This is a genomic window from Flagellimonas sp. (assembly GCF_965215805.1).
In the GTDB taxonomy this organism is placed as follows: Bacteria; Bacteroidota; Bacteroidia; order Flavobacteriales; family Flavobacteriaceae; genus Flagellimonas.
This window is the reverse complement of the sequence record NZ_OZ244124.1, coordinates 3,522,572-3,580,242: the sequence shown is the minus strand read 5'-3', so window position 1 is coordinate 3,580,242 and position 57,671 is coordinate 3,522,572. Positions and strand designations below refer to the sequence as shown.

Sequence of the window (57,671 nt, the reverse complement as noted above, 5' to 3'; positions counted from 1 at the left end):
GAGGAGCAGGAAGAGACCAAGCGGGGATTGTATAGTGGAGCTGTAGGCTATTTTGATCCCAATGGGGATTTTGACTTCAATGTGGTTATCCGCAGTATTCTCTATAACCAAACCTCTAAATATGTTTCTTTTTCAGTAGGTAGTGCCATCACCTCCAAATCGGATGTGGAAAAGGAATACCAAGAATGTCTGTTAAAGGCCAAGGCCATGCGCAGCGTACTGGAAGGAAGCTGAGGTTTATTGCTACTTTTGCCAAATGCAAGGACAATTCGAGGCGCATATTCAGAATCAATTTCCCTTTTTAAAGGAGGGTAAAGTGCTTGTGGCTTGCAGCGGGGGTTTGGATAGTGTTGTGCTGGCGCATTTGTGCAAACAGACTGGTATGGACATTGCGTTGGCGCATTGTAATTTTAAACTTCGTGGCGACGAAAGTGATGGGGACGAGGAATTCGTTGAGGAATTGGCACAAACCTTAGGGGTAGAGATCCATAAAAAGTCTTTTGACACGGTCAATTATGCTGAAAAAAATCGTGGTTCCATTCAAATGGCTGCTAGGCAACTTCGGTATAACTGGTTTGAAGAGCTGATGGAAACCCAGGGATTCCAATATGTATTAACGGCTCACCACGCTGATGATGTCTTGGAGACATTTTTAATCAACCTTTCCAGGGGAACTGGAATAGATGGACTCTCGGGGATTCCTGCCCAAAATGGAAATGTTGTTAGACCATTGCTCCCATTTTCCAAACAGCAAATCTTGGATTTCGCCCAAAAACAGCATTTGGAATGGCGGGAGGACAGCAGCAATGAAGACACCAAATACCTTCGGAACAAAATTCGACATCAGCTGGTACCAAAATTGAAGGAACTGCATCCTACTTTTCTTCAAAATTTTGGTACAACCCAAGAGCATTTACGCCATTCAAAAAGCCTGATTTCAAATTATATGAATTCGGTCAGAGCGAACTTGTTCGAGGAACTGGAGGGCGGGATTCGAATCAATATTGAAAAGATGTTGCAACTTCATCCCTTGGAGGGTCATTTGTATGAACTATTCAAGGAATATGGGTTTGTTGTATGGGAAGATGTAAAGGCGTTGTCAACGGCTACAAGCGGTAAGGAATTGCATTCCAAAACGCATCGATTATTAAAGGATCGGGAGCATTTGATTCTTTCCAAAAATGAAACCACCGTCAACAAAAAATATTGGATTGCAGAAGAGGAAAGTTTGGTCAAATTCCCTGTTCCCTTGAAATTTGAACATGCAGATTCCATTGAAAATTCTTCTCCCCAGGTGGTTTTTGTTGATAAGGAAAAGTTAAACTATCCGTTATTATTAAGGAAATGGGAAAAAGGCGACTATTTTTATCCTTTTGGAATGCAGGGCAAAAAAAAGCTGTCCAAATTCTTCAAGGACGAGAAAATGGACGTTTTTTCCAAGGAAAGACAGTGGTTGCTCTGTTCTGGTGATGCCATTGTGTGGGTTATGGGCAGAAGGCTTGATGAAAGGTTTAAGGTGGAAACCACGACCCAACAGATACTTAAAATTTCGCTTCTTGTATGAGAAAGTTAGTACTACTCTTAGGCTTTTTTGCATTGAGCTCTTGGCTTTACGGCCAGACAGATAAAGAACCAGCACTTTGGTCGCACACGGTTAACAAAATATCCGATACCGAATACGAGCTTGTTTTTGAGGGGATAATCATGGAAGGTTGGCATGTGTATTCCCAGTACACGGCCGAAGGAGGTTCTCTTCCCAGTGAATTTACTTTTGAGAAAGCAGGAGTAGACTATGAGTTGGTGGGCAAGACCCAAGAAAGTGAAACAATAAAAGAGTACAGTGACATCTTCGAAGTAGAGGAGACCTTCTTTAAAAAAGAGGCCATTTTTACCCAACGCATTAAGCTATTAAACCCAGAGGTTCGCCAAATTTCGGTGAATCTGTTCTATCAAATTTGTAAAGAGGTATGCATACCTATGGACGAACTGTTCCAAGTTTCCTTGGATGGACAGGGTTTTGTGGCTTCGGAACAACAAATTGATGAGGAAAGTTTGGCTATGAGTGCCAACCTGAAATTGGATTTAAAGAACAAGGAACTATTGAATCAGGGCGGGTTGACCCAGGCTAAGAAAAAGTCAGGACTGTGGATGGTTTTCGGATTGGGATTCTTGGGAGGTTTGATTGCCTTGCTGACACCTTGCGTTTTCCCAATGATTCCTTTGACCGTATCTTTTTTTACCAAACAATCGCAACAAAAGGCCAAAGGCATAACCAATGCCATGCTCTATGGTTTTTTCATTGTGTTGATTTACTTTCTGTTGAGTCTCCCATTTCATTTGTTTGATTCCATTGACTCCCAGATTCTGAATACCATAGCCACCAATATTTGGCTGAATGTGTTCTTTTTTGCCATATTCGTCTTTTTCGCCTTCTCATTTTTCGGCTATTACGAATTGACCTTACCGAGTTCTTGGGCCAACAAAATGGATGCTGCATCGTCCAAAGTGGGTGGTGGACTGGGAATTTTCTTTATGGCGCTAACCTTGGCCATTGTTTCCTTTTCCTGTACGGGACCCATTTTGGGTGGATTATTGGGCAGTACTACCTTGGCAGAAGGTGATGTGGCAGTAAACTTGTCCGCTGGAATGGTAGGTTTTGGCCTGGCCTTGGCGTTACCTTTTGGCTTGTTCGCCTTGTTTCCTGCTTGGTTGAATTCGTTGCCAAAATCCGGGGGTTGGATGACCACAGTGAAAGTAGTGTTGGGCTTTTTGGAATTGGCCCTGGCATTCAAATTTTTATCCAATGCAGATTTGGTGGGGAACTGGGGAATCTTCAAACGCGAGATATTCCTTGGTATATGGATATTGATTTTCGTTCTGATGGCGCTCTATCTGTTTGGCATTTTCCGCTTCCCCCATGATGGACCCAAACAAAAGCTATCCATGGGAAGAAAATTGGTGGGTGTTCTTAGTACCGCATTTGCTACCTATCTGATATTGGGATTACTAAATATGACCAGTCTAAAGTTGTTGAGTGGTTTTCCACCACCGGACTTTTATACTTTGAGTACATCCGAAAGCGATTGCCCACTGGGCTTGGATTGCTATAAGGATTTTGATGAAGGTGTGGCCCATGCGCAAGCGGTAAATAAGCCAATTTTGTTGGATTTTACTGGGTGGGCCTGTGTTAATTGTAGGAAGATGGAAGAAAATGTTTGGAGTGATCCAAGCATTTATCCCCTGCTTAAGGATGAATATGTTTTGATCTCACTTTATGTGGACGATCGCAAGGAACTCCCGGAAAACCAGAAATTCGATTTCCAATATGAGTCTGGACGTATTAAAGAGATCACAACGGTTGGGCAAAAATGGGGGACTTTTCAGACCATCAATTTTAATGCTGCTTCCCAACCCTATTATGTACTGCTGTCCCCTAATTTGGAAATCCTAAACGATGCGGTTCAATATGTGGATGTGGAGGAATATGGGCAATGGCTCAAATCCGGTCTTGCCACATACCAATTGTCCATGAATAAATAGTTATTCTTCCTTCCATTTTTTAGGCTTTTTGGAAAATAGTGTACCTTAGAGTAACTATTTCAATTAACCAAAGCCCCAGTGAAGAAACTTAAAAAGGTACTTTTAGTACTTGCTGGCCTTGTGCTTATTGTTGCCATAGGCGTCTTCGTGTTTGTACAAAGTCTAAAACCGGACTATGATGGAAAAATTTCTCTCGCCGGTATTTCCAATGAGGTGAATGTCTATTTTGACGACTACGGAATTCCCCATATTTATGCCAATAATGAAAAGGATGCCACCAAGGCATTGGGTTATGTCCATGCCCAGGACAGACTTTGGCAAATGGAGCTGTTGCGTCGTGTTGCCAAAGGTAAACTCTCCGAAGTCTTTGGAGCCGATTTGGTAGAAACGGACAAGTTCTTTCTTTCTTTGGGGATTGATGACAATTCCATACAGGCGGTTTCGGAAATGGACATGGACAGTGAGGCCGTTATTTTGGCAAAGGCCTATCTTGAAGGGGTAAATCAGTTTATTGAAGAGGGGCCAACCCCCATTGAATTTTACCTTACAGGCTTAAAAAAAGAACCCTTTGAGCTTAATGATATTATGGATGCCATGGGGTATATGGCCTTCAGTTTTGCCATGGCGCATAAAACAGACCCCCTTCTTACGGATATCAAAAATGAATTGGGTGTGAAGTATATCCAAGATTTGGCGGTGTATTCGGATTCCACTACCACATGGATAAAAAATTATAGAAATACTAAAGTGGACAGCTTGGATTTGGACATTACCGCTGGAGTGTTCCAGGCCTTGAACAAACTACCTGTTCCTCAATTTGAAGGTAGTAACAGTTGGGTGATTGCCCCCAACAAGACAAAGTCCGGAAAGGTAATTTTGGCCAACGACCCACATATTTCGTACGCCCAACCTTCGGTCTGGTATGAGGCCCATATAAGTACTCCAACCTATGAGAAGTATGGATATCACATGGCTGGAGGACCATTTCCCATGCTGGCCCATGATAGAAATGTGGCATATGGTCTTACCATGTTTGAAAATGATGACATCGATTTTTATTTGGAGCAGACCAATCCTGCGGACAGCACGCAATACAAAACAGAAAATGGCTGGGAGAACTATGAATTTGTCACCAAGGAAATCAAGGTAAAGGATGCCGAACCAATTAGTTTTACCATTAGAAAAACCAGACACGGGCCATTGGTAAATAATGTGGCTAAGCAAATTAAAGGAGATACTCCCATTGCCATGTCTTGGATTTATACCCAGAAAGAAAACAAGGTGCTGGATGCGGTGTATGAAATGAGCCACGCCAGCAATCTAGAGGAATTTGAAGGTGCTTTGCCCAAAATCCACGCACCTGGATTGAACGTGATGTATGGGGATGCGGAAGGAAATGTGGCCTGGTGGGCCACCGCACAACTCTATCAAATGCCGGATAGTGTCTCTACCAAGATGGTCATGGACGGCGCTTCTGGCAAGGACGAACCCATCCGTTATTTGGATTTTTCCGAGAACCCATCGGCCATAAACCCACCATGGGATTATGTGTATTCGGCCAACAATCAACCGGATTCCATCGCAGGGATGCTTTATCCTGGATACTACCTTCCTGAGAACAGGGCCGTACGTATTGTTCAATTGTTGGAAAGTAAAAGCGATTGGGACAGCGAATCCACTTCCCAGATGATTTTGGATGCAACTTCGTTGGTGAACCCTGCATTGGTTTCAGAATTGATCAAACTACTTGATGTTTCCCATTTGAGCGATGAGCAACTGGTTCAGGTAGATGCACTTCGGAACTGGGACGGAACCTATACTTTGGATGGAACAAATCCTACCTTGTACCATAGGTGCGAATATTATATGGTAAAGAATACCTTTTTGGACGAACTGGGGGAGGAAAAGTTCAAACAGTTTTTGGGCACCCATATATTTAAAAGGCAGATTGCATATGGGGCGCAGATGCAAACAGGAATTTGGTGGGACAATGTCCATACCAAGGATAAAGTGGAAAGTCGGGATGAAATTGTACTCCAGTCCTTTGCCGAAGCATGGCAATCCTTGGTAGATGATTTTGGACCCGATGCATCCCAATGGACTTGGGATAAAGTACATACTGTGGAACATCCTCACCCTATAGGCCAAGTGGAATCATTGCGTAGTTTTTTCAACGTTGGACCATTCCCTGTTAATGGTACTAGGGAAGTAATCAATAATATGAACTTCACCTATGACGGTACAGGGTTCCATAAGGTCAATGTGGGGCCGTCTACACGTCGTATAGTCGATTTTTCAGATATTGACAATAGCATGAGCATACTTCCTACAGGACAATCAGGTAACCCTTTCAGTAAGCACTATGAAGATCAGGCGGAAATGTTTGTGGACGGGAAGTTCAGAAAAATGATGATGAACAAAGAAGAAATCCAAAACAATTCTCCGTCTCTATTGGTTTTTCGCCCAAACTAGCTTTGGACCATTAAAAATTTCATGTTAAAAATTGTTAAATCACGAGTAAAATTTTTGTGATTTAACCAGATTGATAAAATTCCATGAATTTTTAACAAAAATTTAAAAATTATCACATTATGTGGTACTTTAGGTCAAGCTAATTCAATTAAACAAACGAACCTCATACATCAATCAAACAGTAGGATGCTTAATTTTTTTCGGAAGCCTTTTAGGGCAATGCTTGTCCTTGGTTTAGTTGCGTCTGCGCATGGCCAAGAATCTCAGCAAGTTTCATATTATAATCAATTTGACAAAGAGGTTGGTATAGAGAATACAGGGCTGTACCAAGGTGAAATCTATGCTGTAAAATACAGGACCATTAATGAGAACACCCAATACTTTAAAAACAGGGATTTTCTTAAAGGGGACGTGTGTTACGAAGGGCAGTGTTACTATGGTTTAGATCTTAAATATGATGTTTTTGAAGACCAGGTATTGCTTAAATTGATTAGCAAAGCTGGTGGGGGAACCTTGCGACTTTTCAAGGATAAAGTGGAAAGTTTTACTATAGCGGGAGTGGATTTTGTCAAGCTCGAAAGGAACCAAGCCCCAGGGCTTAACCTTTACGGGTTTTATGCCGTGGCCTATGAAGGACCTTTATATACGCTCTATACCAAATACACCAAGAAAAGTTTTGACCGAAAGGACCGCAGTGCTATTTACTATGAGTTCTTGGATGGGCAAAGTGAGCAAGTCCTTTTCTATCAAGGCAAGTACCATATCGTTAATACCAAAAAGGATAATATTTTGGTGTTCCCACAATTGAAAAAGGATATAGATAGATTTTATAATCTAGCCAGGGGACTCAGGAAATCGGACCCAAACGGTTTTCAGGTAAGTCTTTTAAAACGTTTGGAAATCCTAATGTCCCAACCTAAAAACACTTCCAAGTAATGAAGAAAATTTTGATTTCGTTCATGCTGCTTGTAGGCATGCAGCATGCATTGGCCCAAGAAGAAATACCAAAGATTTCAATTTCCTTTACCAATGTGGATGTTTTGGATGCATTGCAATCCATTGAGAGCAAAACGGATTACAGATTCTATTATCTGGACGCCTGGTTGGAGAATATTAAGGTAAGCGGCAGTTATCAAGATACCCAGGTGAGCTTAATTTTGGATGACCTGTTCAAAAACACGGTCCTTAATTTTTATATAGCTGAGGACAACAAAATTTTTCTTCTACAGAACAATCAGATTTACGAATCGCTTCCCGAAGATTTTTTTGGTAAAAAGGATGCTGTTGCTGATGATGGTCCCAGCTATGACGACATCCAAGATTTGGGGCCTTTGTTTGTTAACGCTGAGGACTCTGGGGTATCCAGGGGAATGCAGGTGGTTAAAATTGGAAAGGAGAATCGAAACAACAGAAAAAGGACGTTTACCTTAAATGGGAAAGTGACCAATGCAAGAACTGGGCAGCCCATCCCTGATCTAGCCATCATTGTGGAGGGCAAGGACTTGGGAACATCTACCAATGCAAATGGTAACTACAGTTTGGAACTTCCTGTAGGTGAAAACATTATCCGCACCCAAGGACTGGGAATCCAAGATTCCAGAACCAAGGTAATCCTGTACAATAATGGGGTTTACAATTTTGACCTCAATGAGAGTGTGGAAGCTTTGGACGAGGTAGTGGTTCAGGGTAACTTGGATAGAAATGTGGAAACCGCGATTACAGGGGTTACCCTTATTGAGGTGGAAAAAATCAAAAATATCCCCTTGGTCTTGGGTGAACGGGACATCCTTAAGGCTGCCATTACACTTCCTGGCATAACAACGGCAGGAGAGGGGGCTGCAGGCTACAATGTTAGAGGTGGTAGAACAGACCAAAACCTGATTCTTTTGGATAATGGGGTCATTTATAACCCTTCCCATTTCTTTGGGATTTTTTCTGCCATAAACCCTTTTTCCACAGGATCAGCGGAGATTTACAAGGGAAATATACCAGCTGAATTTGGGGGTAGACTCTCATCCGTATTCGATATCACTACCAAGGATGGAAACACGGAGAAATTCTCAGGGGAGGCTTCCATTGGACCGGTCACCAGCAATATTGTTTTGGAAACACCTATAGTAAAAGATAAATCGGCCTTGTTGGTTGGTGGGCGAGCTACCTATTCGGATTGGATTTTGAAAGCCTTGGATGATGAGCAATTGAACAACAGCACCGCTTCGTTTTTTGATGTGGTGGCCAAGTACAACCATACCATAGACGATAAAAACGAGGTCAAGGCAACAGGCTACTTTAGTCGGGATGAGTTTAGTATCACCTCAGACTCCATCTTTGATTATAGCAACCGACTGGTATCCTTAAAATGGGACCATAAGTTTAGTGAGAAGACTACGGGAAGTCTTATTGCCTCCAATAGTGAGTACAGATTCGGCATTGAGTTTGACGGGGAATCCAATGACGATTTTGACTTGGGATACAAGAACAATGAGACGGAGATAAAATTGAAGATGAAATACCTGCATAGTGACAAGCACAAATTTGATTTTGGTTTGTCGAGCAAACTCTATGTGGTGGACCCAGGCGATATTGTACCCTTGGGTGGGGATTCCGAAGTTACATCCCTGACCATACCCCAGGAAAAAGGATTGGAGTCGGCCATATTTGCTTCCGATAGTTATGAGGTGAATGATAAGTTACTGATAGATATTGGGCTGCGCTACTCCTTTTATGCCGCTTTGGGCGCTTCATCGCAACGCATTTATCAGGAAAATGGACCGAAGAATAGTGGTACGTTGGTAGAAACCCAGGATTTTGATAAGAATGAGGTCATTGAAACTTATGGCGGTCCTGAGGCCAGGGTTTCTGCAAGATATTTTCTAACCCCTGACTTTTCGATAAAGGCCAGTATCAACAATGCATACCAATACATTCACACCCTTTCCAGCAACACCACGGTTTCTCCTACGGATACTTGGAAGCTTTCAGATTTGAACATCAAACCGCAGGAGGCCTACCAAGGCTCCCTGGGATTGTACAAGAATTTTGGGGGTAACACCTTTGAGTTGAGCTTGGAGGGTTACTATAAGAAACAGACCAATCTATTGGATTATAAGGTTGGGGCACAGTTGTTATTGAACGAAGCCATAGAAACTGAGGTAATCCAGGGAGATGGGAAGGCCTATGGAGTAGAGTTTTTAATCAAGAAAAATGAGGGTAAACTCAACGGATGGCTTGGATATACCTACTCTCGATCCTTTGTGAAACTGGATAGTCCATTCGCAGAGGAAAGGGTAAACAATGGTGAGTTTTTCCCTTCCAATTTTGACAAGCCCCATGACATTAGCTTAGTGGCCAATTATAAATTTACCCGAAGGTTCAGTGCCTCGGCCAACTTTGTATATCAGACAGGTAGACCAGTTACTTTCCCTATTGGAAGCTTTTCCTTCAACAATTCTGAATTTGTCTTTTACAGCGATAGAAACAAATTTAGGATTCCGGACTATTACAGACTCGATTTGAGTTTCAATATGGAGGGCAATCATAAGATCAAGAAGTTCGCTCATAGCTTCTGGAGTTTCTCCATTTATAACGTGCTGGGAAGAAACAATCCCTATTCGGTATTTTTTGTAACGGAGGACGGAGATATCAAGGCATACCAAAGCTCGATATTTGCAATTCCGGTCCCCACCATTACGTATAATTTCAAGTTTTAACAGGTGCAACTGGCTCAAAAAGACATAGTAATGGTTTTGGTCTTCACGGCGGCATTGGCTTCTTCGTGCGTTGAGCCTTTTGAAGTGGATTCCGGTGAGTTTTTGAGCGCTTTGGTAATAGATGCCACTATAACGGATGAAATGGGGAGACAGGCCATCTACCTTACCAACACCTACGGTTTTCAGGAAGAACCAGAAATGGTATCAGGGGCATCTGTCAGGGTCATTGAGAATGAAACCAATGAAATTCTCTTTGTTGAAACAAACCCTGGCGAATATAGGTCACAGCAAGAATTTGCAGCACAGCCAGGAAGCAGTTATGCTTTGAAGATTACCACTGGGGACGGTTCCTCCTATAGTTCACAAAGTGCTTCCCTACCGCAGGCAGTGGCATTGGATAGCGTTTATGCTGATAGGATTACCAGTGACTTGGGAGAAGACGGCATTGCCATTTTTGTGGACAGTTTTGATTCCACAGGTAATTCCCAAAATTTCCGCTACGAATACCAGGAGACTTATAAGATTATCGCCCCGGAATGGAACGATTTTGACCTTTTAAGTACGGGTATTGAATGTGGGGTTGATGTTATTCCCAAGACAGTGCAAAATCGGATATGCTTTACCAGTGATAGTTCAACGGACATTATTTTGACGAATACGGCAAATTTGAATGAAAATAGGGTACAGAGGTTCATGGTGCGTTTTATGGATCGAAACAACTATATCATATCCCACCGCTATAGCATAGAGGTCACTCAGTATACCCAATCCAATGATGCCGCTTCCTATTTCAGTTCATTGGACCAATTCTCCAGCACTGAAAGCATTTTTTCGGAAAGTCAACCTGGATTTTTGGTTGGAAATGTCTTTTCAGAGGAGAATCAAGATGAAAAAGTATTGGGGTATTTTGAGGTAAGTGCAGTTTCCAAAAAGAGGATTTTCTTCAACTATGAGGATTTTTATCCTGGGGAAGACCTTCCGGATTATGTTAATCCATGTATGGAAATTGCACCTAAATTAATAAGTCAGGGCGGAGCGCGTTGTGTTTTGAGTGCCATGGTAGAGGCCAATCAGGTCAGTTACCTAAATGTAAATGATGACCCTCCGTTTGAAGAAGGCCCCTATCTGGTAGTTCCACGGGAATGTGGGGACTGTACCGTTTTAGGAAGCAACCAAACCCCCGAATTTTGGACGGAATGATTGATATGAAAAAGACAATTAACAAGATAGTATTGTATATACTGGTAATGACTTTCATACCCATATCCAGCTGTATTGAGCCCATTGATGTGACCTTTGAGGATTTTGAAAGTGCCATCGTCGTGGAAGCTACAATAACAGATAAAATGGAGGTTCAAAGGGTCTTTCTTACCCGCACCTTTGAGTTTGAGGATGACGGACCGTCAGCGGAACCCAACGCAGCAGTGAGTATCAGTGGAGGTGGGAATACGTTTCTGTTTGAAGAAAGTTCTCCTGGGGTATATTTATCCCAGCAGGCCTTTGCTGCCCAACCCAATACCCCGTACCAATTATCCATCCAGACTCAGGACGGAAGATCATATAATTCTACGGAAATGACCCTTACCCAGGCCACCCAGATTGATGAAGTAAGGGCGGAACGGATTACCAACGATTTTGGAGAGGAAGGCGTGGGGATTTTTGTGGATAGTTTTGACCCCACCGGGAATTCCGTGAATTATCGGTATCAATATGAGGAAACCTATAAGATTATAGCTCCTTTTTGGACACCAAACGACTTGGAGAAAGTTCCAGCCAATGAAGCAGAGGTTTTTTGTGAGGTACGATTGATTCCTGATACGGTTTCCGAGGAGACTTGTTTTACTACCGATTTTTCCAATGCCATTATTCAGACCAATACCAGTGATTTGAATGAGGATAGGGTTAGCAACTTTATGGTAAGGTTCATAAATAGGAACAACTACATCATTTCACACAGGTATAGCATTTTGGTTCGGCAATTTGTCCAGTCCAATGCCGCCTTTGAGTTTTATGAGACACTTAATGAGTTTTCAGGAAGTGATAGTTTCTTTTCCCAGACACAACCCGGTTTCTTGGAAGGAAATATTAGCTCAGCCACAAATACGGAAGAAAAAGTACTGGGCTATTTTGATGTGGCCACGGTACAGGAGCAGCGACTATTTTTCAATTATGCGGATTTATTCCCCGGCGAAGATTTACCACCTTACGCGGACCCATGTGCAAGATCATCTCCACCATTGGCTGTAGGTGTACCCCCAAGGTGTGTTTTGAGCACTCAGGTGGAAGAAAATCTGGTAAGGTATGTTGGTAATAATGATAGCCCTGAACAAACAGAAGGACCTTTCACCATTGTGCCAACAGTATGTGGGGATTGTACGGTACTCGGAAAGGTTGCCGTACCGGAATTTTGGATTGAAGACTAACAGGACAAGCAAGAAATGAAAAGCGTTTTGTCTTATATAAAATATTATGCTACCATTAGCTGTTTGGCTCTGGTCCTATATGGTTGTATAGAGCCTTTTGATGGAGGATTTGTGGATTTTCAAAGCGCTTTGGTCATAGAGGCTACCATCACCAATGAGGTAAAGAATCAGCAGGTAATACTCTCAAGAACCTATGAATTTGAGGCTGATGGACCCATAGCGGAGTCCAACGCCACGGTGCGGTTGATGGCTAATGGGAACGCTATGGCCTTTCAGGACTCCGGAAACGGGGTCTATATTTCCGAAGAACCGTTTGCCGCGCAATCAGGGGTAGAGTACCAACTGGATATCACCACCCAAGATGGTAGAACTTATGGTTCATCAATGACGCAGCTAACAGCAACCACATCGTTGGATGAGGTAAGGGCAGAACGAATAACCAGTGACTTGGGGGAAGATGGGATGGGTATTTTTGTAGACAGCTTTGATCCTACAGGAAGTTCCAAAAATTACCGCTATGAGTTCATAGAGACATATAGGGTTATTGCTCCTACATGGACGCCCATTTCATTGATTGGAGACCCTGCTGGAGGTTGTAATGTAATCAAGGTTCCCAATAACACAGATGAGGAAATATGTTACGCGACGGATTTTTCCAACCAAATAATTCTTACATCCACGGAAGATTTGGAGGAGGACAGGGTGAGCAACTTCATGGTTCGGTTTATTAGTAGGGACAATTATATTATTTCGCACAGGTACAGTATCTTGGTGAGACAATATGTACAATCCAATGCCGCTTATACCTTTTTTGAGACACTGAATGAACTTTCTGGATCTGAAAGTTTGTTTAGCCAAACCCAGCCCGGCTTTTTGGAGGGCAACGTGTTTTCAAAAGAAACGGAGGAGGAAACTGTCATTGGATTTTTTGATGTGGTCTCGGTAGATGAAAAAAGATTGTTTTTCAATTATAATGATTTTTACCCAGGAGAACCACTACCTCCTTATGTAGAAAATTGTAGACCAAGTGCTCCGCCGCTGGTCTCGCAAGGAGGTACCTGCGTTTTACGACCCATTATCGAAAGTGGTTTAGGGGTCTATGTAGCGGACAACAGTCCACCAGCTTTGGGGGAAGGACCTTTTCAAATTGCTCCCAGGGTCTGTGGGGATTGTAGGGAATTGGGAACCTCGGAAATACCTGATTTTTGGATAGAATGATGATTGGCAAACCAGTATATATACCCCCTTGTATCATCTTATTGATGCTTCCTAATTACGGATGCATAGAGGAGTTTAATGCAGAGTTTGCAGATTTTGAGAGCACCTTGGTCATAGAAGCTACCATTACTGATGAGTATAAACCCCAGGAGGTACTATTGTCTCGTACCTACAGGATTCAGGATGAGGATATTCAAATGGAAGCTGGTGCCGTTGTTTCCGTTGTTTCCAGTGATGGACAAGAATTCCTTTTTCAAGAGCAGGACCAGGGAAAGTACGTTTCAAATACGTCCTTTGCTGCCTTACCGCAGCTTACCTATCAATTGGCAGTTGAAACCCAGGATGGGAAATCATATAGTTCCACGGCCATGGGTTTACCCGAAGTGGCGAGGTTGGACAGTGTTTATGCCAAGCGTTTCACCAATGACCTCGGAGAAAATGGAATGGGAATTTTTGTTGATGCCTCGGTTCCTTCCGGTACGACATCAGCTTTTTATAGATATGAATATGAGGAAACCTACAAGATAGTAGCTCCCTTCTGGGATCCTGTGGAGTTGGAAGTCGTGGAAACTCCTTCTCCACATATTGTCAAGGTACCTAGGTCGCTGGATGAAAGGGTATGTTATGCCTCCTTTGATTCCAACAGAATAATTCTTGCGGACACCGAAGATCTTGATGGGGACAGTGCCGAAAATATATTGGTTCGATTTATTCCAAGCAATGACTATATCATTAGCCACAGATACAGTATTTTGGTTAGGCAATACTCCTTATCTACACAAGCACATGCGTTCTTTGAGACCTTAAACGAATTTTCCACTAACGAGAGCGTATTTTCTGAAACGCAACCCGGATTTTTGCAAGGCAACGTCTCTGGGAATACGGACAATGAAAAGGTGTTGGGCTATTTTGACGTGGTTAATGTGGATGAGAAAAGAATCTTTTTTAACTATTCGGATTTTTACCCGATGGAGGATTTACCTCCTTATGTAGACCCTTGTCAGTTTAATACCCCGACTATTGGCTTGATTGATTTGGTGCGCTGGGATTGGGTAAAGTATATAGATGACAACTACATTGGTTCGGGTTTGGGATCAGGACCATATATAACTGTCCCCCAAGTTTGTGGGGACTGCACAGCACTGGGCACCTCTGAGGTACCCGATTTTTGGATTGAATAAAATAAAATTATGAAGTATAGTATCATCACATTGTTGTTAAGCGTATTTACTTTATCCGGTTTTGCGCAAACCTCAAACGCAACAATTCAAGGGAAGATGTTGAAAAACGTTCCCCAAGAAAAGGTGTTTGTACAGACAAACGAGTCACTTTTGTTTTCAGGAGAGTACTTGCGATACAAATTATACTGTTTGGAAGCCCAAGGAAGGCGGCTCACCAATATTAGCAAAATAGCCTATGTGGCGTTAGTGGATCAAGATGGCGAGTCGGTATTCACCCACAAGATACGGCTTGCTGATGGTGCTGGATATGGAGACTTTTTTGTTCCGACCTCTATCCCAACGGGAAGTTATAAACTATTGGGCTACTCCCAATGGATGCAGAATTTTGGAATGGATTCTTTCTTCCAATCGGATATCCATATCATTAATCCTTACCAGCCTGTCCCCGAGTCCTATTTGGCAGCAGAACCAGACTCAATCCAAGTAGCCCCTTTGACTCCTGCCCCAAGGGTTTTGGAGGTACCTATGACAAGTAAAGAGGGAGGGGTCAAGGTGAGTTTGGAAAAGAATGAACTTGGCGCCAGGGAAAAATTGATGGTACGGATAGATGCCGACAACTCCGAATCAAAAAATGGAAATTACTCCATCTCCATTAGAAAATTGGAAGATCTGGGTGCCCCTAAAAAGATGAGTGCGACAGAATTTACCAAGCGCTATTTGAATGGAGGATCCAATTCAGGTATGAGTTCCCAAAAAGTGGATTTACCCGAACTTAGGGGAGAGGTAGTTTCAGGAACCATTATTGACAAAGAAACCAAAACACCTGTACAAGATGTGAGGATTTCCATTTCATTGCCGGGGGATAAGTATCTCTTTAAAGTGGCCTCGACCAATGAAAGTGGAAGGTTTAGGTTCCTTTTTGACCAAGAATACAGCAACGTAACAGGTGCTTTGCAGGTTTTGGCTGATAATTGGGATGCTTACGAAATCGTGATGGATGAAGCACCCAAGAAGTATGTTGGAATCCAAGTTGATGATTTCAAGATTTCCAGGGCAATGGAGGATTATATTCTTCAAAAAAGTATCCAAAATCAGATAGAAAACGGATTTAGGGAGGTGAAATCGGATGCCGTTATTCCTGCCAGCCATGAGCAACCTTACTATCGGAAGTTTACCGTGAACTACAACTTGGATGATTACACCCGTTTCAACACCATAGAGGAAACTATTATTGAGGTAGTGGATCAACTATCCGTGAGGAGACTCCAGAATGGCGACCGCGCCTTTGAAATTAGACCGGAAAAAGGATTTACGGATTTGGCCCTTTTGCCCATGGTGTTTGTGGACGGACTTTTTATCAAGAAGCATGAGGATTTTATGGACTTCAGCGCGAAAAAAATCCAAAACATTGAATTTTCCCGTGACAAAGTAATATTGGGACCGCATGTGTTTCAGGGTGTACTTCATTTTAAAACAATAGAAGGAGGTTTTTACAATGATTTCTTTACCCCACATATTGTCAATGTTGACTTGTTCAAGCCCCAGGTGCGTAAGGATCACTTCAAGCAAACCTATAATACCAGCGATTTACAGAGCCGTGTTCCTGACTTTAGACATCAACTTTTATGGGAGCCAGAATTGGACTTATCCAAAGGTTCTGAAGAGATTGTCCTATACACTTCCGATGTCCCGGGAACCTATAGGTTGATCCTAGAGGGCTTTTCGTCAAATGGAAACCCGGTATCCGTCAAACGGGAGTTCACCGTTAAGTAGGTCCTTTCTATTTTGTGGGCACAGAGCAACCAAAAGCTCTGATAGTGAACTATGCTAACAAAAGTCTATGGCAGTGCCGTATTTGGGGTAGAGGCTCAAACCATAATCGTAGAAGTAAATGTAGACCAAGGAGTAGGGTATCATTTGGTGGGTTTACCGGATAATGCCATTAAGGAAAGCAATTATCGTATTGCTGCCGCTTTACAAAACAACGGGTTTCGCATACCTGGGAAGAAGATTACCATAAACATGGCACCCGCGGATTTGCGAAAGGAAGGTTCTGCTTATGATCTTACTTTGGCACTGGGAATCCTTGTAGCCTCCAACCAGATCAAAGCAACCAACATTGGGGAGTACCTTATCATGGGCGAGTTATCGCTTGATGGAACCGTTAACCCCATTAAAGGGGCACTCCCAATTGCCATTAAAGCCAAAGAGGAAGGCTTTAAAGGATTTATCCTACCTGAAGAAAATGCCAAAGAAGCTGCTGTCGTGGAAGGATTGAAGGTCTATGGTGTTACAAATATCCAGAAGGTCATAGATTATTTCAATTCTGGAAAACCGTTAAGGCAGACCCAATTGGATCCACAAAAAGAGTTCTACAAAAACTTGGATTATCCTGAATTTGATTTTTCCGATGTCAAAGGGCAGGAAAGCATCAAAAGATGTATGGAGATTGCGGCGGCAGGGGGACACAACATTATATTGATTGGACCTCCTGGCTCGGGAAAAACCATGTTAGCCAAACGGTTGCCTTCAATTTTACCACCCATGACCCTTCAAGAAGCATTGGAAACCACCAAAATTCACAGTGTTGTGGGCAAAGTGAAAAATTCAGGTCTGATGAGCCATAGGCCCTTTCGAAACCCACATCACACCATAAGTAGCGCAGCTTTGGTAGGAGGGGGGAGTTATCCCCAACCTGGAGAGATCTCGCTTTCGCACAATGGCGTACTTTTTTTGGATGAACTGCCAGAATTTGAGCGAAGGGTACTTGAAGTAATGCGACAACCCATGGAAGATCGGGAGGTAACCATTGCACGGGCAAAATTCACAGTGACCTACCCCAGCAGTTTTATGTTGGTGGCAAGTATGAATCCAAGTCCGGGAGGTTATTTCAATGATCCCGATGCCCCAGTTGTTTCATCCCCTATGGAAATGCAACGCTATTTGGGCAAGATATCAGGACCCTTGTTGGACAGGATTGATATTCATATTGAGGTTGCCCCTGTTCCTTTTGAAAAGCTCGCAAACGACCAAAAAGCGGAGAGCAGTTTAGAAATCAGGAGACGGGTTATAAGGGCAAGGGATATTCAGACTTCGAGGTTTCAAAATTTGGAAACGGTGCACTACAACGCCCAAATGAATACCAAACAAATTAGGCAATACTGCATTTTGACTCAGGAAACCAAGGAATTGCTACAGAGTGCCATGGAACGCTTGAATCTTTCAGCTCGTGCATATGACCGTATTCTCAAGGTGGCCAGAACCATAGCAGATTTAGATGGGAATACTGAAATATCCTCCAGTCACATCTCTGAAGCTATTCAATATAGAAGTCTTGACAGGGAAGGTTGGTTGGGGTAAGCCTAGTTATAGGTTTTCAGCAAAAATGTTCTGTGAAATTTTTTAAACAGGACTATCGAGAGGTATAGCTGTAATGGTTTTGCTCCCAGCTTCTTTTTGAATTTATGGGTAGACTTATTGAGATAATCAGATATGCTGTAGAATGTGTCTACTCCCTCTTGTTTAAGCAATTCATAGGTTGCATGCCTTAGATACGGAGCAATGTTTTTTCCCCTGTAATTCTGAAAAGTGTACATGTTGAGCAGATAAGCCTCGTTTTCCTTAAGTTTCATTTTTTTGCCCTTGAAAACAAAGTCCCTTTGTTCTGCACAATGAAAAGCTGCTATTTGATTATTGTGTTTTAGACCTATTAATTTGGTGCCCTTAAATTTCCTCAAAGAACCCCTTTTCATAGATTTTACTTCTTGGTCGGATAAAAAACTAATGGTGTATTTTTCTTGATTATCATTTATCTGAGGGTGCTCATACGCGTTAAAATCTTCTTGTACCCAATAATATGGAGCAAAGTCGAAGCCATTTCTGGACATAAAATTCTGCAACGTATGTAGAAATAAGCCATGCTTGATATTTGATATCAGCAACTTATACTTGTAATTCTTGCTACTTTCCTGGGTGGCCATTTAAGTCTATTTAGTTAAGGTTCTTCCATATGTGCCTTCAGTGCCAAGCTGTAGATGTTGCCTCAATTCGGATGGAGGCATGATTTTTCTTTCATTGGCTTGGGCAAGGGTATGAATCCTTTGGATTAAGTCTTTGTTCGAAGCCAATTTGGTGCGCTTGGTATCATACCAGATATTGTCCTCAATTCCCACACGAACACCACCACCCATAGCTATTCCAATAGAGTTCATCTTCAATTGGGCGTTTCCAATTCCCGCCAAGCTCCAATGGGATTGCTCAGGTAAATCATTTATCATCACTCCTGCATTTAAAAGATTTGCTTGGGCACAGGCGATATTTCCAAGAATTAGATTAAAGTAAAAAGGAGCTTGGATCAATCCTTTTTTCGCCAGATATTTTGCGTAATTGATCATTCCGATGTCGAAGGCTTCAAGTTCGGGAACAATACCCCTGTCCAACATTGCTTTGGCAAGCTTTTGTATCATATCCGGGGAATTGGTACTTGCGGTGGCATTAAAATTTAATGAGCTTAGGGTCAAGCTTCCCATATCCGGTTTAAGGGAACCCTCCAAGAATAGGGGTTCCGAGCGTTTCTCAAATTCAGAAAAATTCCGACCACTGAGTGAAACACAAATCACCAGTTCCGGTTCGTATTTTCTAATACCTTCTATAATCTGACCGTAAATGTCCTTTTTATAAGTAGGGACTCCAGTTTTTGCCTCACGGGCATGAAGGTGAACCATTGTGATTCCCAATTCTGAAGCTTCGAGGACCTGGTCAATTATTTCAGGGACCACCACGGGAACATGGGGAGTCATTTCCTTGGTAGGGATCATTCCTGTTGGTGTAAAATTTACTACTAAGTTTTCACCCATGGCTTTTAATGTCTATAGAACTTTCCATAAAAATAGATGGTGATTTGAAAATGACACAGAAAATCGGTTGGCTGTTGTTTTTTTTGGATATGTAGCGTTTTTGGGCCTAAAAAACTACTACTATTTCATGATGCTAATACCATTTGACTCGTTATTGTGCTGTTTTAGAGCAATCTACCATCCTACTAAATTGAAACTAAAAAGGATAGGTTATTTAGGGTAATTTCATTTTAAGCAGAGCCAATATCTTTTAACGTATATAATTGATTTTAAACGATTTCTTTATTTAAGCATAGCAATCTTGATTACTTTCAACGGCCACAACGGATATTAACCTTAATCAACCTTTGCCAAAATGAGCACGAAAGTTTGTGTAATTGGAGCTGGGCCATCTGGGCTGGTGGCAGTAAAAGAGCTGTTGAAGCAAAATATTGAAGTAGTATGCTATGAAGCCGAAGATAGTTTTGGCGGCGCTTTTAGGGACATAGATAAGGGCGGGAGGTCCTATGATTCCCTGGAACTTACGGTATCCAATTATTTTATGGCCTATTCCGATTTCATGCCTGACCCCAAGGAAGAGAGAAGGTTTTGGAAGGTTTCGGAATATCGGGAATACTTAAAAGACTATATCCGGCATTTTGATTTGGAGAAACATTTGCACTATGCCCATAAAGTTCTGAGTACGGACATTCAGGGAAATTCTGTCGTTGTTGAAGTTCAGCATCAAGGTGAGGTCCGAAAAGAAGAATTTGACCATTTAGTGATTTGTACTGGGAGTAATTTCATTCCCTATTCTCCCATGTTCAAAGGGCAATCCGATTTTGAAGGAGAGATTGTTCATTCCAGTGAGTATAAGAATGGTGAATCCTTTAAAGATAAAAAAGTTGTCTGTATTGGTATAGGGGAATCAGGAGCAGATATCATACATGAAATTTCACAAACTACCTCATGTAGGGTGTTGGTAAGAGAATTTCCAAACATTGTTCCTAGATGGTCTGCTGGTTATACCAGCGATTCCTATACTTCGCACAGTCTCAATTCCATGGGAAAAAAAGGAGTGGACCATTTCATGAAATTCATGGCATGGAAGTATTTGAAGTTTGGTAAAAATGTTGGGTCCACAGAGAAACTGGTGCAACAGTGGATTTATGAAAGAAAGTCCTTCATGGGTAAATTCCTCACCAAGAGTGATGTGTTCCTTCAAGATATCCTTGATGGACGATTGGAAATCACAAGGGACGAAATTGATTATTTGACCAAGAATACCATTGTTACCAAAGGGGGTGAGACCATTGAAGCGGACGTTCTTGTGCTGAACACGGGTTATGAAACAAAATTTGAGTATGTGAAAGAGGGCAAGGATTTTGAAAATCCAAGGAATCTCTACAAACATATGATACATCCAAAACATGGACTTCTGATTAGCCTAATAGGATGGGCCAGACCCACTCAAGGAGGACTTCCGGCATGTTCAGAAATACAGGCACGTTACATGTCCTTGCTACTATCAGGAAATAAAAAGCTCCCGAATACTGTAAAGATGAAGGATAGTATTGAAAAGGACAGGCGCTTCAACGAAAAGTTTTTCTCGGATAGTGTGAACATCAAGTCTTTGGTCAATTATCATGACTTTATGAACGACATGTCCAAATTGGTGGGCTGTAGACCGAAGTACTTTAACATTAGAGACCTAAAGTTTTCCACAAAGCTGTTTTTCGGATCTCATTTACCTGCTTTTTATAGACTTAATGACCCGGCTTATGCCAGCACAGCCAAAAAAACAATAAAGCTCTTACCTACGGCATATTCGGCCAAAAGAAGTTCAATCATGTTGTTGATTTTGTTTAGTCATAAACCCTTTGAGCAGCTTTCAAGGTTCTTTTCTAGAACTTTTGGAGTCGGTCATTCCAAAACTTCCGATCAAGCCATGGGGTAGAATCACTACACGTAATCTACTTTTTTAAACAGCTGTAAGTCAATGTTCTAAAAAAAAAGCCAAAAAATTCCTTTTCTTCTAAAAAATAAGTTAAATCCTACACCAATCATATTTTCTGATAAGAATAGGCCGTAATTTTGCGCCCGTTTTAAGAAAATTGAGCTATGCAGTGTGTGGAATTGAATCCTGTGGGCAACTTCGACCCATGGGACCAAAAAATGTTAGATGAACTCCTCCATAATGATGTAAAGGAATCTCTTGGTGACCGATTGGTGTTCGAAAATGAGACTGTAAAACTGTGGGACATACGTTTGGAACCTGGTGAAAGACTTCCGTTTAGAAAGCACAACGCCAACTACAATTGGGTTTGCGTTACAGGTGGACTAGCCCTTACACGTCATGGTAATGGTAAAATTAGCATGGTAAAACTAGAGCCAGGTGATACCGAATATTGGGAGTTTAGGGGAAAAAACTATACCAATGATCTTGAGAACATTGGTGATAGAACCATTGCCATCAATGTTTTGGAATACAAGGAGGTAAACACGGATTGGAAACCTGTTTATTCCAACTAGATCACTTTGATATTGGCCTTCAGTCCATCAATGATTCCCAGAATATTCTGGACTGTATCCTCCAAATAGTATTTAATGGCCAAGTGGGGTATCCGAATCGTGGTAAAACCATTTTTAAAGGAATGCATGGCTTCCTCTAGGTCGCTAATGGCCTGTTCGTGAGTTATTGTTTCATAATCCTTATCGATTTCAATATTCAGTTTTACCCTGGATATGGCTAAATCAACTGATTTTTTTCCGTCCCACCATTCCAACATGGGATGGGCGCCTGCTTCTTTCAAAGCATAGAAAAGATGAATAGCCTCAATTGGGGTATTGTTGTTAAGGATAATTTTCTTGATGAGTTTGGAATGCCTTTCGCATAGCGCAACACCTAAGGATTCGGTGGACGCTGCATGCTGTTCATGTCCAATTTCTTTACCACAGTCTTTACAGATCATGAGTATCGGTTAAGTTTAGGTCAATTATTTGATTTGGGATTATTATAACTTCGAGATTTTCATAATCGTATACATATTCGATGTAAAACATCCCATTTTTAGATGAAATGCATTTTTTTGGATGAAATGCATCATTCTAGTGAATTCTACTTATTTTGAAAACCTATAATCAACCCCCTTATGTTTAAAAAAATAGGACCTGGAATTCTAGTTGCGGCAGCCTTTGTTGGTCCTGGAACCATTACGGTATGTACCCTTGCAGGGGTACATTTCGGTTACAGCTTGCTTTGGGCTGTCCTGGTATCAGTAATTGCCACCATAATTCTACAGGAGATGTCGGGCAGAATTGGCGTGTTTACCCAAAAGGGACTTATGGAAGTCGTAAAGGGAGAAATAGGGGTTAACTGGGTAAGAAATTTGGTAATCGCTTTGGTTCTGTTTGCCATCCTGGTTGGCAATGCAGCTTATGAGGCAGGAAATATTGGCGGCGCTACCTTGGGGCTGGAAGGACTTTTAGGGGATGGATTTTCCCAATTTTATCCACTATTTGTAGGTGCCATGGCATTTCTGTTGTTGTGGTTCAGTGGGTATAAGACTTTGGAAAAAGTATTTGTGGCCCTTGTGGGTTTAATGGGTGTTTGTTTTTTAATTGCCGCCCTAATGACCAAACCAGACGCTTTGAATGTTGTTCAAAATATGTTTGTGCCCAATCTGCCGGAAGGGGGGCTGTTAACCGTTATTGCCCTTGTTGGAACTACTGTGGTGCCCTACAATTTGTTTTTGCACGCCTCCCTGGTGAAAGAAAAATGGAAATCCCACGATGATTTGAAAACAGCCAAATGGGACACCATTATTTCAATAGGACTGGGTGGATTGGTGTCCATGGCCATTTTGATTACTGCAGCTTCGGCTCCATTAAGTGAGGTTACCAATGTTATGGACCTTGCGGTGGGTCTAGAACCCTTGTTTGGGAAGAGTGCCATTTATTTTATTGCTTGTGGTTTGTTGGCAGCGGGAATCACTTCCGCAATAACAGCACCCTTGGCGGCAGCATTTGTGGCTAGCAGTTGCTTGGGTTGGGAGGGAATGCAGGATAAAAGGTTTAAAATGGTTTGGATGGTCATTTTGTTTTTGGGTGTATTCTTCTTGTCCTTCGATATCAAACCCATTCAGGTTATACAATTTGCCCAAGTTGCAAACGGAATGGTGTTGCCGATTATGGCAATCTTGCTCCTTTGGATAGTAAATAGAACATCCGTGATGGGAAAGAACAAGAACACCCTCTTCCAAAATATTATCGGGTTTGCTATTGTTGCTTTCTCCATTTTTTTGGGTGCTAAGAGTATCATGAAAGTCTTGGGATTGGTATAGATGAAAAAATGGTCAATAGATATTAACTGTGACGTGGGTGAAGGTGTGGGCAACGAAGCCCTTATTTTTCCGCTGATAAGTTCTTGTAATGTTGCATGTGGAGGTCATGCAGGAGACCTTGACACTATGACTCAAGTGGTGAAACTTGCCAAAAGATACGGGATAAGGGTCGGTGCGCATCCCTCGTATCCAGACAAGGCCAATTTTGGAAGGGCGGTCATGGGCATTTCGGATGAAGAGCTTCACGATAGCATTTTAAACCAACTTCAGGAATTTGATACAATTCTCCACCAAGAATCGGTAAAATTGGAACATATTAAAGCACATGGTGCATTGTACAACGAATCGGCAAAAAATGAGCGAGTGGCCCTTTTGCTTTTGGATGCAATAAAGGCGTATGGGGCAAATGTTCCCTTATATGCTCCGTTTGGTTCTGTCATGGCAAGCATTGCCAAAGAAAGTGGCTATGAAGTGCACTATGAGGCTTTTGGGGATAGAAGTTACAACTTGGACCTAAGTCTGGTGTCCAGAACATTGCCCAATGCTGTTATTCAGGAGCCTGCCAAGGTATTGGAACAGGTGCTTCCCATCATAAAAAAAGGGAAAATTGTGACATTATCAGGGGAAACGGCAGATATAGAGGCTCAAACCATTTGCATTCATGGAGACACCCCTTCTGCTTTTGAAATATTAATGTATCTTTCACAACAATTGCCCCAACATGGGGTAGAAATACAAAAGTGAAAAAACTCCCCATCAGTATAAAACCGTTTGGACAAAGGGCTATCCTTATGGAGTGGCCAAACGAGGTAAGCGAATCCGTGTTAGGGGAAATTCTGGAATTTGTGGGCTGTTTTAAAAGCTTGGAACTCCCTGGGTGGGAAATGTCCGTAGCATACAACTCCTTGACCTTGGTGAATTCAATGCAAGATGTGGATTTTGAGTCCATGGAAAAACAGATTTTGGATTGTCAGAAAGGCCAAAAAAAGCTTCAAAAAAAACGTGGGCGATTTTTATGGAAAATCTCTGTGTGCTACGACTCCGATTTGGGAATTGATCTGGAAGAGGTATCCACGGTTTTGGGAATTTCCCAAACTCAACTGATAGCACTTCACACTTCGCAGGAGTATATTGTTTATGGCTTAGGATTTCTCCCGGGTTTTATGTATTTGGGAGGTTTGCCAGAAGAATTGGAAATTCCCCGAAGAAAGGAACCCCGTTTGCATGTGGCCCAAGGCTCCGTGGGATTGGCGGGCAAGCAGACCGGAATTTATCCCCAGGATTCCCCAGGGGGATGGAATATTATTGGGAGCTGCCCCACACCGATTTTTAATCCCAAGGCGGAAGAGCCATGTTTTGTCAGTGTGGGAGATAAAATTCAGTTTAAGCAAATTTCCAGGGCCGAATACAACCTAAAGAAGATTGAAGCCGAAGTAGGTATTTTCAAACCTGAAAAAATAGCGTTGGATGATTAAGGTGCTCAAATCAGGTTTCTTTATGACGGTTCAGGATATGGGCCGGTTTGGCTACAGGGATATTGGTGTTCCAGTTTCTGGGGTAATGGACTACGATTCAGCAGCAAAAGCCAACAAATTATTGGATAATCCTAAGGAGGCTGCCCTCTTGGAAATAACCATGACGGGCCCCACCTTGCAATTTGAGGCTCCCACCTATATCTGTCTTTCGGGCGCCTTTTTGTCACCAACACTCAACAACGAACCCATAGATAACTATCAGGTGATTCAGGTGGGCAAAGGAGATATTTTATCCTATGGTAGGCTGGAAAATGGATTTCGCTCCTATTTGGCAGTAAAAGGTGGAGTGCAAACAGATATGGTAATGGGAAGTAGATCTCAATATCATCCTGTTACACCTAAAAAATGTCTAAAGGATGGCAGTTCGGTAGCTTATGGGGAAACAGTATCTTTTGAACCTGCAATTTCTGGACTGAAGGTAGATAGGAAATTTGAAGAAGAAACCTTGGAAGTTTATAAGGGGCCTGAATTCTCCATGTTGTCGGATGCCCAGTTGGGTTCTTTATTTGGGAAATCATTTTCCATTTCGGAAAAAAATAACCGCATGGCCTACCAATTGGCAGAATTGATTCAGGGTCATAAACATTCCATGCTCACTTCAGGAACTATGCCAGGGACGGTACAGTTTACTCCTGCCGGAAGATTGATCATCCTAATGAAAGATGGACAAACCACAGGGGGCTACCCAAGAATTTTGCAATTGTCCGAGGATTCCATTTGTCAGCTTGCTCAGAAAAAGTTTGGGGACTCCATTTCATTTAAACTGGTATAAATTCATTTCCAGTTTGGTTTTTTATCTTAATTTTTTGTACTCTTGAACTGTGAAAGCAAAAAATCCGATTAATAGCGTCGTCATTATTATTCCAGCCATGGAGTGATACAGATGTCCTATTGATTTAGAAAAAGCCTGTATCCCATTAAAGATACAGGCTTTTTTTATGGTCCAAAAAAGAAATGGATATGGGATTTTAAATCAACTTAAAGTGTTGATTTTCATAGAGATAAAGGTATATTATTTTAAATGGATTTAGAAGGTGTAAAACTGTTAAAAATATAGGGTTTCTGAAACATCTATCTTTGAATGATATAGTAAATTCAACAAGATTCCCGATCTGAAAGAAAATTAATAATGGAATTGAACAAACATAGTAAGAACGTTACCCAAAATCCTTCGCAACCCGCATCACAGGCTATGTTGTATGCTACAGGTTTAAAGGAGGAGGATATGAAAAAGGCACAAATTGCCATTGGTAGTACAGGCTACGATGGTAATCCCTGCAACATGCACTTGAACGATATAGCAAAGGAAATCAAAAAGCATGTTAACGAGACAGGGCAGGTGGGATTGACGTTCGGTACTATTGGAGTATCCGATGGAATCTCTATGGGAACACCGGGCATGAAATATTCGTTGGCTTCAAGGGATATTATTGCCGACTCTATGGAAACGGTGATGAACGGGATGTCCTATGACGCATTGATCGGTGTTGTTGGATGCGATAAAAATATGCCTGGAGCCATTATAGCTATGCTCCGACTCAATAGACCATCTATTATGGTATATGGTGGTAGCGTTGCTTCAGGAAACTATAAAGGGCGTAAACTGAATATTGTATCTGCATTTGAAGCCTTGGGGCAGAAAATTGCAGGGGAGATTGATGAAGCTGAATACAAGGAAATCATCAAGAGAGCAATACCAGGGGCAGGTGCCTGCGGGGGGATGTACACGGCAAACACCATGGCATCATCCATAGAATGTATGGGTATGTCATTACCTTATAATTCATCAATTCCAGCCGTTAATCCCAATAAGCTTTCAGAAGCAGAACGTACTGCCCAAGCCATAAAAAATCTTTTGGAGCTCGATTTAAAACCAAAGGATATCGTTACAAAAAAATCCATTGAAAATGCAATTACCCTGGTCAATGCCCTTGGCGGTTCTACCAATGCGGTATTGCATTATTTGGCCATTGCATATGCCGCAGATATCGAATTTACCTTGGAGGATTTCCAACGGATAAGTGATAAAACACCACTAATTGGGGATTTAAAACCTTCGGGAAAATATCTGATGGAAGATGTCCATGGTATTGGCGGAACCCCAAAGATTATGAAGTACTTGTTGGAACAAGGCTTTTTACATGGGGATTGTATGACCGTAACCGGGAAAACCTTGGCTGAAAACCTGAAAGATGTTGAAGCAATGGAATTTGAGGAGCAAGATTTGTTGTACAGCGTGGATAAGGCTTTGAAATCTTCAGGAAACCTGCAAATCCTAAAAGGAAACTTGGCGGAAGAAGGAGCTGTGGCAAAGATATCTGGTAAAGAAGGTTTAAAGTTTGAAGGAAAAGCGGTGGTGTATGATAGCGAACCCGAAGCCAATGAAGGCATATCCAAAGGTGAAGTGGAAAAAGGGAATGTGGTTGTTATTCGCTATGTAGGGCCCAAGGGAGGTCCAGGAATGCCCGAAATGCTAAAACCTACATCCATGATCATGGGAGCTGGTTTGGGAAAATCGGTCGCGTTGATTACGGATGGCCGTTTTTCTGGAGGAACCCATGGTTTTGTGGTCGGCCACGTGACTCCCGAAGCGCAAGAGGGAGGGGCCATTGCCCTTGTGGAGACCGGTGATTTAATTACCATTAGCGCTTTGGACAATTCCATTACCTTGAATATTTCTGATGAGGAAATGGAAATAAGAAGGGCCAAATGGCAAGCCCCACCATTAAAATTTACCAAAGGAATATTGTACAAGTACGCAAGATCTGTAGCATCAGCTTCAGAGGGTTGCGTCACCGATAAATATTAAATATGTCGTTTCTGCCTATGCAGGAATCTCATCATTCAAAGTTGACATTATGAGTACGGAAACTTTAAAAAAGGAAGCAAACAAAACAGTCAAGGCCATCCGCATAAGTGGAGCCGAAGCCATTATACATTGCCTTTTGGCAGAAGGGGTAGATTTGATTTATGGCTACCCGGGAGGTGCGATCATGCCCGTGTATGACGAGCTTTATAAATTTCAGGATAAACTCACCCATATCCTCACCAGACACGAGCAAGGTGCAACCCATGCTGCTCAGGGGTACGCACGGGTTACCGGAAAGGTTGGAGTGGCCATGGCCACATCCGGACCAGGAGCCACCAATTTGGTTACAGGATTGGCCGATGCCCAAATAGATTCCACACCAATGGTGTGTATTACGGGACAGGTGCCAAGACATTTGCTGGGTTCCGATGCGTTTCAGGAAACAGATATCGTGGGAATTTCCACACCAGTGACCAAATGGAATTATCAAGTAACCAAGGCTAGTGAGATTCCGGAAATATTGGCCAAGGCCTTCTATATTGCAAGATCGGGTAGACCTGGACCGGTATTGGTGGATATTACCAAGAATGCCCAGTTTGACGAATTGGACTTTGTGTATGAAAAATGTACTGGCGTACGTAGTTATAAACCAGTACCTGAACCTGATGTCAAAGCCATTGAGGCGGCCGCAGAAATGATCAACAAAGCCAAGAAACCTTACATTGTTTTTGGCCAGGGGGTGATTTTGGGAGAAGCCGAAGCCGAGCTCAAAGCTTTGGTTGAAAAGGCTGGAATTCCAGCGGCATGGACGGTTTTGGGGCTCTCCGCCATGGATACGGATCATCCATTGAATGTGGGGATGGTTGGAATGCACGGAAACTATGGCCCCAATGTATTGACCAACGAATGCGACGTCCTCATAGCTATAGGAATGCGCTTTGATGATAGGGTTACGGGTAATTTGGACACCTATGCCAATCAGGCCAAGGTGATACATTTTGAAATTGACCCTGCCGAAATCAATAAAAATGTAAATGCAGATATAGCGGTGCTCGGAAATGCCAAACAAACATTGGATTTGTTGTTGCCATTGATCAACAAGAAAGAACATAAGGAATGGTTGGGGGAATTTGATAAAAAATATCAGATTGAATACGACACGGTTATCAAAAAAGATATAGAACCTACCAAAGAAGGTCTTACCATGGGTGAGGTCATTGAACAAATCAATAAAGCCTCTGGACATAAAGCCGTGGTGGTTACCGATGTTGGACAGCATCAAATGATCGCTTGTAGGTATGCCAAATTCAAGCAGACCAAGAGTAATGTCACCTCAGGCGGACTGGGAACTATGGGATTTGCATTACCCGCGGCCATTGGGGCTAAAATGGGTGCCATGGAACGTGAGGTTGTAGCCATTATTGGGGATGGAGGATATCAGATGACCATTCAGGAACTCGGCGTTATCTTTCAGCATAATGTTCCAGTAAAGATTGTGGTATTGAACAATGATCACTTGGGAATGGTGCGCCAATGGCAGGAACTTTTCTTTGAAAGCAGATATGCCTCAACGGTGATGACCAATCCGGATTTTGTGAAGATAGCGGAAGGGTATCACATCAAGTCCAGAAGAGTTACAGAACGTGGAGATTTAAAAGATGCTGTTGAGGAAATGATTGCATCCAAAGACCCCTATTTTTTGGAGGTTCGAGTAGAGAAGGAAGACAATGTATTTCCAATGATTCCATCAGGAGCCTCGGTATCCGATATTCGATTGAAGTAACATGAACCAAGCAAATATCTTGGATACACCCAATGTGTATGCTGCCTTGCTGAGCAAGTCCGATGAAATTGGATTCACCATGCCTTCGGATATGTATATAGGCACATTTCTGAAGACTTTGGTGGCTTCCAAACCTGCTGGGCGCTTCTTGGAATTGGGAACGGGAATGGGTTTGTCCTTGGCATGGATGCTGGAAGGAATGGATAGTGCATCCAAGTTGATCAGCGTGGACAACGATATGGATCTCATTCAAATTGCAACGAGCTTTTTTGGCACTGATGAACGTCTCCAATTGATTTGCGCGGATGGTGAAGATTGGATAGTACAAAACCAGGAAGAAAAGTTCGACTTGGTCTTTGCGGATGCCTGGCCTGGAAAATACAGCTTGCTGGAAGAAACATTGGATTTAATCAAGGTTGGAGGGTTTTATGTCATTGATGATATGACGGAGCAACCCAATTGGCCGGAAGGACATTCAACCTATGTAGCTTCCTTGGTTGACAAATTGGAAAGAAGACAAGATTTTACAATTACTAAAATGGACTGGTCAACGGGAGTAATCGTTGCGGTTAAAACAAAATAAGCATGGAAAAACAATGGTATACCATTTCGGTTTATTCGGAAAATAACGTGGGACTATTGAATAGAATATCTGGAATATTCTTAAAGAGACACATTAACATAGAGAGTTTAAATGTCTCTAAATCAGAAATTGAACATGTTTCAAAATTCACTATTGTAATTTATTCAACTGAAGATTGGGCGCGCAAAATCGTGGGGCAGATTGAAAAGCAAATAGAAGTGATCAAAGCCTATTATCATACTGATGATGATACCATATATCAAGAATCTGCTTTGTTCAAAATTGCCTCGGACCTCTTGTTTGACGAGCGTCAAATCCAGAATATCATCAAAGAGAGCAATTCGCAAATTGTAACGGTGGCACGTGACTTTTTTGTTTTGGCTAAAACAGGGAGACGACACGAAATTGATGAAATGCATGATGCTTTGGAGTCTTACGGGATAATGCAATTTGTGCGTTCAGGAAGGATTGCCGTAACCAAGGCCACAATGCCCATCACCAAAATTCTAGAAGAGTTTCAAAATCAATAAATAGCATTAAATAAAAACCAAAAATGACAAATTACTTTAATACGCTGTCCCTTCGCGATCAATTGACCCAATTGGGAAAATGTAGGTTTATGGAAGCCAGCGAATTTGCAGATGGCGTAACCGCACTAAAAGGAAAAAAGATTGTAATCGTAGGATGCGGTGCCCAGGGCTTGAACCAAGGCTTGAACATGCGTGATTCCGGATTAGATATCTCCTACACGCTTCGGGAGGCTGCCATTAAGGAACAAAGACAGTCGTACAAAAATGCCACGGAAAACAACTTCAACGTAGGTACCTATGAGGAGTTGATTCCTACCGCCGATTTGGTAATCAACCTTACGCCGGACAAGCAGCACACCAATGTTGTTAGCGCTGTTATGCCACTAATGAAGCAAGGAGCAACCTTGTCTTACTCCCATGGTTTTAACATCGTGGAAGAAGGGATGCAAATCCGTGAGGACCTTACCGTGATCATGGTGGCGCCAAAGAGCCCCGGTTCGGAAGTGCGGGAAGAATACAAAAGAGGTTTTGGTGTACCAACCCTGATTGCCGTTCACCCGGAAAACGACCCTGAGGGTAAGGGATTGGAGCAGGCTAAAGCGTATGCCGCTGGTACAGGTGGACACAGAGCTGGGGTTTTGGAATCTTCCTTTGTGGCTGAAGTAAAATCGGATTTAATGGGAGAACAAACCATTCTTTGTGGTCTGCTACAAACTGGTTCCATCTTGTCTTTTAATAAAATGTTGGAAAAAGGTGTGGATGCCGGTTATGCTTCCAAACTTATTCAATACGGATGGGAAACCATTACCGAAGGATTAAAACATGGCGGGGTAACCAATATGATGGATCGTTTGTCCAATCCTGCCAAGATTAAGGCTTACGATCTGGCCGAGGAACTTAAGGATATTATGCGTCCTTTGTTCCAAAAACATCAAGATGATATTATGAGCGGTCATTTCTCCAAAACTATGATGGAGGATTGGGCCGATGGAGATAAAAACCTGTTGACATGGAGAGCTGCTACCGGAGAAACGGCTTTTGAAAAGACGCCTGCCGGAGATGTTGAGATTTCCGAGCAAGAATACTATGATAATGGTGTGTTGATGGTCGCCTTTGTAAAATCAGGGGTAGAATTGGCCTATGAAACTATGACAGAATCGGGAATCATTGGAGAATCGGCTTATTATGAGTCCTTGCACGAAACTCCATTGATTGCCAATACCATAGCAAGAAAAAAGTTGTTCGAGATGAACCGCGTTATTTCAGATACCGCTGAGTATGGTTGCTATCTGTTTGATCACGCCTGTAAGCCGCTTTTGGAGGACTTCATGAAAACCGTGGACATTGACGTTATTGGAACCCAGTACGGTGCAGATAAAGACAATGGAGTGGACAACGTGAAGCTTATTGCAGTAAATAAAGCGCTTCGTGAGCATCCCGTGGAGATTGTTGGAACTCGGTTAAGGGAATCCATGACTGCGATGAAACCCATCGTTTAAATTGTAGACTTTCAATTCGGGAAGTTAAAGGGTGTTTTTCCATGAAAAGCAACACAACATCAAATACAAAAAAGGGGGCGCAACATGTGCCCCCTTATTTTCCTCAGCTAGAGGATATTCAGCAGGCGGCCAAGGTTATTGCCCAAGTGGCTGACGAAACTCCATTGCAAAAGAGTATTCGGTATTCCAAGCAATTGGAGGCCAATGTGTGGCTGAAGCGAGAGGATTTGCAACGGGTTCGTAGTTATAAAATTCGGGGCGCTTTCAATAAAATCAATTCGCTTGCCCCAGAGGCCTTAAAACAAGGGGTGGTCTGTGCCAGTGCTGGGAATCATGCCCAAGGAGTGGCCTTTGCCTGTAACCATTTAGGGGTAGAGGGAACCATTTTTATGCCCGTGGTTACTCCAAAACAAAAGATTGACCAGACTAAAATGTTTGGAGGTGAGCGCGTGAAAGTCGTTTTGGAGGGCGATACTTTTGATGATTCGTACAAGGCTTCCAAAGCGTTTTGTGAAGAGCACAATAAAACATTTGTCCATCCTTTTGATGATCCAAAAACCATTGAAGGTCAGGCCACGATTGGATTGGAGCTTTTAAACCAAGCTCAAGAACCTATTGATTATGTCTTTGTGGCCGTTGGAGGAGGTGGATTGGCATCTGGCCTATGCGCCACGTTCAAGGAACTATCTCCCAACACCAAAATTATTGGTGTAGAACCAGCAGGGGCACCTTCCATGAAAAAATCCATAAAAAAAGGAGAGCTCGTGGAGCTTTCCCAGATTGATAAGTTTGTGGATGGGGCAGCTGTGCAAAAAGTAGGGGCATATACATTTCCCATCTGCCGAAATCACCTATTTATAATGGAAACTGTTCCCGAAGGGAAAGTCTGCCAGACCATTTTGGAACTCTATAACCGGGATGCTATTGTAGTGGAACCAGCAGGGGCTTTGACCATAGCGGTACTGGATGATTTCAAGGAAGAAATTAAGGGCAAAAATGTGGTGTGTATAATCAGCGGCAGTAACAATGACATCACCCGAACCGCGGAAATTAAGGAAAGAGCTCTGCTCTATGGAAACCTCAAGCACTACTTCATAGTTCGATTTCCGCAAAGACCAGGGGCATTGAAAGAATTTGTGGCCGATATTTTGGGCCCCACCGATGATATTACCCATTTTGAATATTCCAAAAAATCAAGTCGGGAAAATGCACCAGCTGTGGTGGGTATCGAACTAAAATCTCCAGACGATTTGGAACCCTTGATTTCTAGAATGAAGGACAATAATTTCTATGGCGATTATTTGAATAACAAACCCGATTTGTTCCAATATCTGGTTTGATTCCATCACAATTGAAACTTCTTTTTTTAAATGGGACTTACTTAAACGTTTTCGTTGTTATCCCTTGATAAATAAGGTCTTTACAAAGCTTTTTTGTGTTAGCTTTGTCTTTTGCTAGACTAAAAAGCAGCACAACTTAATACTAAAATCCAGGATATGCCATCTAAGACAACCATACCGGAAGCATTGCAGATTACCTCACAGATCCATCAAAAAACATATTTGGTGGACGGGGAATTGAGAGAATGGAAAGGAGAAAATACGGAAGTTATTTCTACCATATCCTCCACTAAGGAATATGCCCATACCGTTTTGGGAAGCATTCCCAATATGGGGGAAGAAGAGGCGCTCGAAGCATTGGATGCGGCCATTGGAGCATTTGACCAAGGGCAGGGACTTTGGCCGACCATGAAGGTGAAAGACCGAATAGAGTGTATGGAATCCTTCGTTAAAAAGATGGAGGAAAAACGGGAAGAAGTGGTTAAACTGTTGATGTGGGAAATAGGGAAGTCCATGCCGGATTCTTATAAAGAATTTGACCGAACAGTGGAGTATATCTACGATACCATTGAGGACTACAAGCAATTGGATCGTAATTCTGCCAAGTTTTCAAAACACGATGGGGTATATGCCCATATCCGTAGGGGTCCACTTGGTGTAGTGCTTTGTTTGGGGCCATACAATTATCCATTGAATGAAACTTTTGCGCTATTGATTCCCGCCATTATTATGGGGAATACCACCATCTTTAAACCCGCAAAGCATGGTGTCCTTTTGATTACACCTCTTTTGGAAGCTTTCCAAAGCAGTTTCCCTAAAGGGGTGGTGAATATTTTATTTGGTAGGGGTAGGGCAGTAGCGGCACCCATCATGAAAACCGGAAAGGTGGATGTGTTGGCACTGATTGGAAATAGTAAATCGGCCAATGCATTGCAAGACCAGCACCCCAAGAGCAACCGTTTACGATTGGTATTGGGATTGGAGGCCAAAAATCCAGCTATTATTCTCCCAGATGCCGATTTGGACCTTACCATAAACGAATGCATTGCAGGAACCCTTTCCTTTAATGGACAGCGTTGTACCGCCTTGAAAGTAGTGTATGTACATGAAGATGTAAAGGATGAATTTTTAAAACGATTCTCGGAGAAAGTGGACGCTTTGAAATTTGGTAATCCATGGGATGAAGGGGCTAAGTTAACCCCACTTCCTGAACCTGGAAAGCCGGATTACATTCAAGAGTTGTTGGATGATGCCAAAGCCAAAGGAGCCAAAGTGCAAAACAAAAAAGGTGGAAAACGCTCTGATAACTATATCTGGCCCGCGGTACTTTATCCGGTGACCAAGGATATGCGGGTTTATGAAGAAGAGCAGTTTGGTCCTATAATTCCAGTGGTATCCTTTACCGATATTGAAGAACCTTTGGATGATATGGCAGAATCCAACTATGGGCAACAGGTGAGTTTGTTTGGGAAGGATGTTTACACTCTATCTCCGTTAATTGATACCCTTGCAAACCTAGTTTGCCGTGTTAACCTGAACAGTTCCTGTCAACGTGGCCCGGACGTGTATCCCTTTACAGGACGAAAAGATTCTGCGCAATCGACTTTAAGTGTGCATGATGCATTGCGCTCCTTTTCCGTTAGAACCTTTGTAGCTTTTAAGGACAACGATTTGAACAACGAGACCATAGAACAATTGCTGGAAGCCAAGGTGAGCAACTTTTTGAGTACGGATTATATTCTTTAAGTATTATCTGCTTGTTGGGATTTTTGGATTTCTCTTTGTGTGTAAAATAGCAAGGATTACAATTCGTTTGTGGTTAGCGTCGATTATGAAATAAATGGCGTAAGGAAACACCTTGGCCAATGCCATGCGCAGTTCTTTGTGCCTTTTTTGGAACTGATATGGATTTTTGGCAATTAGGTCTACCTTCTCCTGAATTGATTGTTTGAATCTATTCCCCAGTTCTTTATTGTGTGAAGTGTACCAACGTTGAGCACTTTTAAAGTCTTTAAGTGCTTCGGGAAATAGCTTAATGGCATATGCCATTTTTCTAATCCTTGTTGGAAGTCTCCCAGTCCATCAGGTCGTCCGGATTATTTAGATAGCTTTCGAGTCTTTCATTAAGAAGATTAAGGTTCTCTTCTGTAATATGATAATTATGGTCGATAAGTTTATCCAAGGTTTGCTCAAGGATATCCATGGCTTTCTCATTTTTTATAGTGATAAGCCTTTGAATAAAGTTGTATTTACGCAAATTGATGTCCATGAGCAATTGTCTCTTTCCAGAATAAAGATACGTTTTTGAATCCATAGAAATTATTGGTAATAAGATTATAGTAGTTCTTAAAGCTTGGAATTTGGTGCTAGATGCTGGATGTCAAACATCGGTTGTTATACCAAATTTGTGTTGGGTTTTACAAAGTAACTTGGTATGGGTTACTGAATATTCGCAAATTTTCCATGTTTCTCTTTGAATTTCAGAGCCGCGTCCAATCCTTTGAGATAATAAATATAGGAACCAGACAAACTACCTTTGGATTCCAAATCTTTGTACTGGGGAATTTTATTCAGATGCAGCTTGCAAGTTGTTAAGTCGTTCGATAAAAGGGACACTAATGCGATGTTGGAATGCAATGCTTTTTGTACTTCTGGGTTGGTGGCTCTTGATAGTTGATCGCGCCAATCGTGCAATGCAGAGCTAAGGTCGGGTTGGACATCACTCCAAGACCGTCTTTTCTTCTTGCTAAAAGCGGAAACAGCGTTAATAGCAGATTTTGCCCGTTCACTGGCATCGTTAAGAGCCTCATGTCCTTTATTCTTTATGCCAAATGTTGCGGCATGGATCTGTTTGCTTTGAACTATGAAATTCTGCTTTAGGGTTTTTCCGGCTTCAATGACAAAATACTCTAGGATGTCAGCTTCGTACTTTTTCACTCTTTTTACCAAAAGTTTGCGTTTCTTTTCTGGTTTTTTAGTCATTTTGAATTTCAATTTAAAAGAAGGATTCATCATAAAGTGCCGCACCTTGAGATAAGTTGTTTTGCCATCTAGGTCATCGATGTAATACCTTATTGGACTGTCCAAAAGAATCTTGCCGTTGTTGTCAAGTACAGTTAACATAGCTGAAATATCAAGCTCTCCCAATATGCTCTCCGGATCGGAGTAATCTACATCCATTTGAAGGTTTTCCAATTTAAATGAATCGGTTGCTAGTTTGATGGTTAAATCGGAATTTTGAGTGGATTCAACAAAAGGATGTTTGTTTAAGCCCATATATTTGGATCCCCATTTACGCAAGGTATCTTTTACTGCTTTTTGTCTCAAAAGCTCTTTTTCGCGATAATCCTTATCTCTTACCTGCGATAACCAATTTGCTTCATCCCAAAAATCCATTGGATCCAAGTCTGTTTGAATTTCAATGCTATAGGTTTTAACGTTTTCCGGTAATGGGTTCCTTGGTTCTAATTGGTATGTCCAGACCACAGGGTTTTTAGTGAGTTTTATTTTCTTTTGGCCAAGACCCTGTAAGGGGAAGTATAATAAGAGGGTAATTAAAATGCTTAGATTTCGCATGATCTGATAAATTACAGTTTCAGGCCAAAACTATGTGGGTGTATGATTTTAATTGAGGTTAAATTGACGAATACCCCTTTTGAATTGACGGATGGGTGGTTAGACTTGAGATATGAGATTTCAGATGTCAGATTTGGCATGCTAGATGCTCGGTGTTTGATGTTCGATGCTGGGTGATTGGTTTTGGATTATTGGATTATTGGATTGTTAGATAATTAGTCTTGATTCTTGATTCTTGATTATTGATTCTTTGTTCTTTGTTCTTGGTGTCTGTCATATGAGTTGAACTTGAACTTGAGTTTTGAATTTGAACTTTTCTCCTGTTTTCAGAAATAAAAAAGCCCCGAGGAATCCCGGGGCTCTTTGGCTTAGTTTGGTTTGATATTTATAAGTTCGCAGCCAACCAATCTCCAACTTCGCTGGTCTTATAAGCTTTTCCACCATCGGCTAAATCTTCTGTGACAATTCCTTCTGCCAAAGATTTGTTCACCACATCGCGAATCGCCTGGGCTTCGTCCGGCAAATCCAAATCTTCAAACAACATAGCGGCTGAAAGAACCGTAGCCAATGGATTGGCAATGTCTTTACCTGCTGCTTGCGGGTATGATCCATGTATGGGTTCGTAAAGGGAAACCTTGCTTCCTACCGAAGAAGAGGGCATCAATCCCATAGATCCTGAAATCACAGAAGCTTCATCTGTTAGGATATCCCCAAAAAGGTTGGCTGTGATGATTACATCGTATCCTTTGGGCCATTGAATCAATCGCATGGCAACGGCATCCACAAATTCATAGGTTACCTCCACATCCGGATATTCTTTTTCCAAAGCCTGTACGGTTTCTCTCCACAATCTCGAAGCTTCCAAAACATTGGCTTTGTCCACGCAACATAGTTTTTTACCTCGTTTCAAGGCCATTTCAAAACCTTTGCGAGCTAAGCGCTCCACTTCAAAACGTTGGTAGGTCATGGTGTCAAAAGCAGTATCCCCATCGTCCTTTCTTCCTCTTTCACCAAAATAGACTCCTCCTGTCAGTTCACGAAGGATAATCAAATCTGTCCCTTCAATACGATCTTGCTTTAGCGGAGACTTGTCGATAAGCGAAGGAAAAGTAAATGTGGGCCTCACATTGGCAAACAACCCCAGCTTTTGTCTCATTTTTAAAAGACCTTGCTCCGGACGCACCTTGGCCGATGGGTCGTTATCAAAACGTGGATGGCCAATGGCACCAAACAAAACGGCATCGGCATTGGCGCAAACCTCATGGGTTTCATCCGGATAAGGTTCTCCAACGGCATCTATGGCGGCTGCGCCGGTCAGGGCGGGAGTCCAGCTTATATCATGATTGAATTTCTCGGCTATGGCATTGGATACTTTTACGGCCTGATCTATTACTTCGGGGCCTATTCCATCTCCAGCTAAAAGGGCAATGTTCAGTTTCATATGTTGATTATCGGTTTTCAGTTAACAGTTAACAGCTAACAGTTAACGGTTGTCAGTTAGCAATTGGTCTTTATTCTTGTTTCTCTTTGTCTTGCCTCTATTCAAAAGAGGTTGAGCATTTTCTCTGTGGCTTTTATGGCTGACACCGTTTGATCGGAGTCCAGTCCTCGTGTGGTGAAATCCTTCTCCTTGGTTTGCCAGGTGATGATGGTCTCGCAAAGGGCATCAGAATTACTACCAGGAGGGATTCGCACGGCATAATCCACCAATTTGGGTAAGTCCACCTTTTCTTTTTGATATATTTTTTTGAGGGCATTGATAAAGGCATCAAATTGACCATCCCCCTGTGCGTTTTCCTCATAGGTCCTTCCATCAATTTCAATGGACAGGGTAGTGGAGGGTTTGAGTCCTTTGGAATGCGTTAGAACATAAGATTTTACAAATACCCGTTGTTGGTGCAATTCGGAATCAAGCACATCAGAAATAATATAAGGCAGATCCTCCTTGGTAACGCGTTCCTTTTTATCTCCCAATTCAATGATTCGCTCAGTAACTTTCTTTAGCTCCTCATCATTTAAGGTAAGTCCCAGCTCTTGCAGATTCTTCTGAATGTTGGCTTTTCCTGAAGTTTTGCCTAGGGCATACTTGCGTTTCCTGCCAAATCGCTCTGGTAATAAATCATTAAAGTAAAGATTCTTTTTACTATCTCCATCTGCATGTATTCCAGCGGTTTGTGTAAAAACATTATCTCCTACGATAGGTTTATTGTCGGGGATTCCAAAACCTGTAAAAGCAGATACCAGTTTACTTACTTTAAACAAGGAAGATTCCTTGACTCCGATAGTAATTTCAGGCATAAAATCGTTGATGACAGCAACCACACTGGCAAGTGGAGCATTGCCCGCACGTTCGCCCATCCCGTTAACAGTAAGGTGTAACCCATGGCATCCAGCCTTTAGGGCTTCCATCACATTGGCCACACTCAAATCGTAGTCGTTGTGTCCGTGAAAATCGACATGGGAGTCAGGATATTTCTTAATGATTTGGTTAAGAAAGCTAAACGCCTCCTCGTGGGTCAATATGCCCAAGGTATCCGGCAACAATATTCGTTTGACCGGCTGCTGCGTCAAAAAATCCAGAAATTCAAACACATAATCAGGCGAGTTGCGCATCCCATTGCTCCAGTCCTCCAAGTATACGTTGGTAGTGATACCCATGGATTCAGCCTGGGTGATAACCTCAGCGATTTCCTTGAAATGTTGTTCTGGGGTTTTCTTAAGTTGATGTGTTAGATGGTTTAATGAGCCCTTAGTCAACAAATTTTGGACCTTGGCTCCGGACTGCTCCATCCATTTTAGGGAAACACCTTTGTCCACAAAGGTCAACACCTCCACACGATCCAGATAACCCTCAATCTCTGCCCAATCTGTAATGTTTTTCACCGCATTGAATTCCCCATCGGAAACCCGTGCGGACGCCACTTCAATACGGTCAACCTTAAGTTCTTCCAATAGCAGTTTGGCCAAGGTAAGTTTCTCTGATGAAGAAAAGGAAACTCCAGAGGTCTGTTCACCATCCCTAAGGGTGGTATCCATTATTTCGACGCTCCGCTGTGCCATAGGTTCTCTCTTAAGTGTTGTTAAAGCGGAGTATTCTGGGCAAATTGCTCAATATTGGTTTTGATGTTCAACAAATAGTCAATATCATCAAATCCATTAAGCATATTCTCTTTTTTATAATCGTTTATGGCGAAACTCTCCTGTTCTCCAGTTTCCAATAAGGTTATGGTCTGCTCGGGAAGGTTGATTTCCAATTCTGTGTCTGGATTGGCTTCTATCGCTTTAAAGATATTATCCAAAAACTCTGGACTCACCTGTACCGGAAGGACTCCAATGTTCAAACAGTTGTTCCTAAAAATATCCGCAAAGAAGCTGGATACCACACAACGGAACCCGTAATCGTAGACAGCCCAGGCGGCATGCTCTCTGGATGAGCCGGAACCGAAGTTCTTTCCGCCCACCAAAATTTTCCCACTATAAATGGGATTGTTTAGCACAAAATGCTCTTTAGGGGTATCGTCGGAATTAAATCTCCAGTCCCTAAAGAGATTATCTCCAAAACCTTTTCGCTCTGTAGCTTTAAGAAAACGGGCTGGAATGATTTGATCCGTGTCCACATTCTCTATCGGAAGTGGAACTGCGGAACTTTTAAGTATGTTGAATTTATCGTATGCCATTTTTTTCAATTAACAATGATCAATAATCAGTGTACAGTTTGGTTATGCTTCTTGTAATTCCAATAATTCTCTTGGGTCGGTTACTTTTCCGGTAACTGCTGCTGCCGCTGCAACCAAAGGACTCGCCAAAAGGGTACGTGCACCTGGCCCTTGTCTTCCTTCAAAGTTTCGATTGGAAGTACTCACAGCGTATTTCCCTGCAGGAATTTTATCATCATTCATGGCCAAGCAGGCAGAACAGCCAGGTTCCCGCAATTCAAATCCAGCTTCATGCAAAATATCCAGAATACCTTCTTCCTTAATGGCCTCTTCAACACGGTGCGACCCTGGAACCAGCCAAGCGATAACATTGTCCGCTTTTCTTCTTCCCTTGATAATGGAAGCAAATGCCCTAAAATCTTCAATTCTACCATTGGTACAACTTCCAAGAAATACGAAATCAATAGGCTTGCCAATCATGGCATCTCCCTCATTGAAATCCATATAGTCCAGGGATTTTTTATAGGTAGCGGTTCCGCCTTCCACAGCTTCAGCTAATGGAATGTACTTTTGGATACCCATTCCCATTCCAGGATTGGTTCCGTACGTAATCATAGGTTCTATCTCGGAAGCATCAAAGGAAATTTCCTTGTCAAAGCTTGCATCCTCATCGGTGTGCAGTTGTTCCCAGTATGTCATAGCTTTGTTCCAAGCTTCACCTTTTGGAGCATATTCCCGTCCTTGAACGTAATCGAAAGTCTTTTGGTCAGGGGCAATCATTCCACCCCGAGCTCCCATTTCTATGCTTAGGTTACACACGGTCATACGTCCTTCCATGGACATGTTTCGGAAAACCTCCCCTGCATATTCCACAAAGTAACCTGTAGCTCCGGAAGTGGTCAATTTGGAGATGATGAACAGGGCAACATCCTTGGGTGTCACAGCTCTATTCAATTCACCATCAATGTTGATGCGCATACTCTTTGGCTTTGGCTGCATGATGCACTGCGTGGAAAGCACCATTTCAACCTCGCTGGTTCCAATTCCAAAAGCAATGGCTCCAAAAGCACCATGGGTGGACGTATGGGAGTCCCCACAAACTATGGTTGCCCCGGGAACTGTAATTCCGTTTTCCGGCCCAATCACGTGAACAATACCATTTTTCTCATGTCCAAGCCCCCAATAGGGAATGTTATGCGCTTTGGAATTCTCCTCCAGAGCTTTCAACTGATTGGCCGAAAGCTTGTCCTTAACGGGCAAATGTTGGTTAATGGTTGGCGTATTATGATCTGCAGTGGCAAAAGTGCGCTCAGGGTAAAGCACTTTTATGCCTCTGTTTTTAAGTCCAAGGAACGCCACAGGACTAGTGACCTCATGAACCAAATGTCTATCTATAAAAAGTACATCGGGACCGTTTTCAATATGTTGAACCACGTGGGAATCCCAAACCTTATCAAATAGTGTTTTACTCATCGTTGCATTCAATAATTAATAAGCTGGTAAATTTAAAATATGAAAAGCAAAAGCTTCATTTTAAGTTTGGAAAATTACGATGTTCAAGACAAGTTTTTGCTATGGAAACCATTGGATTGAGTGTGTTTTTTGATTTAAAACAAAAACAACCCTGAATGTTAGCCTGGAGCTAAATTACATCAGAATGTTCCTTCAAAACCAAAGGGTAAAGGGTGTTCCCGAACTTGTTTTACCCATCAACCCATGGTTTGGATTTGGCTAGGTATTGGTACTGAACATCTTAGCTGTAAGCTTCTGAATTTTAACACGTTTACCTTTATTTTAACATTGTTGTAACGCTATAGGAACGATGAGGTTTCTACCTTGGGAGTCAACCTAGAAAGTTTATTCATTAACTCATCAAAAACGAACAAATGAAAAAAAGTTACACGGCCATTACGGCCATGATTCTCATCGCTGCATTCTGTATTTCCACAAGTAGCTATGCCCAGCTTACCTTTCTGCCCAGAGGTAGTCAAATGGCTAAAGTTTCCCAACGCATTGGAACTACAGATGTCACTATTGTTTACTCTAGACCCAGCGTAAACGATAGGGAAATTTGGGGCGCTCTAGTCCCTTATGGAATGAACAACTTGGGATTCGGAACCGCTACCGAATCACCATGGAGGGCAGGTGCCAATGAAAACACTATTTTCAAGACCAGCCATGATTTGACCATTGGAGGTAAAATACTTCCAGCCGGTAAATATGGCTTGCACATGATTGTCAATGAAGACAATTCGGCAACGGTAATCTTTTCCAAGAACCATGGGGCATGGGGAAGTTATTTTTATGAGCCAGGTGACGATGCCCTTCGTGTGGATGTCTCCACCAAGGAGATTCCACATGTAGAGCAACTTACTTTTAGCTTTGATGAAGTAGATGCCACATCTGCAGTAGCTTCACTTAGCTGGGAGAAAAAGCAAATCCCTTTTAAGGTAGAAACCGATGTAACCGAAAATGTTTTGGCTCGGATTCGTCAGGAATTGCAGACCAACCCTGGATTTAGCAGACAAAGCTGGGAGCAGGCGGCCAATTTTGCCCAAAATAATGGTGGTGATTTGGACGAGGCCCTAGGATGGGTAGATGCCGCTATTGCCGGTCAGTTTTTCAGCCAAAAGAACTTCAATAATTTGAGCATAAAGTCTCAAATATTGGCCAAGCAAGGTAAAACTGCAGAGGCTGAAGCCCTTATGCAAGAGGCGATGCCTCTGGGAACTGTTTTCCAAGTACATGGTTATGGAAGACAGCTTATTGGTCAAGGCAAAACGGATAAGGCTTTGGAAGTTTTTAAATGGAATGCCAAGAATCATAAAGGTACATGGCCAGTACACTATGGTTTGGCCAGAGGGTATTCGGCTTTAGGGGATAATAAATCGACAATTAAACATTTAAAGCTTGCTTTAGAAAATGCGCCCGCCCAGGTAAACCGTGATCGTGTTCAGGCCAACTTGGACAAAGCTGAAAAAGGAGAAGGAATTAACTAAACCAATTTACTTAGGGAATTAAATTAGGAAAATGCCCAGCGAAAGCTGGGCGTTTTTATTTAAAAGGTAATACTGGATCTTCTTGTCGAATTTTCTTTCTCCTGAAATCAAATTGCATTTTATTTGTTGCAAGCATTTTATCATGATAAGAAGGAACCTAATTATTCTTTGGGCAATTGCCATTTTTTCTTGCAGTACTGATTCGGATTCAGATTTAAGTAATCCTGGGAACAACACCATTCCCTTCAGCGTTACGGCCTTAGTAAAGGAATATAACGGGGGTGAAGGTGAGTACCATACAATTGATTTTATACAGGGTCGGAAAGAACCATCCAATCTCACCAATATCACCAATACTTTGAACCTGGAACCGAATGCCATATTTCGTTCAAATGGATTGGAAAATTTATTGCTTTTTAAACAAGGAGATCTTCAAGGACCAGATGCTATTTACATAATGATGGATTTGGATGATAACCAGATTGTCTCTGGGTCGTACAAGGATTACTTTCCCATTACCAACAATTGTTTTTTCGATGCTGGACAAATTGGATGGGATAAAAACAGACTTTTTTCTTTCGAAAATGATGTTTGTGATCAGGGGAACCTTAGATTATTGACTCATAATTTGTCTAATTCAGAAGTAACAGAGTTTCCCTTTTTGGAGAAAGCCTTCACAGGTGATACTCCACATGGCATTTTGGTAACAGAGGATTATTTTTTTGTTCAATATGATGATAGATCTGAGGAAGCTTTGGATACATATAAAGAGGGTTTAATTGTTTATAATTCAAGTTCATTAAACGAAGTATTTTCTAATCGAACCGCAGGGTTGAAAACTACATTTGTTGACGGCCATGATATTTTTGTGGCTACGCGACCTAGTAAAATGGAGATTATTGATTTAACCACAGGCAATGTTAAGCACTCCACCACCACGTTCAATTACTTTCTTGCCACGGATGATAAAATATCCAATGTGTCAATTTCAGATGGCAAAGTTGCTTATGTGGACAATTCTATGGCTATAGGAATTCCAGCTTATTTTGATTTCAACGAAAATGATTCATTCACTGTTGATCAAGAAAAATATATGGCTTTCTTTAATCGAGACACTTTGGATTTTGATGCTGATGTTATTGTCCCACAAGAATTTAAAATTGATTTGGAGACGATGACCTTTGCAGTCACCTATTTGCGATTCAGCCGTGGAGAAAATGTCCCAAAATCTTCAGCTATCATGTTTATGGATTTTGAAGGAAACTTGCTTCTTGATTATGAATTTCCTTCTTTCCGATTTGAAGCCGAGAAATTGCTTAAAAGATAATTAGCTGATATACCCCCAAATGTCTTTCCCTTTAGACATTATGCTGTAGGCCGAGCGAATAGGAAGATTTTCAGGTTTCTCCAATCTGGGATCCACTTTTAAAAGTTGGATGGCGTGATATCTGGCGGTTTGCAATATCTGGTTGTCTTTTACAATATCCGCTATCTTTAAATTGAGGAGCCCACTTTGCTGGGTACCCATTAAGTCCCCAGGACCGCGAAGTTTCAAGTCCACCTCAGCAATCTCAAATCCATCATTGGTTCGGGTCATGGTTTGCAAACGGGTTTTGGCGTCTTCGGACAACTTGTTTCCAGTCATCAAAATACAAAAGCTTTGTTCAGCTCCACGACCCACACGTCCACGAAGCTGATGTAATTGCGAAAGACCAAAACGTTCAGCACTTTCAATGATCATCACAGAGGCATTGGGGACGTTAACACCTACCTCAATAACGGTGGTGGCCACCATAATATGGGTCTCACCTCGCACGAATCTTTCCATTTCATAATCCTTGTCCGCTGGCTTCATCTTACCATGAACGATGGAAATTTGATAATCGGGAAGTGGAAAATCACGGACAATACTCTCATAGCCGTCCATCAAATCCTTGTAATCCAAAGCTTCGGATTCCTGAATTAGGGGATACACAATATAAACTTGCCTCCCCTTCTTGATTTCATCTTTTAGGAACCCAAAAACTTTTAATCGGTTATTGTCAAAACGATGAACCGTCTTGATGGCTTTTCTACCAGGGGGTAACTCGTCAATTACGGAAACATCCAAATCCCCGTAAAGACTCATGGCCAAGGTTCTGGGAATGGGTGTGGCCGTCATCACCAGAATATGGGGAGGGGTTTCATTTTTGTGCCACAATTTGGAGCGTTGTGCTACGCCAAAGCGGTGTTGTTCGTCAATAATGGCCAGACCAAGGTCTTTAAATTGAACCTTATCTTCCAGAACCGCATGGGTACCTACCAAAATATTGAGATTCCCATTTTCCAACTGGTTGTGCAGCAAGGTACGCTCCGACTTTTTAGTGGATCCCGTCAACAGGGCAATCTTCACCTCCATTTTGCCCAATAATTCCTTTAACCCATTGTAATGTTGCTGAGCCAAAATCTCGGTAGGGGCCATTAAACAGGCCTGATACCCATTGTCTATGGCCAATAACATGCACATGAGGGCCACAATCGTCTTTCCAGAACCCACATCCCCTTGGAGCAAACGGTTCATTTGGGCATTGCTGCCTAAATCGTTTCTAATTTCCTTGATGACTTTTTTCTGGGCATTGGTCAGTTCAAAAGGCAGATGGTGTTCAAAAAAGGTATTGAACTTTTCCCCCACTTGGTCAAAGGGCAAACCTCTAATCTTTTGCTTCCGAATCAGTTTTTTGGAAATCAGTTGAAGTTGTACAAAAAACAATTCCTCAAATTTGAGTCGAAATTGGGCCTTGGCCAACAGTTCCTGACTTTTGGGAAAGTGAATGTTCAAAAGCGCCTCGCTCTTTGAAATCAAGCGGAGCTCATCCAGAATAATAGGGGAGAGCGACTCCACAAACTGTCCTTTGGATTCCAGCAATAGTTGTTGCTGCATTTTACTGACCACTCTATTGTTGATTCCCTTGGCACTTAACTTTTCAGTGGAAGGGTAAATGGGTTGCATAGCCACCTTTAGCCCTTGCTGGTGTTCCGAAAGTAATTCCATTTCAGGGTGCGGCATGGAAAAGGAACTCCCGTACCTATTTATTCTTCCGAAAACGACATAAGGCTCGTTCAATTTCAGATTTTCCCTGATCCATTTCTGCATTCTGAACCATACCAGTTCCATTTCGCCCGTATCATCAACAAATTTGGCCACAAGACGTTTGCCGCGCTTTTGCTCCACGGTTTTTATATGCACAATTTTTCCCACCACTTGTACATCTGCACCACTGGCTTGTAGCTGGGCAATTTTATAGTACTGGGTTTTATCCAGATAACGATTGGGAAAAAGATGTAACAAATCCCTGTAGGTTTCAATGCCCAGTTCCGTCCTAAGAGTCTCGGCTCGGTTAGGGCCAACTCCTTTTAGATATGGGATGGGAGTTTGGAGAAAATTGGGATTCATCAAACTAAAATATGTAATTTGGAAAGACTTTTGTGATACGGTTGCCATGAAGCTTGCCCCAGTGCTTATTTTTTTTCTTTTGACCCAACTCCTTTCTTCCCAAATTCAGGATAAAGTGGATTTTGTGAGGGGCCAAATTTTGGTGCAGCCCGACTTCGAAGAAGCAAAAATCCAAGGAAGCGTTGACTACTATTTCAAAATTTTAAAGCCAGTGGATTCCATCTTCTTGGATGCCAAGGAAATGAAGTTCAATCAAGTGCTATTGAATGACAAGCCCATTAACCATAAAACCGATGGTCAACATTTCGTGATAAAAAAACAGTTTAGAAAAGGGGATGCCCATCATTTAAAATTTGACTACAGTGCATTGCCCAAGCAGACCGTCTATTTTATTGGGGATGGAGACACGGTAAAAAAGCAAATTTGGACACAGGGACAAGGAAAATATACCAGTCATTGGTTGCCCAGTCTGGACGACATGAATGACAAGATTGAATTTGATTTGACTATTGTCGCCGATCGAAGCCAGACCGTGATTTCCAATGGGGAATTGGAGGAAATTGTCCCACAGGATGATGTCAATGCTTGGAGATTTGATATGGAAGAACCAATGAGCAGTTACTTAGTGGCATTTGCCATTGGTAATTTTAAAAAGGAAAGCTTGCAATCCAAAAATGGAGTTCCTATAGAACTCTATTACGAGCCCAAAGACAGTCTTTGTGTTGAGCCCACATATAGACATACCCAACGCATGTTTGATTTTTTGGAGGAAGAAATTGGGGTTCCCTATCCGTGGCAGAATTACAAGCAGATACCTGTGCAGGACTTTTTATATGCTGGGATGGAGAATACAGGGGCCACCATATTTTCCAACACTTTTATGGTGGATTCCACTGCCTTTGTGGATAAAAACTTTGTCAATGTGAATGCACATGAAATGGCTCACCAATGGTTTGGCAATCTGGTTACCGAAGAGAGTGGATCCCACCATTGGCTTCATGAGGGTTTTGCCACTTTTTATGCGTACTTGGCCGAGAAAGACATTTTTGGGGAGGACTACTTTTATTGGAGGCTGTTGGAGACCGCGAAAGCCTTGGATAATTTTTCTGGGGATGGGCACGGAGAGGCCCTTACCAATGCCAGTGCGGGTAGCCTTACTTTTTACGAAAAAGGGGCATGGGCCTTGGTAATACTTCGAGACAGGGTAGGGGATTCGGCTTTTAGGGAAGGGATTCAAAACTACCTGACCAAATTCGCATTTCAGAATGTGACCATTTCCGATTTTATGTGGGAAATGGAAAAAGCCTCGGGAATGAAACTCACCAGCTTTGAAGAAGCGTGGCTGCAAGAATCCGATTTTCCGTTTGAAAAGGTCAAACTGTTTTTAAGAACCAAAAATGCTTCCATAGATGCCTACTATAAGACGAAGGAGGAAATTGGGGACAAGCTGGAAAATGTAGAGACAATTCTTGGGGCAAACTGGGATGCCTACCAATCGGAAACCTTGAAGCATCAACTTTTATTGGATTACGGCAATCAACTTTCCCCGCAGTTTTTAAACAAACTCCTAAAACGTGAGGGGCTTAAGGTAAGGCAGGCAGTTTCTCTAGCTATGGACAAAGTGCCTTTGGAGGTACGGTCGGATTTTGAGGGATTACTCGGTGATCAGAGCTATACCACCGTGGAAGCAACACTATTCAAACTCTGGACGGATTTCCCTGAAAACAGAAGTTTCTATTTGGATCAAACCACAAACATTATTGGGTTTTCCAACAAAAATGTCCGTCTACTTTGGTTAACCCTGGCTTTGGTGACCGCAGATTATGCTATGGATCAAAAAGCCGATTTTTATAATGAGCTAAGCTCGTACACAGGACCCGAATACCATTTCGAAATTAGACTTTTGGCATTTCAATATTTAAAAAGCATTGGCGGATTTAACGATGACACCCTGAAAAGTTTGATAAAAGCTTGCAATCATCATGTTTGGCATTTTAAAAAATCCTGTAGAAAAATGCTCAAAGACTTTTTGAAGGCGGAAGGAAACTTGGCCAGGGTAAAGGCCATATATCCCACTTTAAATTTGGAACAACAACGCTATTTGGACAAAACTTTGGGCAAATGAGGGCATTGGTAATTTCTGGAGGAGGTAGCAAGGGAGCTTTTGCAGGAGGTGTAGCCCAATTTCTGATTGAGGAGGCCAAGCACAATTACGACCTCTTTGTGGGTACATCCACGGGCAGTCTGCTTATTTCCCATTTGGCCTTGAACAAGTTGGATAAAATCAAGGAAATCTATTCCTCGGTCAACCAGAGTAGCATTTTCAACAATTGCCCTTTTGTCATCAAAAAGAAATATGGGATTGAGGTGATTTCCATCAACCATTGGAACGTGGTCAAGAATTTTATCCGCGGGAAAAAGACCTTTGGGGAGAGCGAAAACTTAAGACACCTTATTCGAGATTCCATTACCCCTGCGGAATTCGAAGAATTGAAGCAAAATAGTGTGGATGTGGTGGTCACGGTTTCCAATCTTTCCCTGAATCAGGTGGAATATAAATCCATCAATGATTGTACCTACGAGGAGTTTTGTGATTGGATTTGGATTTCGTCCAACTATACCCCCTTTATGAGTTTGGCCAGAAGAAATGGTTGCGAGTATGCCGATGGAGGGCTAGGTACCCTGGTACCGATTGAGGAAGCACTTAAGCGTGGAGCCACCGAAGTTGATGTTGTAGTTTTGCACACTGAAGTAAACTACCTGAATCGCATGCCTGTCAGGAACCCATTTGAATTGATTACCACCATTTTTAGCTTTATGCTAGATCGAATTGAAAATCAAAACATTCGAATTGGGAAATTGGTGGCCAATCAAAAGGATGCCATCATCAATTTCTATTATACCCCAACCGTGTTGACCACAAACTCATTGATCTTTAATAAAGAGCGCATGACCCTTTGGTGGAAAAGAGGGTATTTATATGCGAAAAACAAAAATGAGGAGACCAGTCCTATAGATCCCGACCATCAGGAGTAAAAACTACCAAAGTTCGCTGACTTCCTTTTTGATGAAGGCAAGAGCCGTGGCAGAAGGAGATTGCTTGTCTATGGTCTGATTTAGAATATCTTCCCTTAGCTTGTCCGGAGAGTCGGTTTCACTCATACCCGCAGAACGTATAATCTGAATGGTGGCATTTTTGGCAGCCTTGATGATGTTCCAACACTCATCCGACATATATATCTGTTGGGAAAGATTATGTTCAAACTCCGTTTCGATCTGCTTGATCAAGAGATTTTCATAATCGCTTTTATCTTTACTTTTTGGTGCAACCCTCACAACTAGGCTGTTTATAGATATACGCTCTAAGAACAAAACCATACGTTCGTAGGCCTGTAGGCGAATGGGAAGCGTATCTTTTTGGGAATCCTTGTGCAACAGAAAACGTCTACGACCATCTTCGTTTCTGGTATGAAGTCTAAAAAAGTAAAATGCTACGGCACCCGTAACAACGGCTGGCAATAAAAAGCCGAAAAGCTGAAAAATGTCGTCTCCGCTCATGGTTTGGTTTGGTTTTGGATTTTATTCTTGGGATGATAACGGAATAAACTTTCAAAAAGTATATGGAGGATACCCGCTATTTTTTCGGTTTTGGCCCCATGGTGATGGTCAGCGTACTTCCATTTTTAATATCATCATGTGAAAAGAACAGCTCTTCCAATTCCTTATCATTTAATTTAGCCGATTGCACATACTTGTTTTCGGGGGAATTGTTTTCCGTCAGTATGGTAAATGTTTTCCCATTTTCAAGTGGTATTTTGACAGAATCAAATAGGGAACGACCAATTACATATTCGGGATTTCCGGGAGCTACCTGATAGAAACCCATGGCATTCATGATATACCATGCAGACATTTGACCGCAATCTTCATTTCCAATGATTCCGGCGGGTTGGGTAGTATAGAATTCCTTTAAAATTTGATCAACCAATTCCTGCGTTTTCCATCCTTGGCCCGCATAGGTATACATATGGGCAATATGATGACTAGGTTCATTGCCGTGTGCGTATTGACCAATTAGCCCCGTAATATCTCCACTGGCATTTTCCCCTTCAATTTCAGAAGAGGTGGTAAACAGACTATCCAATTTAGTGGCGAATTGTTCCTTACCACCATATAGTTGCGCAAATCCGTCAATATCATGGGGAACAAACCAGGTCCATTGCCAGGCGTTACCTTCAACATAGTCAGAGTGATCATGATCTGAATGTTTAGGGCTAAAAGGCTCCCGCCATGTCCCATCTGCATTTTTTCCTCGCATAAATCCAGTCTCCGAATCAAAATAATGTCGATAATTTTGCCCTCTTTTTTGAAATTGCCCCGTAACGGAGTCATTACCAATAGCTTGGGCTATTTGGGCAATGCACCAATCATAATAGGCATTTTCAAGGCCGTAGGAAACCGAGTTGGTGATTTCATCTGAAGGAATGAATCTTCCCTCATTGATGTACTTGTTGTACAAGGTCATGACGCGCGACTTTCTGGGTTCGTCCGAATCTTTTACAAGCTCTGGTCTATACGAGGCACTGGTGATTGCTGCTTCCAAGGCCTGCTGCTGGTCAATTCCTGGAAGTTTTTTGGACATGGCATCGGCAATGTTGGCCACGGCAGGATAGCCTACCATGGTTCCTGTATAATTGGAAGCCAGAGGCCACTTGGGCAACAAACCGCCTTCCTCATATTTCAAAATCAGGTTGTTTACATAATCTATGGATTTAGGTTCATCAATAATGGTCATCAAAGGGTGTAGTGCCCTAAAGGTGTCCCATAAAGAATAAACCGTATAATTGACCGCTCCATTTGCGGATTGATGGACTTTTTTATCCATTCCGCGGTATCTGCCGTCCACATCCTGGTGCAGCGCCGGAGCAATCATACTGTGATATAGGGAGGTATAAAAGGTGGTAAGCACATCCTCATCCGTTGTCTGTACCTGAATACGATTCAGTTCTTTTTCCCATTTCTTCCGTGTTTGGGATACAACAGCATCAAAATCCCAGTGGGGTAATTCCTGTTCAAGATTGGTTTGGGCACCTTTTTCATCAACCGCAGATATTCCGACTTTCAGTAGTAGAGGTTCATCAGAAGGAAGGGATGGAAAACTCAAACGGGAGTAAATATTCTGTCCATTGTAAACATCTTCGATTTTTCTCGATGCTTTATCGTCAACAATAACACTATCCACCTGAAATGGACTGGAGAACTTGGCATGGAAATATACCTTATGGTCATACGCCCATCCCCTAGAATGTTTTAGGCCTCTTAGGGTGCTATCGTTTACAATTTCCAAGGTATTGGAGATGTTTCCATGTCCCCAGGTTTGTTGAAGGATATGACCCACATCCAATAATAGCTGCTTATTCTGATTGGGACCATAGGTGTATTTATGGAGGCCTGCCCGCTCAGTAACCGCCAATTCTGCCGCAACATCATAGTTGGTGAACTGGACCGTGTACTTGCCAACCTCAGCCTTTTCATCCGACTTTTTAAACTTGGCAATTGGTTTTTTGTTTTCTTCTCCAGTGAAGGGAAGTACAAGAATATCGCCCATGTCCCCAATTCCAGTTCCGCTGAGATGGGTGTGTGAAAATCCATAAATGGTGCTGTCTCCATAATGGTATCCACTGGAGGCATCCCAACCATTCAACTTGGTATCTGGGCTTAGTTGTACCATACCATGGGGCATTACAGGCCCTGGAAAAGTATGGCCATGAAACCCAGTTCCTATGAATGGGTCCACATAACCTAATACATCCACCTCAACTTCTGTTTTCTGGGGAGTGGGAGTGCAGGCCAACAAAAAGAGTATGGTTATTACGGAAAGAAGACGACTCATGATTTCTAAGTTTATGGATTGGTAATGCACTTAGGATCAAGATAAGTCGGTTGCCGAAGTTTCCATCACTAAAATCGACCAATGACGCAATACAGCAAATAAGCACTATAATTAGTCCTTAATCAACATTTTAAGTAATCAATGGGAAGGGGATAATGGAATCCGTCCTATTCCGCACTTTTTAGATTGGCTTTGGCCTTATCGTAAAAATCTTTGTAATCAGGTTGAAGACTCACAGATACCCCTTCCTTGAAATTTCCATCTTTTACGGAAACGCCCACCTTATCAACAGGAACCGTAAGGGTAGTTACCAACTCTTTTGCCGCTACGGAAGCCTGATCGTAGGTAACTCCAAATTCCCCGGTAATGTTCAATCCCTCCACTTGGGCATGTACGTTGGGGCTTGCCAAAATAATTTTGGCCAATTGCGACAACCAAACTTTGCCCTCTTCCGTTAAGGTAGTACCTGTATCAGAACCAAATAACTTGTTCAAACTTTGTGTAAGCACCACAGCTCCATCGGTAACATTGGGGTTGGCATTTTCACCCATGGTCTGCTTTATTCGGGTCAAAAGCACAATGGCCGTGGAATCGCTGGAAGAAATCATGTCTGTTACTCCTCTTAATTGTTGCTCTTTGCGCTCCAGGGCTTGCAGGGCATTGTTTACATTTTCGCTGTTCTTTTTTGAAAGCTCTGAAAAACTGCTCAGGTTTTTAAGTAGGGTGGCATTGGCATCCCTTAACCCAACGTTTTCGGCTTCCAGTGTACTGGCCTTAGCCGTACTGGAGGAAATCTCACGTTTGGCCTCGGCCAATTGCTGTTGAATTTCACTGACCTGGGCTTCCAAATCATCAATTTGGGCAAAAAGCTCACTTTTCTTTTGGGAAAAAGTAAGGGTTACAACAAACAAACTGCAAATTAGAAGTAATGGTTTTTTCATAAGTAAGATGTGTTGGTTTAAGCAAAAATCGAAATCAAAATTAGGATGTTTTTTTGGAAAACTCCTTTCCTCCCAGATAAATACAGTCATAAAGTTCCTGCATATTGTTAAATGGTACCTTCTCCTTGCTATACGAGTAGACCGTTTCCAAATCACTGCTGAGGTAATCATCATCTACATTGACCTGGATATCGTTCATTGTAAATTGACAAGGATGTTCGTAACCGGCTGCGTGCGTAATTTCCAGGAATTCTTTTCTAAAAGTTTTAAAATATTGTGCCAGTCTATCCGATTTTAGGGGTACATTGATACCACTCTGCAACCACTTACTTTGGGTAGCCACACCTGAAGGGCATCTATTGGTATGACATATTTGGGCTTGGATGCATCCGATGCTCATCATGGCCTCCCTAGCCACATTAATGCAGTCAGCACCCATCGCAAAGGCCATGGCCGCCTTGGCAGGGAAGCCCAGTTTTCCGCTTCCAATAAAAACCAAACGCTCTGTGAGTCCGCGGTCTTTAAAAATTCGATAAACCGAAGAAAAACCATATACCCATGGCAGGGAAACATGATCTGCAAAACTAGGGGGAGCGGCTCCAGTACCACCTTCACCTCCGTCAACGGTAATAAAGTCAGGACCTTGACCTGTTTTCTTCATTAAATCTGCCAGTTCTTCCCATTGGTCCAGTTTTCCGATAGCTCCTTTGATTCCAACGGGCAATCCAGTTTCTTTGGCAATATTCTCAATGAGTTCGACCAGTTCGGGAATGGAATTGAACGCCGTATGGGTTGCTGGTGAGAGCACATCCTTCCCAACTTCAACCCCTCTTATTTTTGCTATTTCCCCACTGATTTTGGCCCCTGGCAAGACTCCGCCCTTACCGGGTTTGGCCCCTTGGGACAATTTTATTTCAATGGCCTTGATACATGGATTTTCATCCACCAAAATTTTCATTTTCTCCATGGAAAAGTTTCCTTCACGGGAACGAACCCCAAAGTATCCTGTCCCAAAATGAAATACGACATCACCTCCCGTTTTGTGGTATGGAGACAAGCCCCCTTCACCTGTATTGTGGTATGCCATGGACTTTCCAACTCCTTGGTTTAAGGATTCAACCGCTCTGGCAGAAAGGGAACCAAAGCTCATGGCGGATACATTGATCACGGAAGCGGGGCGATAGGGCTTTTTCCGTTTGTTGTAGGCGCCAATCACCTTGGCACAAGGCAAAAAATAAGGATCTTCTAAATTGGGGTGCCCTTTAGGTACTTGATACCCGATCATGGCATTTTTTACAAAAATGTGCTGATGGGCATAGATATCCCTGTCTGTACCAAAACCCTCGTAATTGTTTTCTTTCTTGGCAGAGGCGTAGATCCATCCACGCTCAATCCTGTTGAAGGGCAGTTCCTCGCGATTGTTTGCCACAAAATACTGCCGCATTTCAGGCCCAATGCTTTCCAACCAATACCTTAAATGCCCTATAATTGGAAAGTTATGGCTAATGGTATGTGCCTTTTGGAAGAAAATATCCCTAATGGCTACAAGACCCAATAAAATTAGAATCCAAACCCACCATGGAGTTCCAGCCAAAAAGTCCATTACCGTATCCATATTACATGTTTAAATAATCCAGTGTTAATTCGGTCATGGCTTTCACGCCCAATTGCATACCGGCATCATCGATAAGAAAATCTGGGGTATGGTGTGGATAGGATTCGGTATTGCCAGGGGTCATGCCGCCTAGAAAAAAGAAGAAACCAGGAACATCTCTTTGGTAATAGGAGAAATCCTCCGCCCCAGTGATAGCCTTTTGTGCAACAACATTTTTATCTCCAGCAACACGACTCAATGTTGGTAACATTTTTCGAGCTAATTCAGGGACATTGAAGGTAATGTCTGTGGCATCCCTGATTTCGCAGGTAGCCTCACCGCCATATGCTTTGGCAATATCTGCCACCATTTCTTTCATTCGCTTATTGATATGGTCTTTCATATCGTAATCCAGGGTACGGATGGTACCTAGCATTTCAGCAGATTCAGGAATGATGTTGAATCGGACCCCACTTTTGATTTTACCAACGGTAATCACCGCGGCCTCATTGGTTAGATTGGCTTCCCGACTGATGATGGTTTGCAACCCATCAATAATTTTGGCGCTAATCAGGATAGGGTCCACACCACTCCACGGTTGGGATCCATGGCTTTGCTTTCCTTTTACCTTTATGGTGAAACTCTGTGCAGCAGCCATTGTACCACCAATTTTATAGCGAATGGTACCAACTGGAGTTTGGGAATTGATGTGCAGCCCAAAAATGGCATCGACATCAGGATTCTTCAAAACCCCTTCTTTGACCATCATCAGGGCACCACCTTCCTCACCTGGAGGTGCTCCTTCTTCCGCAGGTTGAAAAATGAACTTGACCGTACCCTTAATTTTATCTTTATTATTGGCCAGGATTTCAGCTACGCCCATTAAAATTGCCGTATGCGTATCATGTCCGCAGGCATGCATCACCCCAACTTTTTCTCCCAGAAACTCCGTTGTCACAGTTGATTTGAATGGCAGGTCATTACGTTCTGTAACCGGAAGTGCGTCAATATCTGCACGTAGTGCAACCACTTTTCCTGGTTGATTTCCTTTTAAAACCCCGACCACTCCTGTATGGGCAACACCGGTGGTAACCTCAATACCAAGGGACTTCAAGTGCTTGGCAATTTTTTCCGCGGTTTTAAATTCTCGATTACTCAATTCTGGATTTTGGTGAATGTCATGACGCCAGGCAATAACTTTGGATTCAATGGCTGCGTAGTCTTTTTCCAAATTTGGCCCTTGGGCCCATAATGTGATTGTTGTAAGAAACAACAAAAGAGTGTTCATTTTACGCATATAGTCAGTATTAAAATTTTATCAATTGATAACCTTCATTTTGAAGTTGTACCAAAGCGGTCATGGCCGAGAGGGAAATTTGTACTCCAGGAATAAGGTCCTCCTTGGTAATTTTATTGTGGGCAGCAGACTGTCCGCAGATTATAACTGGTACATCTATTTCCAAAAGAGAATTAACCAGTTCTAAATTGGGATTATCCTTTTTATATTTTTTCTGATATGCCACATTGGACATTACGTCCTTACTGGCTCCTCCATGGACTACCAGTGCCACATGCAATTGGTTTTTGGGAACCCCACTTTGGGCGTGCATATTTAAAAACCGTGCAGCGGTTTCAATAAGAGCGTTTCCGCTATTATGGGAATCTTCCTTTCCGGTTACATCAATCACAGCCTTAAAGGAGATGTCCTTTTGAACCTTGTAATCTGGGTTCTTCACCTCATAAACCTTCCCGAAATCAGTTATGATCGGTCCAGTTTT

46 protein-coding genes (2 of these 46 running past the window's edge) are annotated in these 57,671 nt (G+C 42.3%); 29 read left to right on the top strand and 17 right to left on the bottom strand.

Annotated features, from left to right (window positions below; all coding sequences use genetic code 11):
* The 12 genes from ACOOE0_RS15785 to ACOOE0_RS15730 form a co-directional block, all read left to right on the top strand.
* Positions 1–234 carry the final stretch of an anthranilate synthase component I family protein gene (locus tag ACOOE0_RS15785; protein ID WP_420399874.1) on the top strand. It extends 1,065 nt beyond the left edge of the window, so only the last 234 of its 1,299 coding nucleotides appear in the window; its start codon lies off the left edge, out of view; it ends in the stop codon at positions 232–234.
* Between the two features lie 22 nt (positions 235–256).
* Positions 257–1,564, top strand: a complete 1,308-nt coding sequence (gene tilS, locus ACOOE0_RS15780) for a tRNA lysidine(34) synthetase TilS (protein WP_420399873.1) — start codon at positions 257–259, stop codon at positions 1,562–1,564.
* A complete protein-coding gene (locus ACOOE0_RS15775) occupies positions 1,561–3,540 on the top strand; it encodes a protein-disulfide reductase DsbD family protein (protein WP_420399872.1) in 1,980 nt (659 codons plus the stop codon). The genes tilS and ACOOE0_RS15775 overlap by 4 nt, the downstream gene beginning before the upstream one ends.
* A gap of 78 nt (positions 3,541–3,618) precedes the next feature.
* The gene (locus tag ACOOE0_RS15770; protein WP_420399871.1) at positions 3,619–6,012 is read left to right on the top strand and encodes a penicillin acylase family protein; all 2,394 of its coding nucleotides are present in this window, start codon (positions 3,619–3,621) and stop codon (positions 6,010–6,012) included.
* 186 nt (positions 6,013–6,198) lie between these two features.
* Positions 6,199–6,948 (top strand): hypothetical protein, encoded by a 750-nt coding sequence (locus ACOOE0_RS15765; RefSeq protein WP_420399870.1) that lies wholly within the window; start codon positions 6,199–6,201, stop codon positions 6,946–6,948.
* Positions 6,948–9,722 carry a TonB-dependent receptor gene (locus ACOOE0_RS15760; RefSeq protein WP_420399869.1) on the top strand — a complete coding sequence of 925 codons (2,775 nt, stop codon included), beginning with the start codon at positions 6,948–6,950 and terminating at the stop codon, positions 9,720–9,722. The genes ACOOE0_RS15765 and ACOOE0_RS15760 overlap by 1 nt, the downstream gene beginning before the upstream one ends.
* 30 nt (positions 9,723–9,752) lie before the next feature.
* Positions 9,753–10,922, top strand: coding sequence for a DUF4249 domain-containing protein (locus tag ACOOE0_RS15755; RefSeq protein ID WP_420399868.1), 1,170 nt, complete (start codon positions 9,753–9,755; stop codon positions 10,920–10,922).
* Positions 10,923–10,927: 5 nt separating this feature from the next.
* Entirely contained in the window at positions 10,928–12,145 is a 1,218-nt protein-coding gene (locus ACOOE0_RS15750) for a DUF4249 domain-containing protein (RefSeq protein WP_420399867.1), read from the top strand.
* 15 nt (positions 12,146–12,160) lie between these two features.
* Entirely contained in the window at positions 12,161–13,363 is a 1,203-nt protein-coding gene (locus tag ACOOE0_RS15745; protein WP_420399866.1) for a DUF4249 domain-containing protein, read from the top strand.
* 44 nt (positions 13,364–13,407) lie between these two features.
* Positions 13,408–14,544, top strand: coding sequence for a DUF4249 domain-containing protein (locus ACOOE0_RS15740; RefSeq protein ID WP_420399865.1), 1,137 nt, complete (start codon positions 13,408–13,410; stop codon positions 14,542–14,544).
* Positions 14,545–14,553: 9 nt separating this feature from the next.
* Positions 14,554–16,317: a hypothetical protein gene (locus ACOOE0_RS15735; protein ID WP_420399864.1), complete on the top strand. Its 1,764-nt coding sequence runs from the start codon at positions 14,554–14,556 to the stop codon at positions 16,315–16,317.
* A gap of 51 nt (positions 16,318–16,368) precedes the next feature.
* Positions 16,369–17,904, top strand: a complete 1,536-nt coding sequence (locus tag ACOOE0_RS15730; protein ID WP_420399863.1) for a YifB family Mg chelatase-like AAA ATPase — start codon at positions 16,369–16,371, stop codon at positions 17,902–17,904.
* Between the two features lie 2 nt (positions 17,905–17,906).
* Here the strand turns inward: ACOOE0_RS15730 and ACOOE0_RS15725 are convergent, their stop codons facing one another.
* On the bottom strand, positions 17,907–18,524 hold the full coding sequence (locus ACOOE0_RS15725) for a GNAT family N-acetyltransferase (protein WP_420399862.1): 618 nt from the start codon (positions 18,522–18,524) through the stop codon (positions 17,907–17,909).
* A gap of 6 nt (positions 18,525–18,530) precedes the next feature.
* On the bottom strand, positions 18,531–19,400 hold the full coding sequence (locus ACOOE0_RS15720) for a 3-keto-5-aminohexanoate cleavage protein (protein WP_420399861.1): 870 nt from the start codon (positions 19,398–19,400) through the stop codon (positions 18,531–18,533).
* A gap of 355 nt (positions 19,401–19,755) precedes the next feature.
* On the opposite strand from ACOOE0_RS15720, the gene ACOOE0_RS15715 reads away from it, so the two are divergent.
* Positions 19,756–21,336, top strand: coding sequence for a flavin-containing monooxygenase (locus ACOOE0_RS15715; RefSeq protein WP_420399860.1), 1,581 nt, complete (start codon positions 19,756–19,758; stop codon positions 21,334–21,336).
* A 164-nt stretch (positions 21,337–21,500) separates the two neighbouring features.
* On the top strand, positions 21,501–21,911 hold the full coding sequence (locus ACOOE0_RS15710; protein ID WP_420399859.1) for a hypothetical protein: 411 nt from the start codon (positions 21,501–21,503) through the stop codon (positions 21,909–21,911).
* On the opposite strand, the gene ACOOE0_RS15705 is transcribed toward ACOOE0_RS15710, so the two are convergent.
* Complete coding sequence (locus tag ACOOE0_RS15705; RefSeq protein WP_420399858.1) at positions 21,908–22,351, bottom strand: hypothetical protein; 444 nt, start codon at positions 22,349–22,351, stop codon at positions 21,908–21,910. The genes ACOOE0_RS15710 and ACOOE0_RS15705 overlap by 4 nt on opposite strands.
* Before the next feature lie 180 nt (positions 22,352–22,531).
* Here ACOOE0_RS15705 and ACOOE0_RS15700 point away from each other — a divergent pair, with 180 nt between their 5' ends.
* The 11 genes from ACOOE0_RS15700 (at position 22,532) to ACOOE0_RS15650 (ending at position 35,547) form a co-directional block, all read left to right on the top strand.
* On the top strand, positions 22,532–23,722 hold the full coding sequence (locus ACOOE0_RS15700; RefSeq protein WP_420399857.1) for an Nramp family divalent metal transporter: 1,191 nt from the start codon (positions 22,532–22,534) through the stop codon (positions 23,720–23,722).
* Complete coding sequence (gene pxpA / locus ACOOE0_RS15695) at positions 23,723–24,466, top strand: 5-oxoprolinase subunit PxpA (protein ID WP_420399856.1); 744 nt, start codon at positions 23,723–23,725, stop codon at positions 24,464–24,466.
* 47 nt (positions 24,467–24,513) lie between these two features.
* Positions 24,514–25,197 (top strand): 5-oxoprolinase subunit PxpB, encoded by a 684-nt coding sequence (gene pxpB / locus ACOOE0_RS15690; protein ID WP_420399855.1) that lies wholly within the window; start codon positions 24,514–24,516, stop codon positions 25,195–25,197.
* Entirely contained in the window at positions 25,190–26,029 is an 840-nt protein-coding gene (locus ACOOE0_RS15685; protein WP_420399854.1) for a biotin-dependent carboxyltransferase family protein, read from the top strand. Before pxpB ends, ACOOE0_RS15685 begins: the two co-directional genes overlap by 8 nt.
* Positions 26,030–26,386: 357 nt before the next feature.
* A complete protein-coding gene (ilvD, locus tag ACOOE0_RS15680) occupies positions 26,387–28,066 on the top strand; it encodes a dihydroxy-acid dehydratase (RefSeq protein ID WP_420399853.1) in 1,680 nt (559 codons plus the stop codon).
* 49 nt (positions 28,067–28,115) lie between these two features.
* Positions 28,116–29,849, top strand: coding sequence for a biosynthetic-type acetolactate synthase large subunit (gene ilvB / locus ACOOE0_RS15675; protein WP_420399852.1), 1,734 nt, complete (start codon positions 28,116–28,118; stop codon positions 29,847–29,849).
* A gap of 1 nt (position 29,850) precedes the next feature.
* Positions 29,851–30,432 carry an O-methyltransferase gene (locus ACOOE0_RS15670; RefSeq protein ID WP_420399851.1) on the top strand — a complete coding sequence of 194 codons (582 nt, stop codon included), beginning with the start codon at positions 29,851–29,853 and terminating at the stop codon, positions 30,430–30,432.
* A gap of 2 nt (positions 30,433–30,434) precedes the next feature.
* The gene (gene ilvN, locus ACOOE0_RS15665) at positions 30,435–30,962 is read left to right on the top strand and encodes an acetolactate synthase small subunit (RefSeq protein WP_420399850.1); all 528 of its coding nucleotides are present in this window, start codon (positions 30,435–30,437) and stop codon (positions 30,960–30,962) included.
* 23 nt (positions 30,963–30,985) lie between these two features.
* A complete protein-coding gene (ilvC, locus tag ACOOE0_RS15660; protein WP_420399849.1) occupies positions 30,986–32,461 on the top strand; it encodes a ketol-acid reductoisomerase in 1,476 nt (491 codons plus the stop codon).
* A 41-nt stretch (positions 32,462–32,502) separates the two neighbouring features.
* Entirely contained in the window at positions 32,503–33,801 is a 1,299-nt protein-coding gene (ilvA, locus tag ACOOE0_RS15655; protein ID WP_420399848.1) for a threonine ammonia-lyase IlvA, read from the top strand.
* Positions 33,802–33,957: 156 nt separating this feature from the next.
* Complete coding sequence (locus ACOOE0_RS15650) at positions 33,958–35,547, top strand: NADP-dependent glyceraldehyde-3-phosphate dehydrogenase (RefSeq protein ID WP_420399847.1); 1,590 nt, start codon at positions 33,958–33,960, stop codon at positions 35,545–35,547.
* Positions 35,548–35,550: 3 nt separating this feature from the next.
* Here ACOOE0_RS15650 and ACOOE0_RS15645 read toward each other — a convergent pair whose 3' ends face one another.
* The 7 genes from ACOOE0_RS15645 to leuC form a co-directional block, all read right to left on the bottom strand.
* Positions 35,551–35,850, bottom strand: a complete 300-nt coding sequence (locus ACOOE0_RS15645) for a type II toxin-antitoxin system RelE/ParE family toxin (RefSeq protein WP_420399846.1) — start codon at positions 35,848–35,850, stop codon at positions 35,551–35,553.
* 4 nt (positions 35,851–35,854) lie between these two features.
* Positions 35,855–36,115 carry a hypothetical protein gene (locus ACOOE0_RS15640; RefSeq protein WP_420399845.1) on the bottom strand — a complete coding sequence of 87 codons (261 nt, stop codon included), beginning with the start codon at positions 36,113–36,115 and terminating at the stop codon, positions 35,855–35,857.
* A gap of 125 nt (positions 36,116–36,240) precedes the next feature.
* On the bottom strand, positions 36,241–37,377 hold the full coding sequence (locus tag ACOOE0_RS15635) for a hypothetical protein (protein ID WP_420399844.1): 1,137 nt from the start codon (positions 37,375–37,377) through the stop codon (positions 36,241–36,243).
* Between the two features lie 385 nt (positions 37,378–37,762).
* Positions 37,763–38,818: a 3-isopropylmalate dehydrogenase gene (gene leuB, locus ACOOE0_RS15630; RefSeq protein WP_420399843.1), complete on the bottom strand. Its 1,056-nt coding sequence runs from the start codon at positions 38,816–38,818 to the stop codon at positions 37,763–37,765.
* Positions 38,819–38,919: 101 nt separating this feature from the next.
* Entirely contained in the window at positions 38,920–40,437 is a 1,518-nt protein-coding gene (locus ACOOE0_RS15625; RefSeq protein ID WP_420399842.1) for an alpha-isopropylmalate synthase regulatory domain-containing protein, read from the bottom strand.
* A gap of 20 nt (positions 40,438–40,457) precedes the next feature.
* Positions 40,458–41,054 (bottom strand): 3-isopropylmalate dehydratase small subunit, encoded by a 597-nt coding sequence (leuD, locus tag ACOOE0_RS15620; protein ID WP_420399841.1) that lies wholly within the window; start codon positions 41,052–41,054, stop codon positions 40,458–40,460.
* Positions 41,055–41,096: 42 nt separating this feature from the next.
* Positions 41,097–42,506, bottom strand: a complete 1,410-nt coding sequence (gene leuC / locus ACOOE0_RS15615) for a 3-isopropylmalate dehydratase large subunit (protein ID WP_420399840.1) — start codon at positions 42,504–42,506, stop codon at positions 41,097–41,099.
* Positions 42,507–42,919: 413 nt separating this feature from the next.
* Here leuC and ACOOE0_RS15610 point away from each other — a divergent pair, with 413 nt between their 5' ends.
* The gene (locus tag ACOOE0_RS15610; protein ID WP_420399839.1) at positions 42,920–44,032 is read left to right on the top strand and encodes a DUF2911 domain-containing protein; all 1,113 of its coding nucleotides are present in this window, start codon (positions 42,920–42,922) and stop codon (positions 44,030–44,032) included.
* A gap of 142 nt (positions 44,033–44,174) precedes the next feature.
* Positions 44,175–45,359, top strand: a complete 1,185-nt coding sequence (locus ACOOE0_RS15605) for a hypothetical protein (RefSeq protein WP_420399838.1) — start codon at positions 44,175–44,177, stop codon at positions 45,357–45,359.
* On the opposite strand, the gene recG is transcribed toward ACOOE0_RS15605, so the two are convergent.
* Positions 45,360–47,465: an ATP-dependent DNA helicase RecG gene (recG, locus tag ACOOE0_RS15600; protein WP_420399837.1), complete on the bottom strand. Its 2,106-nt coding sequence runs from the start codon at positions 47,463–47,465 to the stop codon at positions 45,360–45,362.
* Here recG and ACOOE0_RS15595 point away from each other — a divergent pair.
* Both ACOOE0_RS15595 and ACOOE0_RS15590 read left to right on the top strand, forming a co-directional pair.
* Positions 47,437–49,590 carry a M1 family metallopeptidase gene (locus ACOOE0_RS15595; RefSeq protein ID WP_420399836.1) on the top strand — a complete coding sequence of 718 codons (2,154 nt, stop codon included), beginning with the start codon at positions 47,437–47,439 and terminating at the stop codon, positions 49,588–49,590. The genes recG and ACOOE0_RS15595 overlap by 29 nt on opposite strands.
* Complete coding sequence (locus ACOOE0_RS15590; protein WP_420399835.1) at positions 49,587–50,501, top strand: patatin-like phospholipase family protein; 915 nt, start codon at positions 49,587–49,589, stop codon at positions 50,499–50,501. The genes ACOOE0_RS15595 and ACOOE0_RS15590 overlap by 4 nt, the downstream gene beginning before the upstream one ends.
* A gap of 3 nt (positions 50,502–50,504) precedes the next feature.
* Here the strand turns inward: ACOOE0_RS15590 and ACOOE0_RS15585 are convergent, their stop codons facing one another.
* The 6 genes from ACOOE0_RS15585 to ACOOE0_RS15560 form a co-directional block, all read right to left on the bottom strand.
* A complete protein-coding gene (locus ACOOE0_RS15585) occupies positions 50,505–51,023 on the bottom strand; it encodes a hypothetical protein (RefSeq protein WP_420399834.1) in 519 nt (172 codons plus the stop codon).
* A 76-nt stretch (positions 51,024–51,099) separates the two neighbouring features.
* Positions 51,100–53,358: a GH92 family glycosyl hydrolase gene (locus tag ACOOE0_RS15580; RefSeq protein ID WP_420399833.1), complete on the bottom strand. Its 2,259-nt coding sequence runs from the start codon at positions 53,356–53,358 to the stop codon at positions 51,100–51,102.
* Between the two features lie 167 nt (positions 53,359–53,525).
* Positions 53,526–54,299, bottom strand: a complete 774-nt coding sequence (locus ACOOE0_RS15575) for a hypothetical protein (RefSeq protein WP_420399832.1) — start codon at positions 54,297–54,299, stop codon at positions 53,526–53,528.
* 40 nt (positions 54,300–54,339) lie between these two features.
* A complete protein-coding gene (locus ACOOE0_RS15570) occupies positions 54,340–55,914 on the bottom strand; it encodes an FMN-binding glutamate synthase family protein (RefSeq protein WP_420399831.1) in 1,575 nt (524 codons plus the stop codon).
* A gap of 1 nt (position 55,915) precedes the next feature.
* The gene (locus tag ACOOE0_RS15565; RefSeq protein ID WP_420399830.1) at positions 55,916–57,190 is read right to left on the bottom strand and encodes an amidohydrolase; all 1,275 of its coding nucleotides are present in this window, start codon (positions 57,188–57,190) and stop codon (positions 55,916–55,918) included.
* A 10-nt stretch (positions 57,191–57,200) separates the two neighbouring features.
* Positions 57,201–57,671: the 3' portion of a DsrE family protein gene (locus ACOOE0_RS15560; protein WP_420399829.1), read on the bottom strand. Its footprint extends 69 nt past the window's final position; only the last 471 of its 540 coding nucleotides appear in the window; its start codon lies beyond the right edge, outside the window; the stop codon is at positions 57,201–57,203.

Bases quoted from the DNA above. Each gene is read 5' to 3' on its own strand.
- tilS (WP_420399873.1), top strand. From the start codon at position 257: ATGCAAGGACAATTCGAGGCGCATATTCAGAATCAATTTCCCTTTTTA.
- ACOOE0_RS15775 (WP_420399872.1), top strand. From the start codon at position 1,561: ATGAGAAAGTTAGTACTACTCTTAGGCTTTTTTGCATTGAGCTCTTGG.
- ACOOE0_RS15765 (WP_420399870.1), top strand. From the start codon at position 6,199: ATGCTTAATTTTTTTCGGAAGCCTTTTAGGGCAATGCTTGTCCTTGGT.
- ACOOE0_RS15760 (WP_420399869.1), top strand. From the start codon at position 6,948: ATGAAGAAAATTTTGATTTCGTTCATGCTGCTTGTAGGCATGCAGCAT.
- ACOOE0_RS15755 (WP_420399868.1), top strand. From the start codon at position 9,753: ATGGTTTTGGTCTTCACGGCGGCATTGGCTTCTTCGTGCGTTGAGCCT.
- ACOOE0_RS15750 (WP_420399867.1), top strand. From the start codon at position 10,928: ATGAAAAAGACAATTAACAAGATAGTATTGTATATACTGGTAATGACT.
- ACOOE0_RS15745 (WP_420399866.1), top strand. From the start codon at position 12,161: ATGAAAAGCGTTTTGTCTTATATAAAATATTATGCTACCATTAGCTGT.
- ACOOE0_RS15740 (WP_420399865.1), top strand. From the start codon at position 13,408: ATGCTTCCTAATTACGGATGCATAGAGGAGTTTAATGCAGAGTTTGCA.
- ACOOE0_RS15735 (WP_420399864.1), top strand. From the start codon at position 14,554: ATGAAGTATAGTATCATCACATTGTTGTTAAGCGTATTTACTTTATCC.
- ACOOE0_RS15730 (WP_420399863.1), top strand. From the start codon at position 16,369: ATGCTAACAAAAGTCTATGGCAGTGCCGTATTTGGGGTAGAGGCTCAA.
- ACOOE0_RS15725 (WP_420399862.1), bottom strand. From the start codon at position 18,524: ATGGCCACCCAGGAAAGTAGCAAGAATTACAAGTATAAGTTGCTGATA.
- ACOOE0_RS15720 (WP_420399861.1), bottom strand. From the start codon at position 19,400: ATGGGTGAAAACTTAGTAGTAAATTTTACACCAACAGGAATGATCCCT.
- ACOOE0_RS15715 (WP_420399860.1), top strand. From the start codon at position 19,756: ATGAGCACGAAAGTTTGTGTAATTGGAGCTGGGCCATCTGGGCTGGTG.
- ACOOE0_RS15710 (WP_420399859.1), top strand. From the start codon at position 21,501: ATGCAGTGTGTGGAATTGAATCCTGTGGGCAACTTCGACCCATGGGAC.
- ACOOE0_RS15705 (WP_420399858.1), bottom strand. From the start codon at position 22,351: ATGATCTGTAAAGACTGTGGTAAAGAAATTGGACATGAACAGCATGCA.
- ACOOE0_RS15700 (WP_420399857.1), top strand. From the start codon at position 22,532: ATGTTTAAAAAAATAGGACCTGGAATTCTAGTTGCGGCAGCCTTTGTT.
- pxpA (WP_420399856.1), top strand. From the start codon at position 23,723: ATGAAAAAATGGTCAATAGATATTAACTGTGACGTGGGTGAAGGTGTG.
- pxpB (WP_420399855.1), top strand. From the start codon at position 24,514: ATGGAGTGGCCAAACGAGGTAAGCGAATCCGTGTTAGGGGAAATTCTG.
- ACOOE0_RS15685 (WP_420399854.1), top strand. From the start codon at position 25,190: ATGATTAAGGTGCTCAAATCAGGTTTCTTTATGACGGTTCAGGATATG.
- ilvD (WP_420399853.1), top strand. From the start codon at position 26,387: ATGGAATTGAACAAACATAGTAAGAACGTTACCCAAAATCCTTCGCAA.
- ilvB (WP_420399852.1), top strand. From the start codon at position 28,116: ATGAGTACGGAAACTTTAAAAAAGGAAGCAAACAAAACAGTCAAGGCC.
- ACOOE0_RS15670 (WP_420399851.1), top strand. From the start codon at position 29,851: ATGAACCAAGCAAATATCTTGGATACACCCAATGTGTATGCTGCCTTG.
- ilvN (WP_420399850.1), top strand. From the start codon at position 30,435: ATGGAAAAACAATGGTATACCATTTCGGTTTATTCGGAAAATAACGTG.
- ilvC (WP_420399849.1), top strand. From the start codon at position 30,986: ATGACAAATTACTTTAATACGCTGTCCCTTCGCGATCAATTGACCCAA.
- ilvA (WP_420399848.1), top strand. From the start codon at position 32,503: ATGAAAAGCAACACAACATCAAATACAAAAAAGGGGGCGCAACATGTG.
- ACOOE0_RS15650 (WP_420399847.1), top strand. From the start codon at position 33,958: ATGCCATCTAAGACAACCATACCGGAAGCATTGCAGATTACCTCACAG.
- ACOOE0_RS15645 (WP_420399846.1), bottom strand. From the start codon at position 35,850: ATGGCATATGCCATTAAGCTATTTCCCGAAGCACTTAAAGACTTTAAA.
- ACOOE0_RS15640 (WP_420399845.1), bottom strand. From the start codon at position 36,115: ATGGATTCAAAAACGTATCTTTATTCTGGAAAGAGACAATTGCTCATG.
- ACOOE0_RS15635 (WP_420399844.1), bottom strand. From the start codon at position 37,377: ATGCGAAATCTAAGCATTTTAATTACCCTCTTATTATACTTCCCCTTA.
- leuB (WP_420399843.1), bottom strand. From the start codon at position 38,818: ATGAAACTGAACATTGCCCTTTTAGCTGGAGATGGAATAGGCCCCGAA.
- ACOOE0_RS15625 (WP_420399842.1), bottom strand. From the start codon at position 40,437: ATGGCACAGCGGAGCGTCGAAATAATGGATACCACCCTTAGGGATGGT.
- leuD (WP_420399841.1), bottom strand. From the start codon at position 41,054: ATGGCATACGATAAATTCAACATACTTAAAAGTTCCGCAGTTCCACTT.
- leuC (WP_420399840.1), bottom strand. From the start codon at position 42,506: ATGAGTAAAACACTATTTGATAAGGTTTGGGATTCCCACGTGGTTCAA.
- ACOOE0_RS15610 (WP_420399839.1), top strand. From the start codon at position 42,920: ATGAAAAAAAGTTACACGGCCATTACGGCCATGATTCTCATCGCTGCA.
- ACOOE0_RS15605 (WP_420399838.1), top strand. From the start codon at position 44,175: ATGATAAGAAGGAACCTAATTATTCTTTGGGCAATTGCCATTTTTTCT.
- ACOOE0_RS15595 (WP_420399836.1), top strand. From the start codon at position 47,437: ATGGGAGTTTGGAGAAAATTGGGATTCATCAAACTAAAATATGTAATT.
- recG (WP_420399837.1), bottom strand. From the start codon at position 47,465: ATGAATCCCAATTTTCTCCAAACTCCCATCCCATATCTAAAAGGAGTT.
- ACOOE0_RS15590 (WP_420399835.1), top strand. From the start codon at position 49,587: ATGAGGGCATTGGTAATTTCTGGAGGAGGTAGCAAGGGAGCTTTTGCA.
- ACOOE0_RS15585 (WP_420399834.1), bottom strand. From the start codon at position 51,023: ATGAGCGGAGACGACATTTTTCAGCTTTTCGGCTTTTTATTGCCAGCC.
- ACOOE0_RS15580 (WP_420399833.1), bottom strand. From the start codon at position 53,358: ATGAGTCGTCTTCTTTCCGTAATAACCATACTCTTTTTGTTGGCCTGC.
- ACOOE0_RS15575 (WP_420399832.1), bottom strand. From the start codon at position 54,299: ATGAAAAAACCATTACTTCTAATTTGCAGTTTGTTTGTTGTAACCCTT.
- ACOOE0_RS15570 (WP_420399831.1), bottom strand. From the start codon at position 55,914: ATGGATACGGTAATGGACTTTTTGGCTGGAACTCCATGGTGGGTTTGG.
- ACOOE0_RS15565 (WP_420399830.1), bottom strand. From the start codon at position 57,190: ATGCGTAAAATGAACACTCTTTTGTTGTTTCTTACAACAATCACATTA.